Annotated in this window: 56 protein-coding genes (1 of these 56 cut by a window edge); 14 read left to right on the plus strand and 42 right to left on the minus strand. The window is 41.6% G+C overall.

The features are described 5' to 3' along the window. Nucleotides 1-744 carry the 3' portion of a BaiN/RdsA family NAD(P)/FAD-dependent oxidoreductase gene (locus ACFOWS_RS12745; protein ID WP_379765102.1) on the plus strand. It extends 528 nt beyond the left edge of the window, so only the last 744 of its 1,272 coding nucleotides appear in the window; its start codon lies beyond the left edge, outside the window; the stop codon is at nt 742-744. A gap of 1 nt (nt 745) precedes the next feature. Here the strand turns inward: ACFOWS_RS12745 and ACFOWS_RS12750 are convergent, their stop codons facing one another. Both ACFOWS_RS12750 and glpK read right to left on the minus strand, forming a co-directional pair. After that, nucleotides 746-1,474, minus strand: a complete 729-nt coding sequence (locus ACFOWS_RS12750; protein WP_379765104.1) for an MIP/aquaporin family protein — start codon at nt 1,472-1,474, stop codon at nt 746-748. Nucleotides 1,475-1,520: 46 nt separating this feature from the next. Further along, nucleotides 1,521-3,020: a glycerol kinase GlpK gene (glpK, locus tag ACFOWS_RS12755; protein WP_379765106.1), complete on the minus strand. Its 1,500-nt coding sequence runs from the start codon at nt 3,018-3,020 to the stop codon at nt 1,521-1,523. 61 nt (nt 3,021-3,081) lie between these two features. Here glpK and ACFOWS_RS12760 point away from each other — a divergent pair, with 61 nt between their 5' ends. Further along, complete coding sequence (locus tag ACFOWS_RS12760) at nt 3,082-3,624, plus strand: DUF1697 domain-containing protein (RefSeq protein WP_379765108.1); 543 nt, start codon at nt 3,082-3,084, stop codon at nt 3,622-3,624. Nucleotides 3,625-3,712: 88 nt separating this feature from the next. On the opposite strand, the gene ACFOWS_RS12765 is transcribed toward ACFOWS_RS12760, so the two are convergent. Further along, complete coding sequence (locus ACFOWS_RS12765; protein WP_366587216.1) at nt 3,713-4,189, minus strand: TspO/MBR family protein; 477 nt, start codon at nt 4,187-4,189, stop codon at nt 3,713-3,715. Nucleotides 4,190-4,281: 92 nt separating this feature from the next. Here ACFOWS_RS12765 and ACFOWS_RS12770 point away from each other — a divergent pair, with 92 nt between their 5' ends. The 4 genes from ACFOWS_RS12770 to ACFOWS_RS12785 all read left to right on the plus strand — a co-directional run bounded on the left by ACFOWS_RS12770 (nt 4,282) and on the right by ACFOWS_RS12785 (nt 8,309). Further along, complete coding sequence (locus tag ACFOWS_RS12770) at nt 4,282-5,373, plus strand: diphosphomevalonate/mevalonate 3,5-bisphosphate decarboxylase family protein (protein WP_379765110.1); 1,092 nt, start codon at nt 4,282-4,284, stop codon at nt 5,371-5,373. A 131-nt stretch (nt 5,374-5,504) separates the two neighbouring features. After that, a complete protein-coding gene (locus ACFOWS_RS12775) occupies nt 5,505-6,443 on the plus strand; it encodes a mevalonate kinase family protein (RefSeq protein ID WP_379765112.1) in 939 nt (312 codons plus the stop codon). A gap of 10 nt (nt 6,444-6,453) precedes the next feature. After that, a complete protein-coding gene (locus tag ACFOWS_RS12780; protein WP_379765114.1) occupies nt 6,454-7,359 on the plus strand; it encodes a geranylgeranylglycerol-phosphate geranylgeranyltransferase in 906 nt (301 codons plus the stop codon). Next, nucleotides 7,359-8,309 (plus strand): carbon-nitrogen hydrolase family protein, encoded by a 951-nt coding sequence (locus ACFOWS_RS12785; RefSeq protein ID WP_379765116.1) that lies wholly within the window; start codon nt 7,359-7,361, stop codon nt 8,307-8,309. The genes ACFOWS_RS12780 and ACFOWS_RS12785 overlap by 1 nt, the downstream gene beginning before the upstream one ends. Before the next feature lie 171 nt (nt 8,310-8,480). Here the strand turns inward: ACFOWS_RS12785 and ACFOWS_RS12790 are convergent, their stop codons facing one another. Both ACFOWS_RS12790 and ACFOWS_RS12795 read right to left on the minus strand, forming a co-directional pair. Beyond that, nucleotides 8,481-11,681: an AsmA-like C-terminal region-containing protein gene (locus tag ACFOWS_RS12790; RefSeq protein WP_379765118.1), complete on the minus strand. Its 3,201-nt coding sequence runs from the start codon at nt 11,679-11,681 to the stop codon at nt 8,481-8,483. Between the two features lie 87 nt (nt 11,682-11,768). Further along, nucleotides 11,769-12,500 (minus strand): bile acid:sodium symporter family protein, encoded by a 732-nt coding sequence (locus ACFOWS_RS12795; protein ID WP_379765120.1) that lies wholly within the window; start codon nt 12,498-12,500, stop codon nt 11,769-11,771. A 364-nt stretch (nt 12,501-12,864) separates the two neighbouring features. Between ACFOWS_RS12795 and ACFOWS_RS12800 the strand changes: the two genes are divergently transcribed. After that, nucleotides 12,865-13,713, plus strand: a complete 849-nt coding sequence (locus ACFOWS_RS12800) for a pseudouridine synthase (RefSeq protein ID WP_379765121.1) — start codon at nt 12,865-12,867, stop codon at nt 13,711-13,713. A 91-nt stretch (nt 13,714-13,804) separates the two neighbouring features. Here ACFOWS_RS12800 and ACFOWS_RS12805 read toward each other — a convergent pair whose 3' ends face one another. The 21 genes from ACFOWS_RS12805 to ACFOWS_RS12905 all read right to left on the minus strand — a co-directional run bounded on the left by ACFOWS_RS12805 (nt 13,805) and on the right by ACFOWS_RS12905 (nt 35,135). After that, nucleotides 13,805-14,287, minus strand: coding sequence for a hypothetical protein (locus ACFOWS_RS12805; RefSeq protein WP_379765122.1), 483 nt, complete (start codon nt 14,285-14,287; stop codon nt 13,805-13,807). Nucleotides 14,288-14,358: 71 nt separating this feature from the next. Then, entirely contained in the window at nt 14,359-14,835 is a 477-nt protein-coding gene (locus tag ACFOWS_RS12810; RefSeq protein WP_379765123.1) for an Hsp20/alpha crystallin family protein, read from the minus strand. Nucleotides 14,836-15,013: 178 nt separating this feature from the next. Then, the gene (locus ACFOWS_RS12815) at nt 15,014-16,639 is read right to left on the minus strand and encodes a M1 family metallopeptidase (protein ID WP_379765124.1); all 1,626 of its coding nucleotides are present in this window, start codon (nt 16,637-16,639) and stop codon (nt 15,014-15,016) included. Between the two features lie 86 nt (nt 16,640-16,725). After that, nucleotides 16,726-17,031 (minus strand): type II toxin-antitoxin system RelE/ParE family toxin, encoded by a 306-nt coding sequence (locus ACFOWS_RS12820; protein WP_379765126.1) that lies wholly within the window; start codon nt 17,029-17,031, stop codon nt 16,726-16,728. Continuing rightward, nucleotides 17,031-17,249: a hypothetical protein gene (locus tag ACFOWS_RS12825; RefSeq protein ID WP_379765128.1), complete on the minus strand. Its 219-nt coding sequence runs from the start codon at nt 17,247-17,249 to the stop codon at nt 17,031-17,033. Before ACFOWS_RS12825 ends, ACFOWS_RS12820 begins: the two co-directional genes overlap by 1 nt. Nucleotides 17,250-17,363: 114 nt before the next feature. After that, nucleotides 17,364-17,951, minus strand: a complete 588-nt coding sequence (locus ACFOWS_RS12830; RefSeq protein WP_379765130.1) for a hypothetical protein — start codon at nt 17,949-17,951, stop codon at nt 17,364-17,366. Nucleotides 17,952-18,292: 341 nt separating this feature from the next. Beyond that, a complete protein-coding gene (locus ACFOWS_RS12835; RefSeq protein ID WP_379765132.1) occupies nt 18,293-18,841 on the minus strand; it encodes a hypothetical protein in 549 nt (182 codons plus the stop codon). Nucleotides 18,842-19,038: 197 nt separating this feature from the next. Further along, nucleotides 19,039-20,325: an argininosuccinate lyase gene (gene argH, locus ACFOWS_RS12840; RefSeq protein WP_379765134.1), complete on the minus strand. Its 1,287-nt coding sequence runs from the start codon at nt 20,323-20,325 to the stop codon at nt 19,039-19,041. A 93-nt stretch (nt 20,326-20,418) separates the two neighbouring features. Next, nucleotides 20,419-21,489 carry a M20 family metallo-hydrolase gene (locus tag ACFOWS_RS12845; protein WP_379765135.1) on the minus strand — a complete coding sequence of 357 codons (1,071 nt, stop codon included), beginning with the start codon at nt 21,487-21,489 and terminating at the stop codon, nt 20,419-20,421. Next, complete coding sequence (gene argB, locus ACFOWS_RS12850) at nt 21,486-22,265, minus strand: acetylglutamate kinase (protein ID WP_379765136.1); 780 nt, start codon at nt 22,263-22,265, stop codon at nt 21,486-21,488. The genes ACFOWS_RS12845 and argB overlap by 4 nt, the downstream gene beginning before the upstream one ends. Further along, the gene (locus ACFOWS_RS12855; RefSeq protein WP_379765137.1) at nt 22,262-23,200 is read right to left on the minus strand and encodes an acetylornithine carbamoyltransferase; all 939 of its coding nucleotides are present in this window, start codon (nt 23,198-23,200) and stop codon (nt 22,262-22,264) included. The genes argB and ACFOWS_RS12855 overlap by 4 nt, the downstream gene beginning before the upstream one ends. Next, nucleotides 23,197-24,345, minus strand: a complete 1,149-nt coding sequence (locus ACFOWS_RS12860) for an aspartate aminotransferase family protein (RefSeq protein WP_379765138.1) — start codon at nt 24,343-24,345, stop codon at nt 23,197-23,199. Before ACFOWS_RS12860 ends, ACFOWS_RS12855 begins: the two co-directional genes overlap by 4 nt. 73 nt (nt 24,346-24,418) lie before the next feature. Beyond that, nucleotides 24,419-25,213 carry a pyrroline-5-carboxylate reductase gene (gene proC / locus ACFOWS_RS12865; protein WP_379765139.1) on the minus strand — a complete coding sequence of 265 codons (795 nt, stop codon included), beginning with the start codon at nt 25,211-25,213 and terminating at the stop codon, nt 24,419-24,421. Nucleotides 25,214-25,373: 160 nt separating this feature from the next. Then, on the minus strand, nt 25,374-26,348 hold the full coding sequence (gene argC, locus ACFOWS_RS12870; RefSeq protein WP_379765141.1) for an N-acetyl-gamma-glutamyl-phosphate reductase: 975 nt from the start codon (nt 26,346-26,348) through the stop codon (nt 25,374-25,376). Next, on the minus strand, nt 26,341-27,531 hold the full coding sequence (locus tag ACFOWS_RS12875) for an argininosuccinate synthase (RefSeq protein ID WP_379765142.1): 1,191 nt from the start codon (nt 27,529-27,531) through the stop codon (nt 26,341-26,343). The genes argC and ACFOWS_RS12875 overlap by 8 nt, the downstream gene beginning before the upstream one ends. Before the next feature lie 77 nt (nt 27,532-27,608). Further along, entirely contained in the window at nt 27,609-28,238 is a 630-nt protein-coding gene (locus tag ACFOWS_RS12880; protein ID WP_379765144.1) for a GNAT family N-acetyltransferase, read from the minus strand. A gap of 218 nt (nt 28,239-28,456) precedes the next feature. After that, nucleotides 28,457-29,809, minus strand: coding sequence for a polyprenol phosphomannose-dependent alpha 1,6 mannosyltransferase MptB (gene mptB / locus ACFOWS_RS12885; RefSeq protein WP_379765145.1), 1,353 nt, complete (start codon nt 29,807-29,809; stop codon nt 28,457-28,459). Between the two features lie 5 nt (nt 29,810-29,814). After that, complete coding sequence (locus ACFOWS_RS12890; RefSeq protein ID WP_379765146.1) at nt 29,815-31,299, minus strand: cellulose synthase family protein; 1,485 nt, start codon at nt 31,297-31,299, stop codon at nt 29,815-29,817. A gap of 1 nt (nt 31,300) precedes the next feature. Beyond that, nucleotides 31,301-31,990, minus strand: coding sequence for a glycosyltransferase family 2 protein (locus ACFOWS_RS12895; RefSeq protein WP_379765147.1), 690 nt, complete (start codon nt 31,988-31,990; stop codon nt 31,301-31,303). A gap of 76 nt (nt 31,991-32,066) precedes the next feature. Continuing rightward, a complete protein-coding gene (locus tag ACFOWS_RS12900) occupies nt 32,067-33,686 on the minus strand; it encodes a 4Fe-4S binding protein (protein ID WP_379765148.1) in 1,620 nt (539 codons plus the stop codon). 99 nt (nt 33,687-33,785) lie between these two features. Continuing rightward, the gene (locus ACFOWS_RS12905; RefSeq protein ID WP_379765149.1) at nt 33,786-35,135 is read right to left on the minus strand and encodes an NAD(P)/FAD-dependent oxidoreductase; all 1,350 of its coding nucleotides are present in this window, start codon (nt 35,133-35,135) and stop codon (nt 33,786-33,788) included. A gap of 152 nt (nt 35,136-35,287) precedes the next feature. On the opposite strand from ACFOWS_RS12905, the gene ACFOWS_RS12910 reads away from it, so the two are divergent. Continuing rightward, nucleotides 35,288-36,301 carry a glycoside hydrolase family 113 gene (locus ACFOWS_RS12910; protein ID WP_379765150.1) on the plus strand — a complete coding sequence of 338 codons (1,014 nt, stop codon included), beginning with the start codon at nt 35,288-35,290 and terminating at the stop codon, nt 36,299-36,301. A 102-nt stretch (nt 36,302-36,403) separates the two neighbouring features. Next, nucleotides 36,404-37,345: a hypothetical protein gene (locus ACFOWS_RS12915; protein ID WP_379765151.1), complete on the plus strand. Its 942-nt coding sequence runs from the start codon at nt 36,404-36,406 to the stop codon at nt 37,343-37,345. Nucleotides 37,346-37,352: 7 nt separating this feature from the next. On the opposite strand, the gene ACFOWS_RS12920 is transcribed toward ACFOWS_RS12915, so the two are convergent. From ACFOWS_RS12920 to ACFOWS_RS12950, 7 genes are all read right to left on the minus strand, one after another. Then, nucleotides 37,353-38,048, minus strand: coding sequence for a TIGR04283 family arsenosugar biosynthesis glycosyltransferase (locus ACFOWS_RS12920; protein ID WP_379765152.1), 696 nt, complete (start codon nt 38,046-38,048; stop codon nt 37,353-37,355). Further along, nucleotides 38,038-38,781: a DUF547 domain-containing protein gene (locus ACFOWS_RS12925; protein ID WP_379765154.1), complete on the minus strand. Its 744-nt coding sequence runs from the start codon at nt 38,779-38,781 to the stop codon at nt 38,038-38,040. Before ACFOWS_RS12925 ends, ACFOWS_RS12920 begins: the two co-directional genes overlap by 11 nt. Nucleotides 38,782-38,807: 26 nt before the next feature. Then, nucleotides 38,808-39,773 (minus strand): arsenosugar biosynthesis arsenite methyltransferase ArsM, encoded by a 966-nt coding sequence (gene arsM, locus ACFOWS_RS12930; protein ID WP_379765155.1) that lies wholly within the window; start codon nt 39,771-39,773, stop codon nt 38,808-38,810. Next, entirely contained in the window at nt 39,770-40,585 is an 816-nt protein-coding gene (locus ACFOWS_RS12935; RefSeq protein ID WP_379765156.1) for a purine-nucleoside phosphorylase, read from the minus strand. Before ACFOWS_RS12935 ends, arsM begins: the two co-directional genes overlap by 4 nt. Next, nucleotides 40,582-41,196: a TIGR04282 family arsenosugar biosynthesis glycosyltransferase gene (locus tag ACFOWS_RS12940; protein WP_379765158.1), complete on the minus strand. Its 615-nt coding sequence runs from the start codon at nt 41,194-41,196 to the stop codon at nt 40,582-40,584. Before ACFOWS_RS12940 ends, ACFOWS_RS12935 begins: the two co-directional genes overlap by 4 nt. Nucleotides 41,197-41,267: 71 nt before the next feature. Next, nucleotides 41,268-43,313, minus strand: a complete 2,046-nt coding sequence (locus ACFOWS_RS12945; protein WP_379765160.1) for a response regulator — start codon at nt 43,311-43,313, stop codon at nt 41,268-41,270. 176 nt (nt 43,314-43,489) lie between these two features. Further along, nucleotides 43,490-43,981 carry a rhodanese-like domain-containing protein gene (locus tag ACFOWS_RS12950; RefSeq protein ID WP_366587291.1) on the minus strand — a complete coding sequence of 164 codons (492 nt, stop codon included), beginning with the start codon at nt 43,979-43,981 and terminating at the stop codon, nt 43,490-43,492. Nucleotides 43,982-44,040: 59 nt separating this feature from the next. Between ACFOWS_RS12950 and ACFOWS_RS12955 the strand changes: the two genes are divergently transcribed. Next, nucleotides 44,041-45,588 carry a glycoside hydrolase family 32 protein gene (locus ACFOWS_RS12955; protein ID WP_379765162.1) on the plus strand — a complete coding sequence of 516 codons (1,548 nt, stop codon included), beginning with the start codon at nt 44,041-44,043 and terminating at the stop codon, nt 45,586-45,588. Nucleotides 45,589-46,216: 628 nt separating this feature from the next. Here the strand turns inward: ACFOWS_RS12955 and ACFOWS_RS12960 are convergent. Together ACFOWS_RS12960 and ACFOWS_RS12965 are read right to left on the minus strand one after the other, a co-directional pair. Then, a complete protein-coding gene (locus tag ACFOWS_RS12960) occupies nt 46,217-46,444 on the minus strand; it encodes a hypothetical protein (protein ID WP_366587296.1) in 228 nt (75 codons plus the stop codon). A gap of 142 nt (nt 46,445-46,586) precedes the next feature. Further along, on the minus strand, nt 46,587-49,640 hold the full coding sequence (locus ACFOWS_RS12965; protein WP_379765164.1) for a carboxypeptidase-like regulatory domain-containing protein: 3,054 nt from the start codon (nt 49,638-49,640) through the stop codon (nt 46,587-46,589). 17 nt (nt 49,641-49,657) lie between these two features. On the opposite strand from ACFOWS_RS12965, the gene ACFOWS_RS12970 reads away from it, so the two are divergent. Together ACFOWS_RS12970 and ACFOWS_RS12975 are read left to right on the plus strand one after the other, a co-directional pair. After that, on the plus strand, nt 49,658-49,813 hold the full coding sequence (locus ACFOWS_RS12970) for a hypothetical protein (RefSeq protein WP_379765167.1): 156 nt from the start codon (nt 49,658-49,660) through the stop codon (nt 49,811-49,813). 18 nt (nt 49,814-49,831) lie between these two features. Next, nucleotides 49,832-51,358 carry a GH3 family domain-containing protein gene (locus ACFOWS_RS12975; RefSeq protein WP_379765170.1) on the plus strand — a complete coding sequence of 509 codons (1,527 nt, stop codon included), beginning with the start codon at nt 49,832-49,834 and terminating at the stop codon, nt 51,356-51,358. An 8-nt stretch (nt 51,359-51,366) separates the two neighbouring features. Here ACFOWS_RS12975 and ACFOWS_RS12980 read toward each other — a convergent pair whose 3' ends face one another. From ACFOWS_RS12980 to ACFOWS_RS13005, 6 genes are all read right to left on the minus strand, one after another. Then, nucleotides 51,367-51,993, minus strand: coding sequence for a hypothetical protein (locus ACFOWS_RS12980; RefSeq protein ID WP_366587304.1), 627 nt, complete (start codon nt 51,991-51,993; stop codon nt 51,367-51,369). A gap of 60 nt (nt 51,994-52,053) precedes the next feature. Continuing rightward, nucleotides 52,054-52,518 (minus strand): hypothetical protein, encoded by a 465-nt coding sequence (locus ACFOWS_RS12985; protein ID WP_379765173.1) that lies wholly within the window; start codon nt 52,516-52,518, stop codon nt 52,054-52,056. Between the two features lie 91 nt (nt 52,519-52,609). Continuing rightward, nucleotides 52,610-54,031 carry a cardiolipin synthase gene (gene cls, locus ACFOWS_RS12990; protein WP_379765176.1) on the minus strand — a complete coding sequence of 474 codons (1,422 nt, stop codon included), beginning with the start codon at nt 54,029-54,031 and terminating at the stop codon, nt 52,610-52,612. A 134-nt stretch (nt 54,032-54,165) separates the two neighbouring features. Next, a complete protein-coding gene (locus tag ACFOWS_RS12995) occupies nt 54,166-54,369 on the minus strand; it encodes a hypothetical protein (RefSeq protein ID WP_366587310.1) in 204 nt (67 codons plus the stop codon). 35 nt (nt 54,370-54,404) lie between these two features. After that, nucleotides 54,405-54,566, minus strand: coding sequence for a DUF1328 family protein (locus ACFOWS_RS13000; protein ID WP_179382879.1), 162 nt, complete (start codon nt 54,564-54,566; stop codon nt 54,405-54,407). 175 nt (nt 54,567-54,741) lie between these two features. Further along, complete coding sequence (locus tag ACFOWS_RS13005; protein WP_379765180.1) at nt 54,742-55,431, minus strand: SOS response-associated peptidase; 690 nt, start codon at nt 55,429-55,431, stop codon at nt 54,742-54,744. A gap of 242 nt (nt 55,432-55,673) precedes the next feature. Here ACFOWS_RS13005 and ACFOWS_RS13010 point away from each other — a divergent pair, with 242 nt between their 5' ends. Next, a complete protein-coding gene (locus tag ACFOWS_RS13010) occupies nt 55,674-56,711 on the plus strand; it encodes a helix-turn-helix domain-containing protein (protein ID WP_379765183.1) in 1,038 nt (345 codons plus the stop codon). 8 nt (nt 56,712-56,719) lie between these two features. Here the strand turns inward: ACFOWS_RS13010 and ACFOWS_RS13015 are convergent, their stop codons facing one another. Then, complete coding sequence (locus ACFOWS_RS13015; protein ID WP_379765186.1) at nt 56,720-57,169, minus strand: hypothetical protein; 450 nt, start codon at nt 57,167-57,169, stop codon at nt 56,720-56,722. 77 nt (nt 57,170-57,246) lie between these two features. Between ACFOWS_RS13015 and ACFOWS_RS13020 the strand changes: the two genes are divergently transcribed. Next, entirely contained in the window at nt 57,247-57,531 is a 285-nt protein-coding gene (locus ACFOWS_RS13020; protein ID WP_379765613.1) for a helix-turn-helix domain-containing protein, read from the plus strand. Nucleotides 57,532-57,671: the final 140 nt, after the last annotated feature.

The following is a 57,671-nucleotide window of genomic DNA, read 5'->3' on the forward strand; positions in this document are numbered from 1 at the left end:
GGGCATACCATTGTATCACCAGTCCCATCACTGTTCACATTCAATGTTAAAGATGAACGCATACAAGGAATTCAGGGCATAAGTGCGGATGTTTCTGTGGAAGTTCCACCTAAGCGTATTTTTACTAATGATAAAAAGGACTTGGGGTTAAAAAGTATGGTCAAAGATCAACCGGTATTGCGTTCCGAAGGCCCTATTTTGATTACGCATTGGGGATTTAGCGGCCCAGCCATTTTAAAGCTTTCGGCATGGGGGGCCAACATACTCAATGAGTACAACTATGTGTTTCGGGTGAACATCAATTGGACCCCAGAGTATACCACAGGATCTATGGAAGGTTTTCTCAAAAAAGTGAAGGAAGTTGAAGCCAAAAAAACAGTGATGCGTACCCAAGCTGTTCAACTTCCCAGACGTTTGTGGACAAAATTAGTGGAGGCGGCCGACATTGAAAAAGATGAAAAATGGGCCGACATCACCAAAGAAAAATTGATGCATTTGGCCAAACAGCTCACCGCATGTTCCTTTCGGGTAGAAGGAAAAAGTATCTATAAAGAAGAATTTGTCACCGCAGGGGGTGTAGACCTAAAGGAAATCAACTTCAAGACATTTGAGAGCAAATTGCACCCCAACCTTTACTTTGCTGGAGAAATCATCAATGTGGATGCCATTACGGGAGGATTCAACTTTCAAAACGCATGGACTGGTGCCTTTATAGCCGCTACGGCCATTGCTTCACAAGCTTAAATTAACCCAACAGCATTGCCATTCCGGCTGCGAGCACACCCCCTAAAATAGGGCCTACAACAGGAATCCATGAATAACCCCACCCATTGCTTCCCTTTTCTTTTATTGGGACCAGCGCATGCACAATGCGAGGGCCCAAATCCCGCGCCGGATTAATGGCATATCCTGTTGTACCTCCCAAAGAAAGACCAATGCCCCAAACGATCAAGGCCACGGGAAGCGCTCCCAAAGACCCCAAACCAATAATGGTATTGTCCGAGGAAATTGTGGCATCGGTAAAATAAAGCACAGCAAAAACGAGCACAAAGGTTCCCAAAATTTCTGTGAGGAGATTTAAACCCGTATTGGGAATGGCTGGAGCATTACAAAAAACAGCTCTTTTGGTATCGCCATCCAGGGTGGCGTCAAAATGGTCTTTGTTCATCAGCCATACAAAAAAGGCACCCAACATGGCTCCAATAAATTGAGCAATGATATAAGGAGCAATATCATTTACTGGGAATTCACCCGCAACGGCCAAGCCAATGGTCACAGCCGGATTAATATGCGCTCCGCTGTACGGACCAGCCACCACTACACCAGTATAGACCGCAAAGGCCCATCCGGTGGTGATCACGATCCAGCCCGACCCAGAACCGTAGGTTTTTTGTAACGAAACATTGGCATTTACGCCGCATCCCAAGAGCATGAGCAAAAAGGTGCCGACAATCTCAGCAATAAAAGGAGTCATACGATTTGATGATAAAAGTTAATGGTTTGGTTATAAGGTCTTGATATTAATTCTGGTTTTCTGTCCAATATTCCAATGCTTTTATGGCCCTGTACCAACCCTGTATCCCCTTTTCTATGGTTTTTCGGTCGGTTGAAGGGTTAAAATGAACATCAGCTTGCCAAATATCCTGAATTTCATCGGTATTTTTCCAATAGCCTACGGCTAATCCTGCCAAATAAGCGGCCCCCATAACGGTGGTTTCCACAATCTTGGGCCGTACCGTTACGGTATTCAACACATCGGCCTGAAACTGCATGAGCATATCATTCACCGTGGCCCCACCATCTACACGAAGTTCTTTGATGGCAATTCCAGAATCGGCTTCCATAGCCTTTAAAATATCCATGGTCTGGTAGGCAATGGATTCCAGTGCAGCTCTCGCAATATGGGCATCAGTACTACCACGGGTTAACCCAAACAGGGTGCCTTGGGCATGTTGGTTCCAGTGGGGAGCGCCCAACCCGGCAAAGGCAGGCACAAAATAAACTCCTTCGGAACTATCCACAGAACTGGCCAGTTTTTCTACATCAGATGATTTTTTGATGATGCCAAGACTGTCCCGCAGCCATTGCACCACAGCTCCGGCAATAAAAATACTGCCCTCCAAAGCATATTGGGTCTTTCCATTGATTTTCCAAGCCACTGTGGTCAAGAGTTTGTTTTCAGAAACAATGGGCTTGTCACCAATGTTCATGAGCATAAAACAGCCCGTGCCGTAGGTGTTTTTCACCATCCCCTTTTTGGTGCACATTTGCCCGAACAAAGCGGCTTGTTGATCTCCTGCAATCCCGGCAATCGGTATTTTGGAGGCAAAAAAATTGGGACTGGTATGCCCGTAGACCTCGCTGGATTGTTTTACTTCGGGAAGCATGCTCTTGGGAATCGTCAATAAATCCAAAAGCTCATCATCCCAATCCATGGTATTGATGTTGAACAGCATGGTGCGACAGGCATTGGTCACATCAGTAATGTGGAGTTTGCCTTCCGTCATTTTCCAAATAAGCCACGTATCTATGGTGCCCAGGACCAAATTTCCCGCCTCTGCTTTTTTCCGGGCACCCTCTACGTTGTCCAAAATCCATTTGACTTTGGTTCCCGAAAAATAGGAATCGATGACCAATCCGGTCTTTTCCCGAATCATCTGCGACTTTCCTTGATTTTTCAATTCATCACAATAATCCGCAGTACGTTTATCTTGCCATACAATGGCATTGTAGATGGGTTCACCTGTTTTTCTGTCCCAAACCACCACGGTTTCCCTTTGGTTGGTAATGCCTATGGCAGCCATTTGTTCACCTTTTAGACCTTTTTTACTGACGGCTTCTGCGGCCATGCCGGCTTGGGTGGCCCAAATCTCGCTGGGATCGTGCTCTACCCATCCCGGTTGTGGGAAAATTTGGGTGAATTCTTTCTGTGCCACAGAGATTATGCTTCCTTTTTGATCAAAGACCACAGCACGCGAACTTGTGGTGCCTTGATCTAGTGCAAGGATGTATTGATTCATTTTTAGTTAATTTAATGCATTGGAATTTACTAAAATTTATCCGAGTATTTTTTAAGGCAACATGAAGAAGACATTTATAGCACTTTTACGGGGAATCAATGTAGGTGGCCAAAAGAAAATTAAAATGGCGGAATTGCGGGAAACATTGACCCGAACCGGACTGGAAAATGTGCAGACCTATATACAGAGCGGCAATGTTATTTTTGAAAGTTCAGAAGGAAATTTGAAAAGCTTGGAAAATAGTATCCGGGAAACAATTTTAAAGGATTTTGGTTTTGAAGTGCCCACTCTCGTTATCAGTGGCAATGACATAAAAGAAATATTGGAAGCCAATCCGTTTGCTGACAAAGAGGAAGAAAATAAGTTATACTACGTTCTGCTCAAAAAAGCTCCAGAGAAGGATTTGGTGACGCAGTTCGAAGAAGTAAACTATCCCAATGAAGACTTTCAGGTTACTGAAAAATGCGTGTACTTGATGTGTAAAAAGGGGTATGGCAATGCAAAACTCAACAACAACCTAATTGAACAAAAGTTAAAGGTCGAGGCCACTACACGGAACCACAAAACCATGCAAAAGTTACTGGAAATGACTCAACAAGGGTAAATCCCAAACTTAAATTTGAACTTGTCTCTTGAACTTGTCTCTTGAACTTGAACTTGAACTTGAACTTGATTCTTGAACTTGAACTTTATCAGGAATTCAGCTCCCAAACTCTGTAGTTAAGGACTGCTGCAAAACCCACCCAAAGTAAATAAGGAATCATCAAAATAGCTGCAGGTTTGCTCACTACATTGAACCATTTAATGGTAAGTATGATTAAGGTCAGTAGTGCTAAAATGACAAAAAGGGCCGCAAAGGGATTTTTCAATCCAAAAAAAACAATACTCCACAACGCATTCACCAAAAGCTGAAAAAAGAAGTGGTACAAAGCCGTTTTCACCCAAATATGGTGGTACCCTTTGGACCATACCATTCCAGCTGCCACACCCATAAGTATGTAAAGAACCGTCCAGACAGGAGCAAAAATTGCGTTGGGAGGGGTGAATTCTGGTTTGTTCAGCGTTGCGTACCAATCGTTTACGGAACTTTGTGTAGCAATTCCTGCCAAAAATCCTATCAATAGGCAAACGGCAATGCTTATAGCAATGTAAATGATACTTTTCTTCATGGTTGGTGCAACTCCGTCTAAAATAAGAATTTATTTCAATCCGTTTTCCAAGAACAGGGTTGCAAGTGTATATTTGTCCAAATAGCTTTTCCATGACCGAAAAAGATTTTAAGGCAGAACCATACCAACATTTTTCAGATAGTGGAAAAGTAACATGGAAAGCGCCCAGCAATATTGCCTTGGTAAAATATTGGGGCAAGTTGGCGAATCAAATCCCGGCTAATCCATCCATTAGTTTTACGTTGGATACCTGTGCCACTACAACTTCGGTTGCCTACCAAAAAAGGGAAGATGGTAAGGATGGTTTTTCTTTTGACTTGTTGTTTGAAGGGAAGCCAAAGGAAGACTTCAAGCCCAAGATTGAAACTTTTTTTAAGCGGATTGAGTTTTATGTGCCTTTTTTGAAAGACTATCATTTTACCATTGAAACCTCAAATTCTTTTCCGCACAGCAGTGGTATTGCATCCTCGGCCAGTGGAATGGCTGCTCTTTCTCTTTGTTTATTGGATGTTGAAAAGCAATTGAACCCGGAAATGAATGAGAAATTTTTCAAGAAAAAGGCTTCTTTTTTGGCGCGACTGGGTTCTGGAAGTGCGTGCAGGAGCATTGAGGGCGATTTGATCCAATGGGGAGAACATCCTAATATACCAGATAGCTCAAATCTATACGGAATCAAATATCCGTTTGAGGTGAATCCGGTGTTCAAAAATTATCACGACACCATTTTGTTGGTGCATAAAGGTCAAAAGCAAGTGAGCAGTACCGTGGGTCATGATTTAATGCATGGTCACCCATATGCCCAAAACCGTTTTCAACAAGCCTTTGGTAATTTGGATAAATTCAAATCTATTTTTGCAGGCGGGGATTTAGAGGAGTTCATCAAAATGGTGGAAAGCGAAGCCCTGACCCTCCATGCCATGATGATGACCAGCATGCCCTATTTTATTTTGATGAAACCCGATACCTTGGAAATCATCAACAAAATTTGGAAGTACCGAACCGACACCAAAGTTCCCATTTGTTTCACGTTGGATGCCGGGGCCAATGTGCATGTCCTATATCCAGAATCAGTCAAGGAAAAAGCCATTCAATTTATTCAGGATGAATTAGTTGTGCACTGCGAGAAAGGGCACTATATTTGCGACCGAATTGGGATGGGGGCTAAAATAATCGCTGATCAGTAACAGCAAAGCGGTTTTTTTGCGTTATTTGTCCCGAGTTCTAATAGGAAACACAAAATTCAGGGAGAAAATTGTTTTGTTTATCGGATTGTTTTCAAAATTAAACAAAATAGTTTGTATCTTGGTAGAAGTTTATGAAGGGTCCATTATTTTATTCTAAGATTCTGCTGTTTGGAGAGTATGGTATCATCAAAGATTCCAAGGGGCTTTCCATTCCATATAATTTTTTCAAGGGAGCCCTAAAACAGGAGAAGAACCTGTCCGAGTTGGCCCAAAAATCCAACAATAGTCTAAAAGCTTTTGCGGAATACCTAAAAACTATTGAGAAGCAGGAAAAGGGCTTAGTCTCTTTTGACATGGAATCCTTGGAAAAGGACATTGCCAACGGTATGTATTTTGACAGTTCAATCCCACAAGGGTATGGAATTGGTAGTAGTGGTGCCTTGGTCGCAGCCATTTATGACAAATATGCCAAGGATAAAATCACCGTTTTGGAAAATCTCACCAGAGACAAACTTCTAAAACTGAAGAAAATCTTCGGGAAAATGGAATCCTTTTTTCATGGAAAATCCTCTGGATTGGATCCCTTGAATAGTTATCTAAGCTTGCCCATCCTCATCAATTCCCAGGACAATATTGAGTCTACCAGTATCCCAACCCAAAATACCAATGGAAAAGGTGCTGTGTTTTTATTAGATAGTGGAATTACGGGCGAAACCGCTCCCATGGTGCAGATTTTTATGGAAAAAATGAAGCAGGAAGGGTTCCGTAACATGATCAAGAACCAATTTGTGAAGCATACCGATGCGTGTGTGGAAGACTTTTTAAATGGTAATGTGAAATCCCTTTTTGGAAATCTAAAACAGCTTTCCCATGTGGTTTTAGACCATTTCAAACCCATGATTCCGGCGAAGTTCCACCAGTTGTGGCAGCAGGGCATCGAATCCAATGACTATTATCTAAAACTTTGCGGTTCAGGTGGTGGAGGATATATCTTAGGCTTCACTGAAGATTTGGAAAAAGCCAAAAAAGCACTCAAAGGCTACAATTTGGAAGTGGTCTACAACTTCTAAAAGCAATCCAATGCTTAGTAGAAAAAACAAACTCTTGCTTTTTAAGCTATTGAGTCTATTTTCTGTGGTCCGAGGATACAATATTCTGGTGATTACTTTGGCGCAGTACTTGGCTTCCATCTATATTCTTTCACCAAATATTCCACTGCGGCAGGTGGTTTTTGACCTGAACCTTTTTTTGATCGTGACTGCTTCGGCGCTGGTAATTGCCAGTGGGTACATCATCAACAATTTTTATGATGCTGAAAAGGACTTAATCAATAAGCCTACCAAGAGCATGCTGGATCGGTTGGTAAGCCAACGTTTTAAACTCACTACCTACTTTATCCTTAATTTTTTAGCGGTTCTGACAGCCAGTTACATTTCGTTTAGGGCGGTTTTATTTTTTTCGGCCTATATTTTTGGAATTTGGTTCTATTCCCACAAACTCAAACGGATTCCCTTTGTTGGAAACTTGGTGTCGGCCACCTTGGCCATAACCCCCTTTTTTGTAGTATTTGTGTACTATGGAAATTTTGAAACAGTCATATTTGTGCATGCCGTTTTCTTGTTTTTATTGATTTTGGCGCGGGAAATGATCAAGGACCTAGAAAACATGGCGGGCGATTTAGCCCAAAACTACCGTACCATACCCATTATTTATGGCCCAAAAGTGTCCAAATTCAGCATTGCGCTGTTGATTATGTTGACCTTGGTACCAGCCCTATTGCTCATCAAAACCTTTGATGTGGGCTATATGTATCTCTATTTTACGGGGTGCATTGCCCTTTTGATTTTGTTTTTGGTGTTGTTATGGAAATCCAAGGACAAAAAACACTACGTGTGGCTGCACAACATCTTAAAGTTCATCATTGTTGCAGGTGTTTTCAGTATTTTGTTGATTGATGTTGATTTGGTGTTAAATAGAATAGTGTAATGGAGAATGAATTAAAAGTGGCCATGGCCCAATTGTCTCCCGTTTGGTTGGATAAGGCTGCCACGTTGGATAAAATTAAGACTGCCATAGAAGCAGCAGCGAAGGAGAAAGCAGAACTTCTAATTTTTGGTGAGGCTTATCTTCCGGGATATCCCTTTTGGTTGGCCTATACGGATGGAGCGGCGTGGGATTTGAAGGTGAATAAGGAGCTACATGCCCATTACGCCCGTAATTCCATTCAGATTGAAGCCGGCGAACTGGATGAAGTTTGTCAACTGGCAAAAAAACATAACATGGCCATTTATCTGGGAATGATGGAGCGTCCCAAAGATCGGGGCGGACATAGCCTGTATTGTTCTTTGGTTTACATCAACGAGACCGGTGAGATCAAATCGGTGCATAGAAAATTACAGCCTACGTATGATGAGCGTTTGACCTGGGCGCCGGGTGATGGTCACGGATTGCGGGTACATTCCCTTAAGCAATTTACGGTGGGCGGACTCAATTGTTGGGAAAATTGGATGCCGTTGCCCAGAGCGACTTTATATGGCCAAGGGGAAAATCTGCATGTAGCCGTTTGGCCCGGAGGGGTTCATAACACCAAGGACATTACCCGTTTTATTGCACGGGAATCCCGAAGCTTTGTGATTTCGGTCTCCTCATTGATGCACACTTCCGATTTTCCAAAAGATACTCCCCATTTGGAGAAAATCTTGGAAAAGGCCCCAGAAGTATTGGCCGATGGCGGCAGTTGTATTGCAGGACCTGATGGGGAGTGGCTAGTGGAACCAATTGCTAACAAAGAGGGCATTTTTTATAAAACTCTGGACTTTAACCGGGTATATGAGGAACGTCAAAACTTTGATCCCGTAGGCCACTATTCAAGACCTGATGTGACGAAGTTAACCGTGAATCGGGAGCGGCAGACTACGGTTGGGTTTAAGGAATAAAAAAGCTTAATGAAGTTTTTTGGAATGGCACTTATCGTTTAAGCTAAAAATCGTTTTAATGGTTTTTAGCATCCGATAGCTGCCGGCAGGCAGGAGTGAAGTTAGCCGTTTTTTAATTAAGGAGCTGGCCTAGATTGATAAATCAACTCTTTCATTTCATGAAAGCGTGGGTCAATCTTTATCCTTCCCCAAGGAAATTTCGTAATCCTCAATGTTTCCGTGAATTTTTAGATTTAGGTAACGCACTTTTTTGGTGGGGTCCACTTCAATGATTTTATCATCCGTAGGAATGGAGTCTTTGTCCTTTTTATTGCCGAACAGTTTATAAACCGCAGCTCTTTTTACGGTTTTCCACGGAATTTTGAGGTAGTACTCAATGTTTTGCTCCATATCATGGGTGCCCGATACTTCCATGTGCCCCAGTGTGGATTCAATGGTCATGTCGGGTATGGTGATACGCCCTTTGGTGATGTCCAAATGGTTTTGGAGCGTGTCAAACCGAACGTTTTTCAGGTTTTTATCCCCCATATAATCGGATAGCATGGCCATGGGCTCATAATTGACCAAGCGTCCGTTCAGTACTTGGACATCCATATGTACCTCAGATTGATCTAAATCGGGAACCAAATCGGGGTACACTCGAATCTTTCCATTGATTTTTGAAGACACTTTTCCATGCAGATTTTCCGAAATTAAGTGATTTTGCCCGAAATTTTCAAACTTGAACAAAATCTGGTCAATATCAACATTGTCCAAGGAAAGATTAGGACTCAAATAAATGTGTTTTGGGTCGCTACCATTAAAATATCCCGACATGTTCAAATGCCCACCAGCGGCATCCATGGACAGGGTATCCACATACACATAATGATTTTGTGTGGTGCGTAAACTGGCGTCAATATTTTTTAAGTCGATGCGATTGCGAATGAAATGACCAATATTGACATCAAACCGCATATCCGTAAAGGGCAATTCGTAAATATTGAAAGCTGTTGCGTGTTCTTCTACGTCTTCTGTTACGGATTCAGTGGTTGTTGCAATTTTGGGAGGCACTGTATTGAAATTAAAAAGCTGGTCGTAATCAATGTAATTTGCATTCAGCGCCAAATAATTGTCCCTCTTTTTAATGCTTTGGTCCTTCCCAAGATAATAGTCCAAGTTTACATCAAAAACGGTTCTGCCAATTTTACCATGCAGATTTTCAACCACAAGATGCTCGTCCTCATAATGTATTCTACCATTAAAGTCTTGAAAACGTAAGGGGTGCAGGTGCATTTTGGAGTCCAATCTGTCCAAATCCAAATCAATGGAATGCAAGGATGAATCTATGTAATGCATGCTGGAATTTACATGCAATGTGAGTTTCTCGAACTCTTCATGGCGATATTGCTCAGGAACGTAGTTTTCACCTCCGTAGGAAAAGATGTCTTCCAGGCGGAGCAAGTCTGAAGTCAAGGTGATATCCAAGTCTACGTCCCCGTTGAGGGTTTTTTGCATCCAAAATTTGTAGTTGTGTGCCATACCGTTCAAATGAAAGTCTGAATCATCGATGTAGCCTGTAAAATCCACAATCTTCAAATCTTCATCATCAATAAGGAAATCAGCATGAAAATCATGGAGTTCGTGCGGATAATGCTGAAGTTTGGCATACAGGCTGTCTACAAAAAACTCGCCCTTTGGTAAATATTCGGATTCTGTAAAATCTTTGGCAGAGGCTCTGAAGGAAAAACCAGTGCTTAAATTTTCAACCCGTTCATTAATTCCTTTTTGTTCTGCTTCGGAGTAGCGTGTTAGTTCGGCAATGTCTAGAACATCAGACTGTATATCCAAATGGACATCAACGGGGTCATTTGTATGGTGCACTATAGCCGGAAGGTCTGAGAGATAGCCTGTAATGGAAAGCTTGGAATGGCCCATCACTAGGTTAAAAGTATCAAGGGTAGCTTGCTTGCCTTTCATGATGAGGTGCATGTTAAGCTGTTCCAATGGCACCGGAAGCTTTGATGTTGAAAAACTAAGATTGGACACCCTTAATTCGCTGAAATAGGCTTGGTTTAAATCACTGATGGCCTGTTCTGGGTGGTCTAGGTCGATAATGTCATGAAAGTTCATTTTTAGCGATACATTTCCGGAAACGTCTTCAATATCATCAATGTTCAAGAATTTAGTCATAAAGGCCAAATTAAAATCGGCATCCAATTGCATATCCACCTCTGGCGATTCAAAATTGCTTACGACCAACGCTCCAGAAAAATTCCCCGACTCCAATTTTGCGCTCATATTGGTCAAAGAAAATTTCATGGTTTTCAGGTTCCGGGCCTCTCCGTTGGTAAAGTAGCCTTTGAATCCCATTTCGTTGATACGTTTTCTTTCTTCGGTATTCTCCAAAAAGGCCTCACTGGCCCCGAAAGAGGCTTCAATAAAGGGCATTTTTCCACCGCCCATAGGCCCTTGGATAATGCCGTTGAAGTAGATTTTACCTTCATTTTTATAGCGTTCAAGAACTGGAATCAGGTCTTCGGGAGCAAATGCGATGAACATATCAAAGTTGGGTTTGGTTCCCTTGACCTTTAGGTCAATGTCCATACCGTTTTTGGTGTCCAGCGACCCTTCAAGATCAAAATCGCCATGTTCCATGGTAATGCCAGAGGGTTTTATTTGAAGTATTCCTGTTTGTTCATCAAAAGTAAGGTCGGTGTGCAGTTCAAAATGCTTGTGGTGGAAATAGGTTTGCTCTCCATTTTGGAACACATTCAATTGAAATTCAGTGTCAACATGGGCTGCGATGGATTCGTCACCAAGGCTAATGCCTCCAATCGCCTCATAGATGAACGTTTCAATATCGGTATTGGTGGCTTCGTCCAACTTATGGATGTCGAGATTTTGCAATTTGATTTTTTTAAGATGCACAGTCATAGGTTCTTCTTCCTCGGAATCAGTTTCGGACTTGAGTGCATTCTGAAGATTGTTTGATCCATCTTGATGGATGACGATATTGAAAGTGCCTTCCTTTATCAGCAATGACTGAATATCGTAGTTCCCACTGACCATGTCCCATAAATTGAATCCGATGTAGAGATTTTCCACATCCAAAATCTTGGGGGCATTATCCGCTTTGGTTTCATAAATGCGTAGGTCGTAGAGCTTTATGGAAATGTGGGGGAAATTGCCAAAGAGGGATAATTTGGACTTATCTATGGTGATGAGACCCTCGTGCTGTTGATTGAGCACATCTATCTCACCCTGGATAATTTCATCCTGAGCAGTATGGATATATAGCAACAAACTGCCTAGCAGCACAATTGGGAAAAGAACCGCAATTGCAATGGATCGCCACCAGAATTTTCGCTTTTTAATGAATGTAAACCTCATACCCTTGTAAAAGTGTAGCTCGTTAACCAAACGATGAAACCGTTTTTAAGATTGTCCGGTAGTTTCATAATTATTGCGTTATAAGGGTTAATCTGGTCTTTTCCCAAGTCGCCACATCAAAATTCCACCTGTTACGAACATCCATATGGCATAGGCTCCTGTGGGAATGGCCATTTCAACATTCTTCAATATGGTGGTAGCAATTACAAAAGCCAATGTTCCGTTCTGAATGCCACTCTCCACCGTTATGGAGATGGCACTTTTAAAATCCAACTTGAACAGTTTATAGGCAACATAGCCCAATCCCATGGTTAAAACGTTCAGTAATAAGGTTACCAACCCAACTTCTCGTATTCCCCTACCAATAATCTCAATATTTGAAACGATCACGGCGATAAAAACTAAAATAAAAAGTACAGTGGAAGCGATGCGCATGGGTTTTTCCATACGTAGGGCAAATGCGGTTCTAAACCTTCGGATGATCATCCCCATTACAATGGGAATGACAGTGATTACCATAATTTGAATGATTGTATCCACAATGGGAAGCTCAATGGTAACATCGGTACCTGTGCCAAAATAGGCCAACACATACGATAGGATAAATGGTATGGTAAAGACTGTTACCGTACTGGAAAAAGCAGTCAATGTAACGGACAAGGCAATGTTACCCTTGGAGACTTGGGTAATCAAGTTGCTGGTAGGACCTCCGGGACAGGAGGCCAAAATCATCAACCCAACGGCCATTGTAGGGCTCAAATCAAAAGATATGGCTAGTAGAAAACCCACAATGGGCAACAGAATAAGTTGATTCGTCAATCCTATCAGTATGGTTTTTTGGGGATTTTAAGATTCTGGAGAAATCGGCCGGTACCAGGCTCATTCCCATACCTAACATAATTAGGGCAAGGGACAAGGGTAGGAACAGTTGGGATATAAATTCAGTAATGGTCATAGAAAAATAGGAGTTTGGTGAATAGTCTATTAATGTGCACTACGTGAAGTTCTAAAATCTATTTAAAATAACCGTTACAAAATTGATGGATTGGTTCCACCAATTGATGGTTTTGGTTTTCAGAGTCCTTGATGGCTTTTCTCGGCCTTGCAGATTATCAAAATTAAGCGTGAGATCATCGTATTTGGCCTGAAAATAATGTATATCTTCGCCAAAATTTTATGACTGATGGCGAAATCAGACAATAACCGCAACCGGAAACCTTCCCGAAACACCAAAGGGGACGAGGGTAATCAGCGAAAGCCCTATTCCAAAAATTACAAACCCCAAGACAAACGAAATGCCCCGGTAAAAAAATCGAATCCGGATGAGATTCGGTTGAACCGTTATATTGCCAATGCAGGCATTTGCTCCCGAAGGGAAGCGGACACCTACATTGCTGCGGGGAATGTCTCGGTCAATGGAAAGGTGATTACCGAAATGGGCTTTAAGGTAAAACGTTCCGACGATGTCCGTTTTGATGGAAAACGCCTTAATCCCGAGAAAAAAGAATACATCCTCCTCAACAAACCCAAGAACTTTATCACCACCACCAGCGATGAAAAAGGGAGACGCACGGTTATGGAACTGATTTCCAGTGCCACCAAAGCCCGCTTGTTGCCCGTAGGTCGTTTGGACCGAAACACTACCGGTCTTTTGCTCTTTACCAATGATGGAGATTTGACCAAAAAATTGACGCATCCCAAACATGGGGTTCGCAAGATTTACCACGTGCATTTGGACAAAAGTTTAAGCTTGGCCGACCTGCATAAAATTGAGGCCGGTCTGGAACTCGAAGATGGCCCCATTGAAGTGGATAGCATCAGTTTTATCCAAGGGGCTCCCAAGCGCGAAGTGGGTGTGGAAATTCACAGTGGTCGCAACCGAATCGTACGCCGTATTTTTGAACATTTGGGCTACGAAGTGAGCAAACTTGACCGCGTCATCTTTGCCGGATTGACCAAAAAAGACTTGCCCCGTGGCCATTGGCGCCACCTTACCGAGCAGGAGGTGATCAATTTGAAGATGATAAAGTAAAAAGCGCCGTTAGCTTTAGGCGGGATTTTTCCAAAAAAAATCCCCTGCACTTTAAGTGAGGGGAATGCCATTCTAGAAATTACAATTCTAATTAAATCTGCTCTTTTTCTTCTTGGTCTGGTTTTGGAGCGTAATGTTCCAAGAACTGCCTTTGCATCTCTTCCATTTTTTTATGGATTTTGTCCAAATCCATGAAGTCCCGTCCTATTGGACTTTCAAAAAAATCATCTTTAAAGAACTGCTTGCTAAAAAGAGAATCTTCTGCAAAGAAATTGGGAAAACCATCATCATCAAATTGGGAAAAACTTCTCGAAAATCTGGATCTAAAGGACGTAAACAAACTATCACGGTCCATTTGGGCCAAATCTTCGGCATATTCTGAAGAAGACCATGAATAAATGGAATCGTATTGGATCAGGTTTCCATTTTCATCAAATTCCCGGTTCACTTTCCAGCTACCCTGGGGCTGTTGTGCAAGATTTTGGTTTTCTCTATTTTCTTTGGTATTGTTTTCTTGTCCATTGCAACCAAAACATACCCACGAAAGCAAGGAAAGTAGTACAAACTTTTTCATAGGGCATAATTTTAAGGTTAAACAAAATAATGGGAGAGGCCTGAACGAGGCCTCTCCAGAATTACCGTACCTTAAGCTATTTTAATGCTGCGGGCCGGTTTTTTAATGGCTTCTTCTTTTTTGGGCAAATGAATGCTCAAAATACCATCTTTATATTCCGCTTTGATCTTATCTTCATTTACGGTTTCCGGCAAAGAAAAGGAACGCTTGAACGAAGCATAACCAAATTCCCTTCTAATATGGTTGTCCTCATTTTCCTGATTTTGTTCATTGGTCTCTGCCGAAATGGAGAGTACCTGATTGTCCAGATCTAGAGTGAAATCTGACTTTTTTAACCCGGGGACCGCCATATCCACGTAGTAGGAATCCTTGGTCTCCCTAATATTGACTTTGGGAAGGGTAAGGCCCGAATTAAAATTTGATGTAAAAACTGAAGGGAGCTCCCTGTTGAACAATTCATCAATCCAGGAAGACCACATGGGGAAGGTTAGGCTATTTGAATTTGATTTTGCCACACTTCCATTTTTTGTTGCAACTAAATTACTCATAACTGCTAAATTTTAGTTAGACAATAATTCAAATGTTCAATAGTGCATAGACAAAAAAAATGCCAAACCATTTCATGGGGAATGTGAAAGGCTTGACTTTAAAATTTTTTAAGAATACAGATGATATCCTTCAATAAAAATTAACAGACTGGATGTCAGTATGTCACAATCAACAATGTCATTTTTTCGGGCCACTGACAGTCTGAAACAATGTCCATTGATTGGGGTCCAGTATGATGCTGTCTGGACGGAATTTTGATTGTATTTCAAAGTTTTGGGATCGCCCATCCACTTGAATCGTTTCAACGACCATTTTTCCATCTTTTACCAACCCAATTTCCAAAGGAAACTGGAACACATGATGGGATTGCATTTGTTCCAGATTTAGAACGACTTTTCCCTTTTCGTATTCCCAATTCCATTTCAGTTGTGGATGGCCTTCGGTAAATAACCATTGCTGAAAAAAGCCTTCCAGCCTTTTACCCGAAACGGCTTCCATCACCTGCCGAAAGTCATCGGTCAGGACATTACTGTTGCGATAGGTGGCATAGTATTGCCGAATCCCTTTCCAAAACGTATCATCGCCCAAGGCATACCGAAGCATGTTCAATACCCAACCCGCTTTTTGATAGGTATTGGTGCTGAGTACCCGCATAGGGTCGGTAATGGTGAGGTCCACGATTGGGGAAGGGTTGGTTTTGTAATAGGCAATAATTTCCCTGCGATCCGTGGCCAATTCTTCTTTTCTGCGTTCATCACCATACACATTTTCCAAATATAGGATGCTGAAATATGTCGCAAAACCTTCACTGAGCCACACGTGGTTCCAACTTTTTTCTGTGGCCGAATTGCCAAACCATTGGTGTGCAATTTCATGGGCAATCAAGGGTTCAACGGTGTTATTTCCGGTGACTGAATTTTCAAAATAAGCAATGGTACCTGCATTTTCCAATCCGCCCCACTGGGTTTTGGCCTGCATATTGGCCAGTTTGGCATAGGAATAGGGGCCAATGGCATTGATGAAATAGTCCAGCACCTTCCCGGCTACAGTGTAATCGTGAAAACCCTCCAAGCGATTTTGTGGATACACCCAAGCCGAAACGGGAATGCCCTGTACCTCGCCCACTATCCGACTGGCAAACTCTGTTACACCAATGGTCATGACCTTGGTGGCCACAGGAGCAGGTTCATTGTAAATGGTAAGCTTATAGCCGTTTTCAAGGTTGCTTTCTTCAATCTTTTCACCGGTCGCCACCACATCGTAATGATCTGGAGCGGTAATTTGAAATACCACACTCGCCTTATCATACGGATGGTCTACCGACGCAAGCCAATGCCGTGCCAAGTTGGGCCAGTTGTCGCCAAAAAAGGAGCGTTTTCCGAATTTGGTTGTAGAAATGACAAGGCCTCTTTCGGGGATACCGTGATATTTTATGCTAAACGTTTGCGTTTTGGCATCTGTTTTTGGAACAATATTGATTTTGTTTTCGGTGTAGGTGTAGTCCGCTTGTAGGCTGTCCTCCAATACCTCTGTAACTTCCATGCCAAATTCCCCTGATTTTGAAACCAAATCCAAGGCAAAAGGGGTCGCTTTTTCTTTAAAGGAAACCGTTACTTGGGTTTCACCTTGAATTTCGTTTGAAGCATCAGTTAGGGAAAGTCCAAACACGTAGTGTTGCACATCTACGTTTTCATTTTTGGGATATTGATCTTGGGCATTTCCAAGAAAACAAACCAAAACAAAAGCCAGAAGGAAGGTTACAATTCGTTGTTGCATAAAGAAATCACTAAGTTGATGGTTCAAGATACAATTTTGGGAAGAGTTTAGGGAATTTCTCAAAATGTAGGAGTAGCTAGAGGCCCTAGGCAATGTTGTGCTTTTATAGGTAGTTATTTCAAATCCTTTTTCAATGAATCTGGATCTTGCCTTGTATCAAAAACCGTGACGATTTCAATTTCCTTGGTTTCTACTAAAATCCGATAGTAAAAAGTAGATTGCTTTGTGATCACGCATTTATAAAGCCCTTTTATTTCCTTTGATTCGGGGCAACTTTTGGGTTGCGATGATATTTGGGAGATTTTTTGGTTAAGCTTTTCTACAAATTTGTCCCTTGCTTTTAAACCCCAGTTTTCAATTAGGTAATCGTTCAATTTTAGAAGTTTAGCCTCAGCTAGCTTCGATAAAAATACATGCATCAGGAAATCTTCTTAATAAATGAATCGTACGAAACCCTTTTGCCTTGATCGAGTTCTTCCAATCCTTTCTTTATCTCCTGTTGTTGTTCGGGGGATAGTTCGTTCCAAAAATCCTCTTGCTCACTTTTGATAATGTTGGCAATTTTTTCGATAATACTTGCATTATCAATCTTCAATATGGCCTTTATTAATTCTAGCTTGGAAGTTTGAATATCCATGACAACCGCTTTGAATCAAAGGTACAAATTTAATCAGTTCATGGGGTTTAAGACACAGTTTAAGGAAGAGCTTAGGTGTTTTTACCGGGAACTAAAAAGATTAAAAAGTTACTTTTAATCTTCGATGATCATCAAGGCATGGTACAAATTATCAAGGTATTTTTGTTGGTTTTCATCGTCCTTAAAATACCTTTGGTAATTCACACCGCATGATTCAACATCCAAAATGTTTTTTGTGTTGAATGACCAATCATCGTTATCCTCAACAGTTATTCCCAAACCATCATTACAATTTTGCCAATGGGTAGAGAATCGGGTTTTTTTATGTAGTGAATTGAAATCAGCATACACCGTAAAACCGTTCATTTCTGAATTATAAAACTTTACAATGGAAGTAATCGGTACTCCTCCCCAGAGTATTGTGACTCCCTCCGAAAAAGAGATCTGTATAATATTTTTTTCTTGGAGTGGTTTTTTTTGTTCCTGTTTTTCCCAGAAGTATTGTTTTTCATAAATGATTTTAGTCCCTTTTGGCACCAAAATCCCTTTGACAATTGTTGGCTGGGCCGTTATATAAAAAGGCCTTTTATCAGGTTTGTTGAGGGTGTAGGCAGAAGAAAGTGCAAAAAGATAAACCAAGAAACTTACAATGGCTATCAGCAGTATAACCCCAAATACGATTGCTATATTTTGTGTTTTCAATTTTTGATGGAAATTTTACGTCGTTATTGCAAGCTAGGAGTGAAGCTACCATTTTTAACCTTTAAAAAGTAACCCAAATTGACAGATGCGCCCTATGAGTTGATTACTGGCTAAAAAGAAAAATCAGTTTTTAAAAATTCAGAGCCTTTTGCGTTTTTAATGCAACCAAATGATTTGAAAAAAGGAGGGATTTTAAAATGGCAATATCGATTTGTGTATGGCTTCGTTACGGACTTTTTCTGTGGAAAATATACGTCTGTACTGAAGATAGTTAATTGCAAAGACTTCCATTTTGGGAAATCCGCCCACAATTAATTATAAACCGTGTTAGCCTAAGTTTTTTATCTCCAATTGTCAAATTTTCGAGATAAAAACGAACAAACAAGTAATTCACAAGTCCTGTTCTTATCTATATTCACTTGTTCAAGTTTACAATTCTTGTCATAATCAATTTCAAGTCCGGTTTTGTCCTTAATCCGCTCAATATAGACTTTCCATCTGGTGTCATTTGATGGAATTGGGAACAATACAAAAGCAACAATTCCCTGAGCTGAGTTTAATTTTTTTGCATCTCTTACTATTGATTTAATATTTTTCGTAATTGGTCTACTGTTATTACTTATTCCGTCAATTTTCCAATTTGTGTTAGAAGTTTTCAATTCGACCTGATGATAACGTCCATTATTAAAAAATGAAATGTCCGCTCGATTGTGTCCAAAACCATTTTGAGATTCGACCTCCACATTTTCCATTCCAATGTTTTCGAGTCGGTTGGCCAATTCAAATTTCAACCATCCCTCAAATTTGGCTTTTTGTCTGATAGGTATCTTTAATAATTCTTTGTTATCACTTACAATTAAAGAGATTTGCTTAAGAATTATTTGGTCCAATGATTTGATAATTTTATTGAATTTGGAAATGTATGCTAGCTATAAGGATATGAATCTGTTTTAATACTTAGGCTACGCTCAGTACATAGTGATTTATATTGACCGATACGTGAAGTTAGGATTTTTACTACTTAAATCCAGCCCAAATGGACAGATTTATCCTATGAATATATAGATTGCTAAAAAAAGATGAGCTTTTAGGAATCCAGCGCCTTCTCCATTTTCAGACGGATCTCTTCCAAGCACAAATTCCCTAAACTGCCCTCGTGGGTATGTTCAATGTCTCGTTTGGGTTTAAAATTGCCATTTTCTATAGCCTTGCCCATGGTTTTGTAGGCATCCCTGAACGGCATCCCACTTTTTACGAGTTCGTTTAAGGTGTCTACACTGAAGAGATAATCGTATTTGGAGTCTTCCAGAATGTTGGGGTTCACTTTAACTTCCTTTAAACTAAAGGTCATCAGTTCCAGACACGCCTGCATGTCCTGTAGCGCGGGGACGATAACTTCCTTTACCAATTGTAGATCTCTATGATATCCACTGGGCAAGTTGTTCATGATCAGGGTGAGCTGATTGGGCACCGACTGGATTTTGTTGCACTTGGCCCGAATCAGTTCAAAAACATCCGGGTTCTTTTTGTGTGGCATGATGCTGCTTCCCGTAGTAAGTTCATTGGGGAAGGAGATAAAATCAAAATTTTGGCTCATGTAGAGGCAAATATCCATGGCCATTTTGGACAGCGTCGCAGCTACGCTCGAAATTCCGAATGCGGCTGCTTTTTCCACTTTGCCGCGACCCATTTGGGCGGCCACCACATTGTATTTTAAGGTGTCAAACCCCATTTCGGCGGTGGTGAAACTTCGGTCAATGGGGAAGGAACTACCATATCCAGCCGCACTTCCCAACGGATTTTGGTCCGCCACTTTATGTGCCGCCTGTACAAAGTACAGATCGTCCACCAAACTTTCAGCATAGGCCGAAAACCAAAGTCCAAATGAGGAAGGCATGGCAATCTGCAAATGGGTGTAACCGGGCAGCAACACATTTTTGTGCTTGTCGGCCAAATCCAGCAATAAATCAAACAAAGATTTTACTTGCGTAGTGATTTCGGTCAACTCATCCTTGAGGTACAACTGCATAGCGACCAAAACCTGGTCGTTTCGGGAACGGGCCGAATGAATTTTTTTTCCGGTATCGCCCAATTTTTCAGTGAGGAGAAATTCAATTTTGGAGTGCATATCCTCAAAATCATCCTCAATGGTAAATTTGCCTTTGTCAATATCCTTTCCAATGCTTCCCAAAGCCTTCACCAAGTCTTCGGATTCTTCTTCGGAAATCAATCCCACTTGGGCCAGCATTTTGGCGTGAGCGGTGGAGGCTATGACGTCGTATTTCGCCAAGACCAAATCCAATTCGCGGTCATTTCCAACGGTAAAATGGTCTATTTTTTTATCGGTACTAAAACCTTTGTCCCAGAGTTTCATATTTTCTTGTTTGTCATTCCCGCGAAGGCGGGAATCTAATAATTTCGGTATCCATTGCCCTTCGACTTCGCTCAGGGCCCAATTTTCGTATTCTTATTGTAAAAATCCAGAAAGGATTTTGATATAAAGGTCGATGCCTTCCTCAATTTCGTTTACATAAATAAATTCATTCGCCGAATGCGAACGTGTACTGTCTCCAGGCCCCAATTTCACGGATTGGCAACTCAACGCCGCCTGATCTGAAAGTGTTGGGGAACCATACGTTTTTCTCCCCAGGTCCAGACCACTTTTTACCAAATCATGGTCGGGGCTAATACAGGATGAATTCAATCGCAAGGAGCGGGGCGTCATTTTGCAAGGTGCTTCCTTTTGCAACATATCTGAAATCTCCTGATTGGAATAGCAATCATTCACCCGAACATCCACCACCAAGTCCACTTGCGCAGGTACCACATTGTGCTGCTTTCCGGCATTGATTTGTGTAACGGTCAGTTTTACTTCGCCCAAAGCATTGGAAACTTTATCAAACGTATAGTCCTTGAACCACTGTAGCACATTAATGGTATTGTAAATGGCATTGTTATCGTTAGGATGTGCCGCATGTGAGGGGGTTCCTTCCACAACAGCATCAAAGACCACAAGGCCTTTTTCGGCAATGGCCAAATCCATCAAAGTGGGCTCGCCCACAACCGCAACGTTTATTTCGGGAAGGATGGGTAACAACGCCCGAATACTTTTTTCGCCTGCATCTTCTTCCTCTCCAGTGGCAGCCATAACAATATTATGGCTCAACCCCTCCATTTCATAAAAATGGACAAAAGTGGCCAAAAGCGATACCAAACAACCACCGGCATCATTGCTGCCGAGACCATACAATTTACCATCCTCAATATGGGGGTGGAAAGGGTCTTTGGTATAGGCACTGTTTGGTTTTACGGTATCATGGTGCGAGTTCAAAAGCAAGGTGGGTTTGGACGCATCAAAATGTTTGTTGAAGGCATATATATTATTGTATTGCCGCTCGGTTTTCACCCCGAAACCCTGTAAAAAGGTTTCAATGGCATCGCCGGTTTTATCCTCTTCACCCGAGAAGGATGGAATTGAAATGAGTTCCTTTAGCAGCTCAATAGCTTTTTCGGTCAATGTTTCTTGATTGATTTTCATAATGTTACGGTAGTAAAATTTGGGTTACCTTTTTCCAGCATATCAATATCTCCGATACATACTTTCTTTACTTGATTTTTGAGGGCGTAGAAACAGTTGTGCATTTTGGGTAACATTCCATTGGAGATAATGCCATACGCCAAAAGTTCTTCGTACGTTTTGGAATTGATATGGGTAATGACCGAATTTTCATTCTCCACATCCTCCAACACACCTTTCTTTTCAAAACAGTAGTAAAGTGTGGTGTCAAACTGGTCCGACATGGCAATGGCCACTTCGGCAGCAATGGTATCGGCGTTGGTGTTGAACAACTGTCCTTTTCCATCGTGTGTCAAAGCACAAAAAATTGGGGTAAAACCAGCCTGTAACAGTTTAAAAATACCATAGGCGTTTACTTTGTCCACATCGCCCACGAAGCCAAAATCAACCTTGGTAACCGGTCTTTTATGGGCCAGAATGGCATTCGCATCCGCTCCGCTCATACCTATGGCGTTGGTGCCGAAAGCCTGCAATTGGGCGACAATCTGTTTACTTACCAATCCACCGTAGACCATAACGGCGATTTCCAAACTTTTTTCATCGGTTATTCTTCGGCCGTTGATCATTTTGGCCTCAATACCCAGTTTGTTGCCAATCTGTGTGGCTTTTTTTCCTCCTCCGTGCACCATGATTTTGTTCCCCGGCAATTTGGAAAAAAGCTCTAAAATTCGGACGAACCCCTTATCATCTTCAATGAGGTTGCTCCCTACTTTTACGATGGATAGTGTTTGTTTCATAAGGCTTCCAATATTTTTTTCAGTACAATCTGTGCCGAAAAGGTTCTATTCAATGCTTGGTTGATTACCAACGAGTTGTTGCCATCCAAAACCGCATCTTCCACAACAACATTTCTCCGCACAGGAAGGCAGTGCATAAATTTAGCTTGTCCCAATTTTTGTTGCGTCATGGTCCAGTTTAGGTCTTGGTGCAGTACTTTGCCATAATTGGTGTAGCTGCTCCAGTTTTTCACATAGACAAAATCGGCATCCTTGAGTGCTTTTTCTTGATTGTACTCAATTTGGCACCCTTGGGTGATTTTAGGGTTGAGTTCATACCCTTTGGGGTGGGTGATGATGAATTCCGCATCCTGCAACTTCATCATTTGGGTAAATGAATTGGCTACGGCATGAGGCAAAGCCTTTGGATGGGGCGCCCAAGACAAAACAACTTTTGGTCTAGCCTTTGGGGTGTGCTCTGCTAAAGTTATGGCATCTGCCAAAGCCTGCAAAGGATGACCCGTAGAACTTTCCATATTTACCACAGGAACCGTAGCATATTCGGCAAAACCAGAAAGCACTTCCTCAGCTTCGTCCTTTTCCCTGTCCTTTAAATCGGGAAAGGCACGAATGGCAACAATGTCGCAATATTGGGAAACCACTTGGGCAGCCTCCTTGATGTGCTCTGAAGTGCCTTGGTCCATTACAGACCCATCTTGGTACTCCAAGACCCAACTTTCACTGCCAAAATTCATGATCATGACTTCCATTCCCAGGTTCATGGCTGCTTTTTGTGTGCTCAACCGTGTCCGTAGACTATTGTTGAAAAACAACAGGCACACCGTTTTGCGTTTCCCTAAATCTTCAAATTGATAGGGATTTTGTTTTAAGGTAATGGCTTCGTCCACCCAATCGGGGAGTGACTCAATATCGTTTACGGATAAAAAATGTCTCATTTTAATGCGTTTTGCAGAGCTTCAAAAAATAGGTCTACATGTTCTTTGGTGATGTTCAATGCGGGTAAAAACCGCAATAACTTCTTGTTTTTGGCACTGCCGGTAAAAATATGCTGATCATAGATCAGTTTTTTTCGGAGTTCGGCCACTTCAAAATCGAACTCAAGACCGATCATCAATCCTCGGCCCTTTACGTTCTTGATTTCTGGAATTTCTTGGGCCTTTTCCCTGAAATAGGCTCCCAATTCATCTGCATTTTCGGTGAGCCCTTCGCTTTCCAATACTTCCAAAACAGCCAAACTCGCGGCGCAAGCCAAATGGTTTCCACCAAAAGTGGTTCCCAAAAGCCCGTAGGAAGGTTTAAAAGTCTTATGAATCAATACACTACCTACAGGAAAGCCGTTGCCCATTCCTTTTGCGATGGAAATGATATCCGGTTGGACACTGAGCGTAGTCGAAGTGTCCAAATGGTGCTGAAAAGCAAAAAATTTACCGCTTCTTCCATACCCAGATTGGACTTCATCTGCAATCAGAACAACATGATACTCCTTACATTTTTTGGCAATGAATTGATAGAACTCCGTGGTAGGTTCGTCCAATCCTCCCACACCTTGAATGGCTTCCAAAATCACGGCACAATATTCACTGGATGAAATCGCTTTTTCGAATGCATCAAAATCATTCAGTGGGAGAAAGGTAACCGCCTGCTGCTTGTTGATGGGCGCATTGATGCTAGGGTTGTCTGTAGCGGCAACCGCTGCTGAGGTTCTTCCGTGAAAACTATTGTTAAACGCAATGACCTTGGATTTTCCTGTGTGGAACGATGCCATTTTCAGCGCATTTTCATTAGCTTCCGCACCAGAATTGCACATAAACAGGTCGTAGTCCGAACAACCGGAAAGTTGACCTAACTTTTCCGCCAATTCTTCCTGAATAGGGTTTTGGATGGAATTGCTATAAAAGGCGATTTTATCCAATTGATCCTTGATTCGTTTTACATAATGCGGATGGGTATGCCCTATGGAAATAACGGCGTGACCGCCATAAAAATCCCAATATTTTTGGCCTTTATCATCCCAAACTTCAATGCCTTTGGCAGAAACCGGGGTAACATCATAAAGCGGATATACGTCGAATAATTTCATTGTTTTGTTTTTACACCCCTAAAGTCCCACTTCGACTTCGCTCAGTGCGGGCTCTCATGGGAACATTTTAGGTTTATCCTTTTTTAATTTGACTGATTTTTTCAAAGGAACTCACAATGCCTCGAATAAGCGAGGAGCTCAATCCTTGGTGTTCCATTTCATTTAATCCTTCAATGGTGCAACCCTTGGGTGTGGTAACCCTATCAATTTCCTCTTCAGGGTGGCTGCCGGATTCAATGAGAAGACTAGCTGCTCCGTTGCAGGTATGCATGGCCAACTCTTGGGCTTCCTTGGCATCAAATCCCAACTGAATGGCACCTTGGGTGGTAGCACGAATCAACCGCATCCAAAAGGCAATTCCACTCGCACAGATAACCGTAGCGGCCTGCATTTGTTCCTCTGGAATTTCCATGGTGTGGCCCATTCGGTTAAAAATGGCCTTGGCCAAATCAATTCGTTTTTTTCCAAGTTCGTTGCTACAGATACAGGTCATGGATTTCCCCACAGAAATAGCTGTATTCGGCATACTGCGTATGATAAATTTGTCCGAACCGATGATGTCTTCAATTTTAGGAATGCTAAAACCCGTTATGGTACTAATGATGACGTGCTTTTCGGTGAGTAGGTCCTTTGTTTTCTCCAAAATGGAGGTGAAATGACCCGGTTGTACCGCAAAAATGAGAATGTCCGAGTTTTTTACCGCTTCTTCGTTGTCTGAAGTAACCGTAACGTTCCCGTATTTTTCAAAATCTTGGATGGATTTGGTATTTCGTTTGGTGAGGTACATGGTGGTGGCGCCGTTGGTATGCAAAATCCCTTTGGCAATGGCCAATCCCAAGTTTCCCGCTCCTATGATTGCTATTTTCATATTTAACTTTTTATCATTCCCGTGAAGACGGGAATCTGTTTATTTTACCCTTCGATCTCTTGTCGTCATGCTGAACTCGTTTCAGCATCTCATCAAAAAGATTGTCATAAATTTTATGCGACCCTGAAATGAATTCAGGGTGACGTTCTACTTAAATCCATTAAAAAACGCCTGCTTTTAACAATAGCCCTTCGATTTCAGGGAAACCAAACATCAGGTTCATATTCTGTACGGCTTGGCCAGAGGCGCCCTTCAGCAAATTGTCCGTTGCCGAGGTCACCAAAATCAAATCTTCATGTTGGTGCAAATGAATATGACATTGGTTCGTATTCACTACTTGCTTTAGATGGATTTCATCATCTGAAACATGGGTGAAAGGGGCATCTTTATAAAAATCTTTATACAGGTTTTTTACTTCCTTTAATTCACCTTTAAAAGTGGTGTACGATGTTGCTAAAATTCCTCGGGTGAAGTTTCCTCTGTTGGGTAAAAACAACAATTTTCCAACTGGATTCCCGTAAGAACCCAAACTCTCCCCGATTTCACCCAAATGTTGATGGGTAAATGGTTTGTACCAAGAAACGTTGTTGTTCCGCCAACTAAAATGTGAAGTGGCCGATAATCCAACCCCTGCTCCTGTACTTCCGGTCACGGCGTTGGTATGCACATCGTTCTTTAATAACCCAGCCTTTGCCAAAGGCAATAAGGCCAATTGAATTGTGGTGGCAAAACAACCGGGATTGGCGATGGCATCCGCAGCTTGTATAGCCGACTTGTTCAATTCAGGAAGTCCATAAATAAATCGCTGGCCATTAAAATTGGAATCAGCCTGTAATCTAAAATCGTTGCTGAGGTCTATAATTTTTGTTGATACTGAAAAGGTGTTCTCATTCAAAAAGGAAGTTGAATTACCATGGCCCAAGCATAGAAAAACGACATCTACATTTGGGTTGATTTCTCCCGAAAAGACCAAATCGGTCAACCCCAATAAATCTTGATGGGCAGAGGTGATGGGTTTTCCCGCCCGTGTGGTGCTATACACAAAATCGATTTCGGCTTCAGGATGGTTCAATAACAATCTGATGAGTTCTCCACCTGTATACCCAGAACCGCCTATTATTCCTGCTTTAATCATGCTTTTGGTTTACGTGGTTCGCAATTTTCCCTGAGTTGGATAAGATTTTGATGAAGCCTTTGGCATCATCCGCAGTCCAACCTTTGTTCATTTCCCCATAACTTCCAAAGGAAGCATTCATCAAATCATGGTCTGAAGCGATTCCATTCAATTCAAATCGGTAAGGATGAAGCGTTACAAAAACATCCCCCGAAACGTTCTTTTGGGTATCGGTTAAAAAGGCCTCAATATTTCGCATCACTTCATCCAGATAATTCCCTTCGTGCAACAACATGCCATAAAAATTGGCCATTTGCTCTTTTTGATACTGTTGCCACTTGCTCAACGTATGTTTTTCCAACAAATGATGGGCCTTGATGATGATCAACGGGGCAGCCGCTTCAAAACCAACCCGGCCTTTGATTCCGATAATGGTATCACCCACGTGAATATCCCTGCCAATAGCATATTTGGATGCAATGGCCTCCAATTTCTCAATATTGGCAACAGGTGAATCCTGTTCGCCATCCAAGGCTACAAGTTCTCCTTTTTTAAAAGTCAGTTTTAATTCTTTGGGCAATTCTTTTTCCAATTGACTTGGATAGGCTTTTTCCGGCAACGCAAGATGCGATGTCAAAGTTTCTTCGCCCCCAACCGATGTGCCCCACAAACCTCTGTTGACGGAATATTTGGCCTTTTCCCACGAATAATCGATTCCGTTTTGTTGCAGGTAATTGATTTCTTCTTCCCGGGCCAATCGTTTATCCCGAATTGGGGTGATGATTTCAATTTCTGGAGCCAATATTTGGAAAATCATGTCAAACCGTACTTGGTCATTTCCAGCCCCGGTACTTCCGTGGGCAATATATTGTGCGCCTAATTTTTTAGCGTGATTTACAATTTCAATGGCCTGAACAATTCGTTCCGCACTTACGGAAAGGGGATAGGTGTTGTTTCTGAGGACATTTCCAAAAATGAGGTATTTTACCACTTTTTCATAAAAATTAGAAATGGCATTGATGGAGGTATAGGTAGTTGCCCCCAAAGCAAGCGCTTTTTCCTCAATCTCCTTAATTTCAGCTTTGCTGAATCCACCGGTATTAACGCTTACGGCGTGTACTTCAAATCCTTCTTCTTTGGATAGATATTTGGCACAATAGGAGGTGTCCAATCCGCCGCTATAGGCTAAAACTAATTTTTTCATTCTGCTTGTTCAAATTTGGGTGTCGCATCGAGCGCAGTCGAGATGTTATGTCGTTCTCGACTGCGCTCGAACTGACATTATGGTTTTTGTTTCTTCTTTAAGAAAAGAGTTTCTTTTATATTCTTTAATCGTTGAAAGGCCTTCCCATTCAATTTTTTGGATTCTGTATCTTTTTCACTCTTTTTTTCATTGGCATCGTAAAGCATTCCGGTGCACAGGCACATTTTTTGTTCGGTACGCGTAAGAATGTCGAAGTTTTTACAGGTTTGGCAGCCTTTCCAAAAGTCAGGGTCATCGGTAAGCTCCGAAAAGGTTACGGGTCTATATCCAAGCTCATAATTCATCTTCATGACGGCCAACCCAGTAGTAATCCCAAAAATTTTGGCATCAGGGAATTTCTTCCGGGAAAGCTCAAAAATGGCTTTCTTAATTTTTTTGGCCAAGCCTTGGTTTCTATAATCTGGGTGTACAATAAGCCCAGAGTTGGCGACAAAATCTTTGTTGCCCCAAACCTCGATATAACAAAACCCGGCAAATGTATCGCCGTCCAAAGCAATAACGGCATTGCCATTTTGGAGACGCTTCATGATATACTCAGGGGTACGTTTGGCAATTCCTGTACCACGCACCTTGGCAGAATCTGCAATAGTATCGCAGATAATCTGGGCGTATTTAAAATGTGATTCGTTAGCAATTACAATATCCATTGCAAGCGATTAAACAGATAAAATTAAAAATTGATGTTTTGATGGTTTTGCGGAAATGGACTCACCTATTTCCATAGATATTAGTGCACCCTTACGGGCGACGACGTGGAGAAAATGGACGGACTGGAGCAGGGTTGCTCAAAGCTGTAAATATGTATTCTTGTCCTTTCATTGTGGGATAAAAGTACAAATTAATTCCAACTGACCTAAAGATTGATTTATTTTTTGAAGAAATATAACTTTTTTGAACCTCTACTTATTATTTCATAAATAAAGAAGCCAATGACCAAAATGTATTCAATGGCCAATAGCCAGAGATTTTCCTTGAAATCGGGGTTGGAATACGCTTGATAACTAAGCACAATGGCCAAGGACCAAACAAGTGGGAAACGATATTTTGTAAACAGCGAGAGGCCCATCAGAAAAACAACATACCAAGGATGCACGGTGCTGGACAGAAAATAATAGAAGGATAATACCAAAACCATTGCGGTGATCACACTTTCCAGCGTGTTGTTTTTCCGAAGGAAGGTGATGAGCAAGGTGATGCCCAGAATTACTTTGGTGATGATTTTTCCATAGGACTCAATTAATTCCCAAGGTTTGGATTCATAATTGACCACTGCAATTTTTTTGATGATGTTGTAAATACTCGCATTGAACTCAAAATTGGAGAACCAAAGTTTTAGGGTTTCGGAGTAATTCTCGATAAAGGATGGTGCATAAAAAGGTAGAAGCAACAAAACACATCCCACTCCCACAAGCCCGTAGAACATGACACTTTTTTTAACCCCAAAGTATCTTAGAAAGATGGGCAAGAATAGCAAGGGCATGAGCTTAACCATGATTGAGAGAGAATACATCGGCGTGGCAAGAATCCATTTCTTTTTTGAAATGAGGTACAAGGCCCAAACCAGAAAAAACAACATAACCCCTTCAAAATGGAGGTTGCCTGTTAATTCAATAATGACCAAAGGGTTCAAGAAATACCAAAAGGACACATGTGTGGATTGGTTGAGGTTTTGGAGCAATTTTCTTCCGAAGTATAGGACACCGATATCAGCCAAAATCAAGGTCAATCGCATAACTATGATTGAACCCAAAATGCTACCTCCACCTAAAATAGCCGCCAGAGCAAACAGTAGCTGATTGATAGGTGGGTAGTTGCTATAGTTTTTGGCATGGAGCGCCCCCATATTGGTGTGGAGTTCTTGGGCATTGGCAATGGCCAAACTAGATTTACCTATCAGGTCATTTGGGGTATGGAGGTAGGGGTTAAGCCCATTTTTGATGAGCTCCCCATCCCAAATAAATCGATAAAAATCTTGGGAAAGGTTAGGCTCGGAAAACAAAAAAATCAATCGAAATAGAATTCCTGCGACCAAAAGGAACTTAAAGTTCCATTTTTCAAACTGCATGAGTTTGACCATAAAAAAGAACAGCCCAGCAAAAAGCGTGAGCAGTTTTATAAAATCGGTGCGGACCAAATCATAACCAAAACTTGCATAGAACAACAAGCTCCCGATGACAAAGAGTATCGGGTATTTGTGCAAGCGCCAGTAAGATTGCATGGGTTTTAGGCCTTGGAGGTCAGCGACTTAAAGAAAACAAAGCCGAAACCTAAGAACAACATCAAATGGAATGGGAACAATCCGTAGTCATTCAAAGGAACAGCACTGTACATTCCAAATAGGAAGTAGATCATCAAAGCAAATTCCAAAATCATATTGGGCGATAGTTTTTTCGCCAAATATTTGTTGCCTTTCCAAGTGTCCGTTATGCTGTTGATGTTGAACTTGGGAGTTCTCACAAATTCACTTCGCTTGCCCAAATGGCCTTCCAAAACAGCCACGGTGTTGTGCAAAGAGAATCCAAGTGCAACAGAGAAGAAGGTGAAAAAGAGTTTGATGTAGTCCACAAAGTTGTCAAAACTGCTTCCCTGAATGCTTTTGTACGTAAACCAATAGCAAATGAAGAGAATAATGGTACTGATGATGAAGAAGCTGGTCACCTCAAATATCCAACCCAAATGGCCATACGTATTTTTGATGTAGAGCATGGGAATGCTCAACAAGGCTACAATGAATACGCAAAGGAACATGGAGCTGTTCAATAGGTGCATAACTCCGTGAAACTTGGTTTTTAGGGAAATATTCTTGGATGTGATTACACTCCAAACTGTCTTTCTGAAGTTTTCGGCACCGCCTTTATTCCATCGGAACTGTTGTGAACGTGCCGCGCTGATCACCACGGGCAATTCAGCAGGAGTTTCCACATCTTCCAAATATTTAAACTTCCAGTTTTTCAATTGGGCGCGGTAGCTCAAATCCAAATCTTCGGTCAAGGTGTCCCCTTCCCAGTTTCCGGCGTCCAGAATACATTCTTTTCTCCAAATACCGGCCGTACCGTTAAAGTTGATAAAGTGTCCTTTTGAGTTTCTACCTACTTGTTCCAAGGTAAAGTGGGCATCCAAGGCAAACGCTTGAATACGGGTGAGGGTGGAATAATCGCGGTTGATGTGCCCCCAACGGGTCTGCACCACACCGATTTCCTCATCTTTGAAATAAGGAACTGTCTTTTTTAACCAATCACTTTCAGGAAGGAAATCAGCATCAAAAATGGCGATAAACTCACCTTTGGCAATGGCCAAGCCTTCTTTGAGGGCACCGGCTTTATATCCTTTGCGGTTTTCCCTACGGATATGTTGTATATCGAGTCCGTCTTTTTGGAGCTCTTCGATTCGTTTGGCCGTTTCAATGACAGAGTCATCGGTGGAGTCATCCAATACCTGAATTTCCAACTTACTTTTTGGGTATTCTATTTTGGCAATGTTGTCCAACAAACGCTCCATCACATACTCCTCATTGTAAATGGGAAGCTGAATGGTAACAAACGGTATTTCCTTGGGATCTAGAAGGTTGAACTTGGGCGCTTCTTCATTTCGCTTTTTATAGCCTAAGTAATTGATCAGCAAGTTTAACTGTGACAAACTGTAGAAGAAAATCAAAATTAAGGCTGTACTATAAATAGCAACAATGATAAGAGCAATTGTGAGTCCCATATTATTTTAAACTGTATTTAAAAATCCAACCCAAAATTTTTATGCCAGCAAATATAGTACCTTTTAGCGTACCTGACACTTTTGAAACACCAATTCTTCGTTTATAACGCACTGGTATTTCGGTATATGACATGTTTTTTCTCAGAACTTTGAGCTGCATTTCCACCGTCCACCCGTAAGTTTGGTCCTGCATCTCCAATTTTTTGAGTTTTTCATACTTTATGGCCCTAAAAGGTCCCAAATCCGTAAATCTTGCGCCAAACAGGATTTTCATTAAAAATGTGGCCAATTTGTTGCCAAAAACCTGTTGTGGCGTCATGGAACCGGGTTCCCTCAGCGACTTTTTTCGAGCGCCGACCACAAAATCTATGTCATTTTCCAAGATTGGGGCGACTACCTTATCCAGTTCCTCTGGATAATCCGAGTAGTCTCCGTCGATAAATACGATAATGTCTGGCGCTTTGGATTGTTGCTCTACATAATTAATTCCGCGCAAACAAGCGGACCCATATCCGGTGCGGGTTTCGGTGATGACAGTGGCTCCGGCTTTTTTGGCATTTTCCTTGGTATTGTCGGTAGAACCGTTGTCAACTACGATAATTTCGGAAACGTGCTTAGGAATTTCAGAGACCACTTTTCCTATGGAATCTCCTTCGTTTATTGCGGGAATGATGACCTTTATATCCGCCATGGACTACCTGTGGTATTTATTTTGGTTTGAGGTTGCCAAAACTACACTATTCCATTTGTTTTTTGAGGTCTATCTTTTAGTTCGATTGTTTCTGGTTCACCAACGCCAATAAGTCTACATCGTTGCCCAACAAAACTTGGTTGCTGTCAATTCTTCCTTCCAGCGGGCCATTTTCCAGTTTCAACACCCCTCTTGGGCATACTGCGGAGCAGATACCACATCCCACGCAGCTGGAACGCACAATATTTTCACCTTTTTGAGCATAGGCCCGTACATCGATACCCATCTCACAGTACACGGAACAGTTTCCGCAGGAAATACATTGCCCGCCGTTGGTGGTAATTCTGAATCTGGAGAACAATCGCTGCTGAAAACCGAGGATAGCCGCCATGGGACATCCAAACCGGCACCAAACCCTATTTCCAAAAATGGGATAAAACCCTGTTCCGATGACACCAGAGAATATGCTTCCAATCAAAAAGGAATAGGATTTACGCAGGGTTTCGGATTTAAAAAGGAATATATTTCCATCACCACTAAAAAAGTGCATGCCAATGAGCGCCATGATAATCACAAAATAACCGATAGCTCCGTATTGCGCATCTTTTTGAAGTTGGTCTCGTTTAAAAAGCATCACCCACCCAAAAACCAAAGTCAATAAAACAGCCACGCCAATTAAAAAAGAGCTTTTGGTGAGCCAGTATTTGCTGGTATCGGTTCCTAAATAAGAATATACCACCGCGGTGGTCATTAGAACGACAAAAACCACTACACTGTGCACCACCCAGCGCTCCACTTTCCATGCAAAAGTGGATTTATCACTCAGTTGCCGAAACGAGTCCCCGGCGGTTTCCGCCAGTCCACCACAACCGCAGACCCAAGAACAATACCAGCGCTTTCCATATTTGTAGGTGAGGATGGGGGTAATCACAAAAATGGAGAGAATGCCAAAAATCAAAAGGGCCAGTCCAATATCTCCAGCACTCAGGAATCCCTTAATACGGTAGCTTTCAAAATTGTAGTAATTGAGCGGCCAAATATTCTTCAAATCGTAATAGGGCAAACTGCCTCCGTTTAAAATTTTGTCTCCGTTCAAACGAGCCATCAACTCAGGAATGATGAACGCAAAAGCAGTTTGAAAAAACATAACGCTAAAGGTGCGCAATCGTTCATACCGATTATGGCGATATTTCCATAGAAACTTAATCCCGAAGGCTAAAATTGCCACAGTATACAATGTACCATACACAAACCACTGACTGGCGGGATTGCCGCTCAACGCCTTGCTCAATGGGTCAAAAAGGGCGATTACCCCTTTATTGTCGCCATCGCTCACCAATCCCAAGTATTCGGGATAAAAATAAAGGACGATATAGAATCCGGTCAAAGCAATCCCTGCTATCCATGCCCAGAAACCACGACTGGACACGGATTTGAACCAAACCCCGTCATTTTTGATGCCCGGAATCTTCTGGGAATAAGCATCCCATGAGAACCAAATGGTGCCCAAGAAAATGGCTGAAAGCGATAGTGTCAACCACAATGTTTTGTTTGGAAAGCTGGTATTAAAAATTGCCAACACTAAAATCCCGAGCCCCAAAAACCCCAATAAAGTGGCAACTTTTTGATGGGTACTCAAGCTTTTTGGCGGCTCCCCGGTAATGGCCATGCTTCGGCTGTGCGTTTGATAGTTCATTGTTCTATTTTGATTTTTAAGGCGTATTGTATTTATTTTATTGATTCCATGAGTCAGTCCTCTAGAGCTACTTTAAGAAACCCAGAAACCCTAAACCATTCAACTCATTTGAAATATGCGTTTTAAACTTTTCTTTTTCAGGATTATGGATTTTCCAAAATTGGTATTGAATTGGTTCACGATGTCCTTTTCATACGTCCGGTAGAATTCTGGGTCGAAGTTGGCATCAACCAGATGTTCCACAACATATTCGATACTTCTTTTTTCGGTAAGCCAGCGGTCAAAAACTTCATGGCGTAATCGAATCCCGAAGGTATTGATGCCCAAAAATTCTTCTGAATCTCTGTGAAAGGCGATAGTGATACAGAGTTTCTCCTTGGGATGTCTCCAGTGAAAATGAACTTCTTCGGCCTTTTTTCTTCGTTCGGAGAATACCCAACCGTATGTTTGGTATTCAATGTCCAAAAACTTAGCGGAATTGAACCAATGTCCGGGATTGTAGGGCATTTTATTCCCACATAGGGTCTGTGCCACGGTCTCACCCATCATTCGACCTGTGTACCAAACCGCTTCAATGGGGCGTCTGTTTCCTATAGCTTCATGCTGCTCGGCGCAATCCCCAATGGCATAGATATCTTTTATGTTGGTCTCCAAAAATCGGTTCACTTTAACTCCACGGCCCAATTCAATTCCCGAATCTTTTAAGAAATCAATATTGGGAGTGACGCCAGCGGTGAGTCCCACTAAATCACAAGGGATTTCTTCACCAGTTTCTTCTACAACCACAGATTTTACCCGCCCATTTTCATCGGAAACGATTTCTTTCAGCGAAGCCCCCAATCTTAGGTCGATATGGTGCTCCAAAATATGCTCATTGATCATTTGTGACTCCCCAGAAGGTAGAACTCCGTTCCAAAAGCTGTCTTCCCGGACCAAAAATGTTACGGGGATATCCCGGGTTTGCAGCATTTCGGCCAATTCAATGCCAATTAATCCACCACCCACAATCACCGCACGTTTGCATACCTGTTTGTTCGGAGCGTTTACCTCCAGTTGATCTAAATCTTGTTTGGAATACAGTCCTTGTACCCCATCCAAATCTTGGCCAGGCCAACCAAATTTGTTGGGTTTGGATCCCGTGGCAATAACCAATTTGTCATAGGAAATAGTCTCTCCATCCCTCAACAACAGCTTTTTTTCTTTGGGAAGTACTTGCGAGACGTATCCTTTGACCAGATCAATGCTATTTTTCTTCCAAAATCCTTTTTCGTAGGGTTGGGTATGTTCAAACTTCATATGACCCATGTACACATACATCAATGCGGTACGGGAAAAAAAATAATCGGTTTCTGTGGATATTATGGTAATCCGTTTGTGCGAAAGTTTTCGGATATGTCTTGCTGCAGTGACTCCGGCAATACCATTTCCAATGATGACAATGTGCTCCATTTGGTCAGATTGATTGTTGCTAATGTGTCGAACAAAATTCAATGAACTTAACCCAATAGGTTAATTTAGAAAGAATATAATTTAATAACGGTTTCATTTTTCAGAATTCCTTAACCTTTAAAGGGTTATTTTTAGGGTAAATGAGTTTCGTTATGAAATTAGTAAGTTTTGTTTGGTGTTTGATTTTAATTTCATGCAGTGGTCAATCTTTTGAGAAAATCAACGGAGTTAGTTTTGTGGGGTCACGTGAAGAGGTGACCCAAGCACATGTGGATCCTTTGTTAAAAATCCACGCCAATTATGCCGCAGTGATGCCGTTTGGTTTTATGCCTGACCCAAACTCCCCAGAGCTTACTTTTAATACGGACCGTCAGTGGTATGGAGAGACCAGACGTGGTGCCAAACAGTACATTGATTTGTTGCACAAAAATGGGGTACAAGTGATGTTAAAACCCCAAATATGGATTTGGCAAGGGGCATTTACCGGGGATATGATCATGCCATCGAATGAAGATTGGAGCACTCTTGAAAAATCGTATGAAGATTTCATTTTGATGTATGCCAAGTTGGCCGAAGAGACCAAATGTAGTGTGTATTGTATTGGTACGGAGTTGGATGAATTTGTAAAACACCGCCCTGAGTTTTGGAACAACCTTATTGAAAAAGTACGGCAAGTCTACCATGGAAAGCTCACCTACGCTGCCAATTGGGATGAATATGGCCGAACACCTTTTTGGGACCAGTTGGATTTTGTGGGCGTGAACGCCTATTTTCCGTTGTGCGAGAAGCAAAATCCTACAGTTGAAACCTTAACGGCCGGATGGCAACCTTGGAAGGTTAAGTTGAAACAATTTTCTAAGGATATGTCCAAGCCCATTTTGTTCACCGAGTTTGGTTATCGAAGCATGGATTATACTGGAAAGAAGCCTTGGCTGGTGGACAGAAACAAAGAAAATGTGAATCTTAAAGCACAAGCAGATGCAACCCAAGTAATTTTTGATGAGTTTTGGAGCGAAGATTGGTTTGCAGGGGGCTTTGTTTGGAAGTGGTTTATACATCATGATAGGGCCGGTGGATATGCCGACAATAGATTTACACCCCAAAACAAACCGGCTGAATCTGTAATTCGCGAGCACTACGCCCAGGTTAAGAAATCAAAACTTTAAGGTTATCAATACGAATTGTTCAAAGTTTTAAGGCCTCCAAGTGTTGCCCGAAGGTATTTTTTACCATATTTGTAGTACACCCCTCTTTGCTAAAATAGAATTATGAAAATCTTGTCATCCCTGTTATTTTGGGTATGTACTTGCTCACTTGTATTGGCCCAAAATAACCCAAATATTGTTGTTGCAAAGCAGGGGGACGGTATCTTTTCCTTGCTCCGAAAGCAAGGATTGGACCCTGTGAAACATTATGAGGAATTTCTACTTCTCAATGAAGGAAAAATAAAGAACGGAAGTTTTTTACAGGTCGGGGTGGAGTACCAAATCCCTGAAGCAACAGACTCATTCAAGAAAACCGGCGTACACATATTGGCCCAAAATGGAATCGAGGAACCAATTTTTGACAAAGAGTTGGGCAGCATGTCCTTGAAAAGTGAAAAATTAAAGGACGCTGTGTATTATTTGGTTGTGGACAGCGAAATACAACAGGATAATGATTTTCTGCCCGAAATCACTCAAAATCTGGCCGCGGAATTAATGGTTCATGGTGCAAAGGTCTACATTCTAGACAATAAAAATCCAGAATTTTCGACTGCCAATGATGATTCCGTTTTGACGCAGACGAAGAAAATGGGCAATTATGTTGAAGCTATCAACAAGCGTTACATTCAAAATTCTGGCAAGTATCAAAGGGTATTGGTCATAAGGGCCAACGAGCTCACTGGAAAAGGAAATATGAATGTGGCGGTATATCATTACAATAAGAGTGAAGAAGGCCAGAGATTGGCGGCAAACATTCAGAATGTGTTTAAAAAGAACAGTGTTTCAAACCATTCTTACCAAGACATCAATATGATTTTTGAAGACAAAGCCAGCCTATATTTGGCACGGAATGTTCTTCCTGCAATCAGTTTGCTCACCATGGAAAATGCATCCCCAAAATCTGTTGGAGATAAAATTGCGGTGCGGCCTGACAAAAAATTGCTGGCCAACATGCTTACCAATGGCATCATGAACGATTTTGCTGATTTGGAGATTGAAGAATAAACTTTACTTACGAAATATTTTTCTTGTAGTAGCGATACAGTTCCTCGGCATCAGCGCCCAAATACTTTTTTACATGGATTACGGCGAAATGGAACTGAAGCTTCAGGACCCCCACTTCCCGATATTTTCTTGCTGAGGTGATGACAAAGTCTGGCACCACTTTGAACTTGGTATTCTTGTACAATCGTGCAATAAATTCAGTATCCTCATATATGTGATAGCTCTCATTGAATCCCGTGGTTTTTTCAAACAGCTGTTTGTGAACAAATAGGGATTGGTCCCCACCTCGACAAAGAAGAAGGTTTATTCCGGAAAACCAAGCAAAAAACCGCAAGAATACGTTTTTGGTGTCAAATTTCATTCGGAAACAGCCTGCCATAAAACCGTTTTCCACTGCTTTCAAAATAGATTGATCAAAGTTTTTGGGCGGAAACGTATCGGCATGTAAAAAATAGAGAATATCGCCATTCGAAAGTTTGGCACCCAAGTTCATTTGTTTGGCCCTTCCTCTTTCTGAGTGAATCACTTTGGCACCGTTTTGCTCTGCAATTTCAACAGTTCTATCTACACTGCCACCATCAACGCAAATAATCTCTTTGATATTACTGGATGATGATTTAAGGTGATTAAGCAACTTCCCAAGGTACAATTCTTCATTGAGCACCGGAATAATTACGCTAATGGAAGAATTCTTATTTGGCATCGTTCAAACTCCAATCGTAATCCAAATACTCGATATTGGCATCTTTGCTAATGGGGTTGTTCAAAAATTGATTGATGTATTCCAAAAGGGAGGTTTCCTTTGTAAAATCTTTCTTGTACCATTTAAATATCTCGGAGAGTTGCGCCTTACCGTTTTCAAATCTATTTTTTGAAGGGTCGTTCACGAAGTCGAGGGCCACTTGGTTGAGCTGTTGTTCTATTTTTTCTGCAACAAAAGCCTTGTTCCATAAATTGGGACAGGAATAGGAGGCACAATTGATGGCAAAATGGATTCTTGGCTCGTCCATATTCCGTAATATTTTGTGTTCTATATCATTTAAAGAAAGCTTTGTGCCGCCCACTGATATCCATTTTTTACCCCATCGATTGGGGATATCTTTTATGCTGGCCAAGGGATAATTATCCACAATCAATTTAACTGTGGTGGCATTGTAAAGGTTGATGTAATATGCCAAGGAATCTCCCTTCGACCACATTTGGGAGGGTGGATGTTCGGCCAGGTAATCCAAATATCCACTCAATTGAGCACTCTCTTTCTTAAAGCCTGCGTAATTTACCAGCCCCGTTTCATCTACGTGTCGTTGTACAAGAACATTCCATACCGCATGGGAAGGTTTGGAAATTGTGGACGTATGCTGAACCCCTGTCTTTTCCTTTTTTCCACCACAGGAAAGTAAGAACAAACCAAGAAACAGATGTAGCACTATGTTCATGTGTCTATTTTTAAACGCGAGTTGACTTAGCAGCAGCCACCGCCGTTGTAATGCCAAGTGCTTTCACTTACATGAATTTGGTCTGAGGCTTTAGCTAAGGCCGCTGCGGTTTTGTCACATACCGCCAAGGGTTGGTTCTGGTACATTACATGCCCCTTTCCATCATCAAAATATTCCTCATCACCATAATAAATAGCTGTTTTTCCTGTGAACATACACGGACCGTCCTCTGGCATAGGGTCTTTTATGGCCGCAATTTCAATAGATTCAATATAAATGAGTTCGTCGGTGGGATAGTGGTTTGGGGATAGCACGCGATACGATCTTCTGCCCCGTATTTCAATGGTGCCAAAACCGGCGTCGGTCAGGACTTTTACGTAGTCTTTCAATGGAATACTCCCACTTAGGCATTGCGCCCTGAGTCGGTCATCATTGCGAAGCGCATCATTCATAGGCTGCTCGCAAATGGGGTCACTCATGACTAAGCGTCCATGAGGTTTTAGCACACGGTACATTTCAGCGACGGCTTTCTTCAAATCTTCAATTTTAAAGATATTGAAAAGGCAGTTTTGTGCGGCTACATCAATGGACTCATCGGCAACGGGGAGATTGAGCGCGTCACCTTTCACCAAATTGACATACTCACTTTTGAACCAATCATTTTCTTCTTCGGCCACTTTAAAGTTTTTTTGAGAGGCCTCCAACATTTCATCTACGGAATCCACTCCGGTGACGCCGCCTTTTTGTCTGGAGAAATAAGAAAATTGCAATAACTCCATTCCACCCCCAACACCTACGTAAAGAATCTTGGGGTTGTTCACCAAATCTTGGGCGGAGACAGTACTTCCACATCCGTAGTTCATTTCTTGCATGATTTTTGGAATGGAAAGTCCCGGAAACTGCCAAATGGGGGTAGTGGTGCAGCACAGGCCAATATCTGGGGTCAGGGCCGCTTCTTTGTAAAGATCTTGGGTGGCGTCTAAATAGCTCATAATTGTTTGATTAATTCTTTGAACAACTGTATCATTTTGGGCTCGGTCCTGTTGGCAATGGCCAATATTTCTTCAATATTCACCGGCTCCAAGTTATCTGGGTCGCATTCATCGGTTAAAACGGACACGGCCACAATGGGTAGTCGTAAATGATTGGCAACAATTACTTCGGGCACCGTACTCATTCCAACGGCATCAGCACCAAGGGTTTTCAGCATGCGATATTCCGCTTTGGTCTCCAATTGTGGACCAACCACCGAAGCGTACACGCCTTTTTGAAGCGAGATTCCCTCCTTTTGGGCAATGGCTTCAATTTTTTTCCGCATATCAACGTCATAGGGCTCACTCATATCCACAAACCGATCTCCAAATTCGGATACGCCCTTAAACGCCAATGGAGAACCTCCTTGCAGATTAATGTGGTCTTCAATGAGCATAATATCTCCCTTTTTAAAATTTAGATTGATGGCACCGGCAGCGTTGGATACGAACAGTTTTTGAATGCCCATTTGGTGCATTACACGAATAGGATAGGTGATATCCAAGAAATCGTATCCTTCATATAGGTGGAATCGTCCTTGCATGACCACGGCTTTTTTTCCAGCAATGGTGCCATAAATGAGTTTTCCCGAATGGAACTCCACTGTTGCCAGCGGAAAATAAGGGATGTGGTTGTAATGTGCTTCGATGGGGGTTTCTATGTCATCCACCAATTTACCGAGACCGGAGCCAAGAACAATACCAATTTCAGGGGTATCAAACCCTCTCTTTTTTAAGTAATCAACAGATTCATCAAGTTGTGTTTGCGTCATTCTTTTATATGTTTTAGAAAAGGCTGAAACGCCTCAATATCTTTTATGTCTTCGTAGTAATCCACGTCATTTTTAACCGGGAGCATGAAAACTTTACTGGTTTTTAAATCCTTTAATGTGTTTGATAGAACTGTGTCAGTACCCCAATTTTTGTTACGGAACAGTTCTTTTTTAAGGGACTTCATGCCCAAAAGGTAATATCCACCATCTTCGGCCGGGCCAACCACAAAATCATGATGGTTCAGTCGAAAAAAAGCCTCTTCCAGATCAGCTTGGGAGAGGTGGTACATATCACTGCCAATTATAATGATTTTTTCAAAACCGGAGTGAAACCCTTCTTTGAAGGCATTCAACATGCGTTCGCCTAAATCAGTCCCCACCTGAAGTTTTTTTTGATAGGTATTCTGGTCCCAAATATCATTTTCCCATATGGATTCTGAATAAAAAACCCATTTTTCCACATTTAGGTTTTTAGTGAAGGTAACGGTGTGGTCCAGCAGGAATTGATAGATTTCCAAGGCGGTTTGATCACCTACTTTTGCCGCCAATCGTGTCTTGCATTTGCCCAGTTCTGGGTTTCGGGTAAGGATTAGAAGTAGGTTTTTGTCCATACATCCAAAGATACCATAAAGCACCTAGGAGCTGACAAAACCATTTTTTATTTTTTTGAATTAATTTGGATTCAAGATACAGCGGCAAGATAGACCGGCAGAATATTTCGGAGTTTATCGAACGAGATGGGTTTGGTGAGGTAGTCGTTCATCCCTACGCCTTTGGCTTCATCAATGGCTTCTTTGGTTACATCAGCGGAAAGACCAATTATGGCGATGTCTTTATTGATTTTTCGGATTTCCTTGGTAGCTTCAAAACCATCCATATTGGGCATGTGCACATCCATAAAGACCAGGTCATAGTCGTTTTTGGTTACAGCTGAAACAGCTTGGAGTCCATTACATACCGAATCGGATTGGATGCCTAATTTTTCGAGGCTCATTTTAAGAACAATGACATTTACCCGATTGTCATCCACTATAAGAACTTTGCATCCACTAAGGTCTAACTGCTCGGCACTTGGCAGGCTCGCATCTTGTTTTGCTTCAGAAATGGGCAGCTTCAGCGATAAGCAAAATTCCGTGCCTACGTTGACTTCACTTTCAACTGTTATGGTTCCCCCAAACAATTCCACCAATCTGTGGGTAATGTACAGCCCAAGTCCGCTACCTTCATGCCTTTTGGCCTTTCCCGCATCAATTTGGGTAAAACGGTCAAAAATGGTTTTCAACTTGTTTTTTGGAATCCCGATACCGGAATCCTTAAAATTTATGTGAATGGCTAACCTATCTTTTATTTGTTCTTCGCGATAGAAAACCTGAATCCCACCATTTTCTGTGAACTTAAGTGAATTCCTGAGGATATTGGTAATGATTTGGCCATATTTACCCACATCTGCTTTAACATATTGGTCGTTGCCAACCGACGATTCCAGTGTAATCTGCAAGCCTTTTTCCTCAGCATAGGGTCTGTTAATGCTGATGATGTTTTCCAGTTCTTCAATGGGTGAAAAAGTTTCGTCCCTAAAGCTGATTTTTCCTGATTCAATTTTATCGATTTCAAGAATATCATTTACTAACAAGAGGAGTTTTTTGGAGGAAATGTCCATTAATGAAAGGTATTCCTGCAAGGAACTGTGTATTTTGGAAAGCTTCAAAACCTCAATAAAACCTATAATGGCGTTCAAAGGGGTCCGTATTTCGTGACTCATGTTGGAGATAAACTCAGTTTTGGCCAAGGAAGATTTTTCAGCCTTCAACCTTTCTGTTTTCAAAGATTTGTTGAGTTCTTTGAGCTTGTCATTGGCATAACTGAGGCGTATGTTCTTTTTTCGGGAGGACTGATAAAAATAAATGAGCGAGCTGGTAAGCAGAGCCACCAAGGTGCCAAAAATCAATAAGAGATAAGTGTTTTTTTGCCTTCCCAACATAAAATCCGCATCTACCGGCATAAGCGTAAAGGTCCATTTCCGTTTATCCAATGAATCTATCTGCAAAGTGGTGGAAAAGACATATTCGTCTGCTATGGCTTCAGATGAGGGACTGTTCTTTGCATAAAAGATGGTGCCGTTTTCGTCTTTTATCTGAATGGCATACATATCCAAGCTAGAGGTCATTTCATTGAAAGGATTGGTAAAATCCATCCCAGCGGTTATGGACCCTTGAAATTTTTCCTTAAAGAAGACGGGTACATCTACCAAAAAGGCATTTCCACCTTGATGAAGCTTGGTCCATGACGAAATATTGGTTGAACCGTTCGTCATGTGTCTTTGCCATTCTGTATTCCTTGGATGTGCAGAAATATTGAAACCAATGGCGGCCTCATTACCCTTCAATGGTGTTACCATTTTTATGGTCATTAAGCTATCTACCCATTCCACAAACTTAAAAGATGGATTTTGATCTAGAATAAGACGGGCGTCTCTCTCCCAGTATTGAAAATAAGACCCATCCGTCATTTCAATACGCTGCTTTAAGTTTTCGAGCGACTTAATGTTGTACTTAACAGACGAGAAGAATTCTTGGGCCCGAAGATTACCCGTGTTGTGAATTTCCTGAACGAACGAGGACTTTTGCGTTTTTAGCGAATTGTTCCATAGAATAGAAACTGTGGTCATAAAAACAACAAAGACCACAACGGGAAGTATCAACTCTCTTTTTAATGATATCAACGACATACGCATTCTCTGGCTAGAGATCAATTATTCACCTGCAATTCGCCCAAAATTAAAACTTGTAAGAAGTATTGTAGGAAAAAACCACAACATTGTAAACACTTAACACCTATTTTGTGAAAAAATTGTACGGGGATGCCAATAATCGATGATCTTCCTAAGGGTTTTGGAACCTAGGATTAAAATACCTTTTCCCCATTGGTCAAAAAGCGGCTCCAATACTGGTTGAAGGCATGTACTTTTTCGGTTTCATGTTGATTTTCATCATATACGGGAAACCCTTTGTTTTTCCATTCAAAGATACCCCCATATAGGTTTTTGATATTGGTGTACCCCTTGCTTTTTAATTGCTCACCAATATCCTCGGAACGCACCCCAATGGCACAGTAAACCACAATGGGTTTTTCTTTACTGGGTAGTTGTTGAATTACTTTGTCCAAGTCAAAATCCTCATACCCTACCCAAACGGCATTTTTTAAGTGGCTCACTTCAAACTCATCTTTTTCACGGGCATCCAAAACAATCGGTGCCTTCATTTGGTATAGATCTTCTGCAAAAATATAGTCAACTGTTCCGTCATTGAGTTGCTGTAACACCTTTGGAATGGACTGTTGGGCGCATGAAGTCATGCCCAATGTTAAAAAGAGGAATAGAAGCAGAGAAATTCGCATTTGCTAGGAATCTAATCCAAAGATAATTCAATAAATTGTGATGGAAAACATTGAAAAACATGAAAATAGGAGTCGTTTTTTTAAGTGTGGCAGCGATGCTGATGGGCTGTAAGGAAAAGCAAAAAGAAAAACCAAAGGAATCAGCAATTGAAAAGGTGTATGCCGAGCCATACCGGCTCCAGTTTCATTTTTCACCTCCCGAAAAATGGATGAACGACCCCAATGGATTGGTCTATAATCAAGGAATCTACCATCTCTTTTACCAATATTATCCGGATGATATCGTCTGGGGCCCCATGCATTGGGGGCATGCCACGAGTAAGGACTTGGTACATTGGCAGCACCAACCTATTGCACTATACCCAGATGAACATGGACTTATTTTTTCAGGAAGTGCGGTGGTGGACAAGAAAAACACTTCCGGTTTTGGTACAAATGGCGAAGCACCTCTGGTGGCCATTTTCACCTATCATTCCATGGAAGGAGAAAAAGAGGGCAGAGATGATTTTCAAACCCAGGGTATTGCTTATAGTTTGGATAATGGGGCAACTTGGACCAAATATGAGGGGAACCCGGTAATAGGAAATAATGGCATAAGGGATTTTAGGGACCCGAAGGTGTTTTGGCATGAAGCTTCCCAACAATGGATATTGACCCTTGTGGCCGGAGACCATGCCAAATTTTATGCCTCCAATAACCTAAGGGAATGGGAACATTTGAGTGATTTTGGGAAAACCCAAGGCGCACACGGAGGGGTTTGGGAATGTCCAGACCTTTTTCCATTACCTGTTGAAGGTACAGAGGAGCAAAAATGGGTGTTGATTATCAGTATAAATCCTGGGGCTCCCAATGGAGGAAGTGGTACCCAGTATTTCATTGGTGATTTTGATGGGGAGAAATTCACATCGAACCAGCAAGAACCAAAATGGTTGGATTATGGCACGGATAATTATGCTGGGGTCACCTACAACAACACTCCCGATGGCAAACGTATTTTCATCGGTTGGATGAGCAATTGGTTTTACGCCCGAAACACCCCGACCGAAAAGTGGCGCAGTGCCATGACCGTTCCTCGCGAACTTTCCCTGGAAAAGATTGGGGATGATTATTTTTTGAAGAATTATCCAGTGGAACAGGTGGACGGACTCGCCACAGAAATCTTGGCTGAAGATCTTCAGGTTGCACCAAGTACTTCGGAAACCTTGAAAGTCGATGGGTTGAATCAATCACAGATTCAATTGAAGACTTCTTCAAGGGATTATACCGTAATTTTCAAAAATGATTTGGATGAAACTTTGGAGCTGACCATGGATTCCACAAACAGCGCATTCATAGTCAACCGGATGAAATCAGGCAAGGTTGACTTTCACTCTGAATTTGGAAACAAAAAACATGTTATGCCCATTTCATTGTTGGATAAAGAATCTCATGAATTAAAAATCCTATTGGATTGGTCCTCCATTGAAATTTTCATTGATGGCGGTATATATGTGATGACGGAACAACTCTTTCCTACAAAACCGTATACCACTTTGGTTATCAAAAATGGAAGCGCCGATTCAGAAATTCATCTTGAATCCATTAAACAGATGGAATCTGTTTGGTGAAAAAGACTTCAAGCTACGGGAAGATTTATTAAACAAGATTCAAAAAGATGGAGCCTATCTGTCTGGTCAATGACCAGAGTATTGATCTTGGGAATTCGTACCAACCCAAAAAGAGGGTAAGCTCAGAAAGGAAAAGGCATAAAAAGGGGGCATCCGGGTTACAGATGCCCCTTAAAAAGAGACTGGTTTACTACTAATGGGTTAAAATAATGGGTAGTGTTAGTGTAATTTTAATTTATGTAAAGGTATAGACTGTTAATGAGGGAGTAAACAGAGATAGCAATTACAAAATACCAGAACAGGTAACCTAATTTTGCTTCTACAGTGTTCATTTTACTTGAGTGTTTCTTTTGAGTTGAAATAAATTCTACCCTCCGAAATTACACATAATACTGGGGCAACAATTTACAATTATATCCATGGCAAGAAATAGGACATAAATGGTAGAAATTGTTTTGTAAATGGAAAAGTGAAATGCTAAAACGAACCATTTCTAGCATACTACGACTTTCAGAGCCATAGGATTACGGTCCTTTTCTATTGTTAATCAAGCCTTTATTCATGATAAAAGAATCCTGTAGAAAATAGAATAGAGCTTTGATAATTCTCTTTCCTTAAGGAAACAACCTTATACCAAGGGCTTCCCTTTGAGACGCTTTTCAATTTTTCGTTTCTTCTCGGTAAGTTTCTTCATAGTATCCATCAATTTCGAATCCTTGGTCTTTTTATAGATCTCATTGATGGAAAGTATGAGCTTTTTGGCCTCCCTAGATGCCTCTACCCTGTCACTGGTGGACATATGGCTTAATGACCTATTCTCGAATTCTTCTGCTTGGGCAAGTAAGTTTTGAGTCATTTTTGTTTAAAATTAATCTAGATTGGCTAAATATAAGAGTTAGCTCCATACTTTCTGCCTATAGGACGATTCGATTTTCATATTTATGAAAACATTAAGAGAGTACCCATTTTTGAGCTGTATTTCAGTGTGTTTTTGGCACTTATTTGAAATTGGAAATCTTGTCCGATGTCAATTTTAAGAACTGAAAGTTCACATTTTTCTGCTGTAACCGGAGCACTTTAATAGTTTCAGTGCCATTTAGGTTATTCTTGATGGTCGTTTTTAGAAAGGATGGTGTGTTGGATTGGTTTCCCATGTATTTCACGTTCAACAACCATTCGCCTTGGTCAAGGTTGTTAATTTGAAAACTATTTGAGGAATACCCTTTGAAAATTTCGTCTGAAAGTAAGCTAGGATTGTCCGCTTTGGTATGTTTCCAAGTGAAATAGTGACCAGTGGGTCCCACAAATTGCAATTCAAATTCGGTGTTGGGGTTGTTCCATTCAACCAAAATATCCATATCGTTCATTTCATCTTGGATTGAATCAAAGGGAAGATCCAGTGCAATCTCTGAACTATGGTGGTTGGCCAGGGCAAGGGCCTCATTCCGAATAGTTTTATCAATGCCGTCCTCATCAAGTTCGCCACTTGTGCTCAGAAGGTATTTTCTATAAAGTGACCACCCTTCCTTAATTTTTCCCAAGGTAACAAAGCTGTGGGCCAAATCTCGCTGACTTTGGGCCTGCGTGGGTTCCAAATTGTGAATTTTGGCATAAATGGAATGGGCTTCCTCAAATGCCCCATTTTCCTCAAGTTGGAAGGCCAATAACCGTAACGTACTGATATCTTCGGGAAAAACTTCTTCCAAGTTGGAAAGAATCTTGGTGGCAAGTTCAAGGCTGCCCCATTCTTCAAGAATGAAGGTGTGAACATCAGCATAAAAATGAGGAAGATGCCCATATAGTTTTCGTTGTTCCAAGTAAAGTTCGTAGGCCTCGCTCAGCGTAGCTGCGCCAGATATCCATTGGATATATTTGGGCTGATTGCCTTGGGTTTTGACCAAAAGTACGGCATCATTCCCATACATATCCTGCGAGCGCATGGCGTCCCATTTGGAAACTTTCCCAGAAGATTCGGTTGCAAAAGATTGACTTATTGTTCGGATCATGATAATACCACCACGGGCTATCAAACCATATCTTGCAGCGGCCCAACTCCCCGGCATTACCGTAATACTCTTTATATTTTGGAGGCTTATGTGCACCGGAGGGTTTTCTGATTTGTAGAGTATTCCATCTACCTCCCAAGCTGCAGGAAATCGCGAGCCTACCCTAAGCATTACAACGGCATTGGTACCACTTCCATAGACTTGTACCCCGGGAAATTTACCCTTAATGGCTTCTGTTATATCCAACGCCCCATATCCAATTTGGTCTTGTTGAATCTGTCTTACGGCAAATCCTGTTCGTTCCAAATCAATGGCACCAAAATTTGTGGATATATCTGTTTTTGACGGGTCGGCACCTTTAATGGATTTGGTGTTTCGGTATTCTTCCAAAACCACTTCATCCAAAACCTTCACACCAATGGGCATGGTGATGTTGAGTCTGCTGGTATTGGCATTGACCACGGACTCCGCACTTTCTCGTCCAGGTGAAGTAAATTCCAAGATATCGCCATCCTTGGCAAAAATGATAAAGTTTCCGTCAATATCGGTGTTCGTGCTTCGCCCGGTTTCTCTTACTTTAACGTTGACATAAGGAATGGGGTCATCAAAATCCGTGACTTTCCCCTTGATTTCCCGAAGTGGATTGACATTGGATCGGGGAGAGGCATATTCCAGATTGTCCACAATATGCTTTTGGGTATATTCAACGGCCAAGTGGGTATCACTGATTTTATCCAGATTGATGTAGTTTGCCTCTGAGCCTTCGGCAATGGATTTCAACAAAGAATGATGGGCATCTGGCTGGCTGTTGACAGTAAAAATCGTTGATGCCCAAGTTTCATCAATGCTATCTGGAAAACCTATGCCGTCCGTGAACAGTAAGGCGTGTTTACCGGGATTCAATGCATGGAGTGTTTTACCTTGATTTGCACCATCATATTGGATTTCCTGAAGACGCTTTTTAAGCGACTCCCAATTCCCATTTTCAATCGTAAATTGTTCTTGGGTCAGTGTATATCCGAATAGCTGTAATTCAATCTCCATAGTATTGAGGTATTCCAAATAATGGTCCAGAAAGGCCAGTTCCTTTTCCAGATTTTTATCCTTCATGGAATACGAAGTGTCCCATAACAGGGTAATCCGTTCCGGTTTTTCCCGCAGTTTATTTTGGGAAGCAACAACAGCATTGAACTGGTCACCTTCCAACTGGGAAGTATTTAAGCTGAATGCAATGGTGGTACCTTTTCGGATTCTTTTCCAGCGATCTTGGCTTATCAAACGGCTGTATGACCTATAACCATCATTAAAGGATGAAATAAGAATGCCCACCTTTCCGCCATAGATTTTAAGAAGCTCCAAGCTGGCAATAAAATGGTCGTTTACCACAATATTGTACGGCGAAAGGTCTATGGTTACCCTACCTCGTCTTGTTGTAACGGTATGTAAAATGTTATGGTTGGAAATGTTCTTGCCGGGCAAGCCGCCCTGGCCAATTTCATAGATATTCACCCGTACCAAAATGCTGTCGGAAATGCTTGCAATAACATTAAAAGACATGTCCTCCAGTTTTAAGGGAGCATCCTTTATCCTAATTTTTGATGCGTGCTCACCGCCCAAAGCCAGACTATCGTTCCAAAAGGCAAAATTGTCCTTATCATTGCTGATATAGCCCACCCTATTTTTTTCAGCATTTTTTACGTTGAGGGTGACCCCTTCCAATTCAAAAAGAGCTTCCTTTAGGTTGATGTTGGGGTTTTCTTGAAGCCGATCGTAAAGAACTTTGGTGGTAAAGCGAAGCGTTTCATACCCTATTCTGGAAAATTGTATGATATTGCTTTCATTGATGGCGCTATCCTCCAATTGCAGGTCAAAGGTGCCATCTTCTGCTGATACAGTGCCCTTTGCTTGATCCACAATACCAATGTTCGCATAGTCCACGGGTTGTCCTGTATCCACATCCAACAGCTTTCCCGTGAGAACTTTTTGGGCATGCAAGCATTGGAGGGATATAAAAAAGAAAATGAAAGGAACACCATATTTCTTCATGTACAATGAGTTTGTATATGGCGGAAGATTGTTTGCTGCTGATTTTAAATGTAGGAAAAATTATTGATGAAGGTGTAGTTTTTGATGTAAGATGCATGATTGTTGAATCAAGTCAATCAAAAAACGAATTGAGTAAAATACTGCAGATCAATGGACGTAATTTTAAGGCATAATCAGAAACGTTCAAGTACATGGCAATCATAGGAAATATCATTAAAGGGTTTATAGAGGCACGGGACTCGTTGAGTTTGGAAAAAAATCCTGTTGAAGAACAGAAAAAGGTACTCGAAAACTTGTTGAACCAAGCGAAAGACACCCTATTTGGAAAGCACTTTGATTTTAAACAGATATTGTCCTCCAAAGACAAGTCCAAGACCTTTGCACAAAATGTTCCCTACTACGATTACAATAAGATTTCCACGGAGTGGTGGAATAAGGTGATTGATGGAAAACCTGATGTTACTTGGCCGGGCAATCCAGACTTTTTTGCCCTCAGTTCTGGAACAACAGGCAAGAAATCCAAGAGGATACCTGTAACCCAAGATATGTTAGCATCCATTAAAAATGCCGGAATCAAGCAGATTTATGCCCTGAGTAACTTTGACTTGCCTGCGGAGTTTTTTGAAAAGGAAATCATGATGTTGGGTAGCTCTACCGATTTGCAGGAACGCAATGGCCGAAAAGAGGGTGAAATCAGTGGGATAAGCGCAAGCAATATTCCATTTTGGTTCAAAAAATATTACAAACCTGGTGATGAGATTGCCCAGATTGATGAATGGGACCACCGTGTCCTTAAAATAGCAAAAGAGGCCAAAAATTGGGATATCGGCGCCTTGAGCGGAATCCCTTCTTGGATGGAACTTATGCTCAAAAAAGTGATTGAATATCATAATTTAGAGCATATCCACGAGATATGGCCCAATCTGCAGGTGTACACTTCAGGTGGTGTGGCATTTGATCCCTACGAGAAAAGTTTCAATGCCCTCTTGGGGAAGCCCATCCAAATTATAGATACGTATCTGGCTTCTGAAGGATTTTTGGCCTTTCAGGATAGACCAGACACGTCTGCCATGAAATTGATAACGGACAATGGAGTCTATTTTGAGTTTGTACCCTTTAATCCGGAATATATCAATCAAGATGGTTCCCTAACCGATGATGCCCCATCCTTGACCTTGGATGAGGTAAAGGAAGAAGAGGATTATGTATTGCTGATTTCCACAGTGTCGGGTGCGTGGCGCTATATCATTGGCGATACCATCAAATTTACGGATGTTAAGCGCGCCGAAATAAAGATTACCGGAAGAACCAAGTTCTTTTTGAACACTGTTGGTTCACAGCTTTCGGTGAATAAATTAAATGATGCCGTGAAGCACTTGGAAGACAAGCTCGATATTAAGATTCCAGAATACACCCTTTGTGCCAAGCGTTATGATGATGGTTTTTATCATACATGGTATTTGGGTTCGGATAGTATGGTGGATTCAGATAAGACGGCCAAAGTCTTGGACGACTACCTTAAAAGCGCCAACAAGAACTACAAAGTGGCCCGAGGTAAAGCGCTGGAAGGTGTGAAAGTGCATTTTGTGCCTCAGCCCATTTTTGCGGAATGGAGCGGTGCCAATAAAAAGAAAGGGGGCCAGGTAAAGATGGAAAGGGTCATGGGAGAGGAGAAATTCGCAGAATGGGAAGATTTTGTAGCCCAACAAACAGCGTAGACAATCAATTAATTTTGTTCAACTTCTTCTATTTCTTTCACCATTTCCATGATTTCGTCCGGGGAGAGGTAATATTCTTTGATTCGTTCTTTGTACAGTGGGTCAATTTTGGCGTTGTCCAGAATAAAACGCTTTGTCTTAATGATGTAATCCGCCATGCCTCGTAAAACGGCAAAAGAATCGGCGGCACGTTCGGCCTTTTTTACATACTCTTTTAGAAAAGCATATCTAAATCCAAAGGCCACCAAATTTAGTCCGCTCCGGTTTTGGTAATCCATCACATGGCCCAACTCGTGGCCAATCCAACCGATAAGGACGTCTTTGGGCACATGGGTGGTCTTGAATTCTTCACCCGTAATTTTGAACTTTTCACTGATGAGTATTTTGTAGCTTCTATTTTCCTTGGAGCCAAAGATTCCTTTTATGGTGGGCTGGGCCTGCATCACGGACTTTTTGATATTCTTTTTGAACTTGAACTCTATGGGAACTTCCTTGAGCTCGGGAAAATGTTCCAGAGCTACTTCTACCTCTAGCTCAATACTTTTTGGAATAACTTTTTTTGGTTTGGACAAAACAATATCAATGATTAATAGGAGCAATAGTAGTATTGCAATTCGCTTGATTATCTTTTTCAAAATGAAAAGGGATAAAAAAAGGGCAAATGTGAATTTGCCCTTTTATGTGGTCAGTGTTTATTAAAATTGATATCTCAGACCCAAGGCAATATCCAGGTCCAGATCATCAGAATAGTTATCATTGAATCCAAGCTCTGGTCGCATATCCAATGAAATGAGCAGTGGTATGTTGAAGTCGTACTCGATACCGATATCTCCTGCAACCAGTGCAAAAGTACCATCGTTATCTCCGGCATCAAAAGAACCAATTCCACCACCGGCACCTACATACCAGTGAAAACCACCATCTATGGGCATAACCCATTGGTAAAGTCCAACCAATTTAAAGGCGTCCACGTCATTTGAGTTTCTCCACCCCAGGTCAAATTCCAATCGGTTGTTCTCATGCAAATATCTTTGATAGGAAATTTCCCCCCCAAAACCGTCATTGTCACCGAGGCGCACACCCAAAGCGTTTTTAGAAATACTTTGTGCGCTAAGGCCTACTGTTGCCAATACAAAAAGAAAAGTTACTATAGTTCTCATAATTAAAATGTTTTGCTGCAAAGTTAGGATGTTCGCTATTTTGGGTTGCCCCAAAAAAATTAATGTTTGCCGTAAAAAGATTGCAGGAATGCTATAGTAGTGGTTTAAAAAACTTGGAAAGGCCTTCCATAAATTTTTTCCAGCGGGGCCGGTTCTTGAACTCTTCCAAATTAAGTTGCTCGGACTTTTCACACAGGGCGTTGAATTCCGCTGTCATTTCTTTGTTGATGTCTTGATCATATATCAAAATGTTGGCCTCGTAATTGAGTTCAAAACTTCTAATATCAAAATTACCCGAACCTACGGATACTAGGTCATCATCCACAATTAGGATTTTGCTATGGGAGAAATCATCCCGCAGAAAAATTTGTATTCCGGCCCCCAAAAGTTCTTCAAATTGCGAAAACATGGCAAACATGGCAGCAATGGAATCAGATTTTTTGGGAACCAGCAAACGGATTTCAACACCTTGCAACGCAATCACTTTTAAGGCTTGAAAAAAGGCTTCTCCGGGAAGAAAATAGGGGTTTGCAATGCAGACAGACCTTTGGGCTTGATTGATCATTCCAATATACTGCTGCATGATGGTGGGATGGCTGGAATCTGGCCCTCCGGCCACTACCTGTGCATCCACTTCACCACATTTTGACTGTTCGAAAAGATAATCTTCAATCTTGAACTTTTCTTTTTTGCTGGCGAAGAAATAATCCTTTAAAAAAACAAGGTGTAGGTCGTTTACAATAGGTCCTTCAAGCTTTAAATGAGTGTCTTTCCATTTGCCAAGTTCACCCATGTGCTTAATGTATTTGTCCGAAACGTTCACCCCGCCCGTAAAGGCCACTTTATTATCGATGACCACTATTTTTCGATGGTTCCTAAAGTTGAGATAGAACAATAAATTCTTTATACGGATGGGCATTATGGGGTGAATTTTGACCCCAACGTCCTTGAATCGTTTTTTGGGCCGGCCTCTCAGCGTGTAACTTCCAAAGGAATCGTAGATAATGCGTACTTCCACCCCCTCGGCAATTTTCCTTTTGAAGAGTTCCAGCATTTTGTCGAAAAGTGTACCCCGTTCCAAAATGTAATATTGCACATGGATGAATTTTTCGGCTTCCTCCATGGCCTTGAACAAGGTGTTGAACGTTTCACCCCCATCTTGAAGCACCCGTATGGCATTGCCACTGGTGGCCACGGTATTGGAGTTGGCTTTAATAAGTTGGTTCATTCTCTTTTTTCGCATATCCGAGCCAAAATCGGCAGGAAAATGATCGGAACTGGGGGCATTTCCGTAGGAAAAACGTTTACGCTGCTCAAATTCCTTGGTTTTGAAAAACTTGAACTTACGCCGATTGACCCCAAAAAGATAATATAGAACAACGCCGATTATGGGCAGGACAATAATGGCGAGAACCCAACCAATGGAACGGGAAGGACGCCTTCCATGATAAATGATCGAACCTATGGACCAAAGGGAAAGGACAATATAGACAATGGTGAATAAGGTCTTCAAAAGAGGGGTTCAGTAATTAATTGGATTCTAAGCTACTGCACAAAAAAACAATACACAATGTTTTTTCCTTTAGGGACAAAAAAACGCTGAACAATTCTGTCCAGCGTTCCGATTTAGTGTTCTACGTGCGGATTCTAGTGGTCATCCGTCATATCCTCAATTTCATCCCCAACATCATCAGCAGCATCTTCAATATCATCTCCAACTTCTTCCGCTCCGTCTTTAATTTCCTCTACGGCTTCTTCAGCCTTACTTTCTTTGGTTTCCCTGCAACTGGTCACACTTGCACCAATGGCCATGGCAATCAGTAGCATTAATAAACTTATTGATCGTTTCATCTGTTTCTATTTTTAGTTAATAATTAGTATTTATTTTAAAGTCTTTTTCTTCCGGTAATCAGTGAAATAATGAATAGCACTATGAAAATGAAGAAAAGAATTTTGGCTATGCTCGCCGCGCCAGCGGCAATTCCTCCAAAACCGAATATCCCGGCAATGATGGCCAAAATTACAAAGGTGACTGTCCAACGTAACATATTATATAGTTTTTGGTTGTTGCCTGACTAACTCTTAATCAGTACACTACAAATTTGGGGGATTCTTTACTGAAACCTTGCTCCTATCAAGTTTGATGTTGACCCATAAGCGTTAAGATGTGAAAAATCAGGGGTTTACGTGCAATAAGAATGTGTTGCGAGGTAAAAAAGGGGGTTATCGTTCCAGAAAGTCGGGATGTATAATGGTGTCTTGGTGCGTAATGTCCTTGAAGAATTCATCGGCCATAAGATTGGCTTTGAGTTCAACTTCAGGAGGGTTGTTCACGATTTCCTTCAACGCGTTGATGTCAAAATCATCCGTTAACCAAGCATCAGCATGGCTTTTGGGAATAATGATGGGAGCCAAGTTGCTGATGTCATGATAACTGGACACAAATGCGTTGGTCTTGGCCGTGATAAGAGCACAACATTGAAATCCATCCTCCAAGATATTATAGACCCCTGCCAGATAAAATGGTTTTCCATTTTTTAGGGTAACGTAGTATGTATAGGTTTTTCCGTTTTTGAGAAGGTGGGTGTAAAAGCCAGAAACGATGACCAAACATCGTCGCTTTACAAAGGATTCTTTCATCCATTCCACTTTTTCCAAATCTTGAAGTTGCACATTCAAGGTGTTGGCATTGTTTTGAAAGATGTACCAATCTTCCTTGAAATCCTGCGGCATTAAACCCCAAATGGCAAAAGAAATTCTACGCTTGTCCTGCATGGTAACAATACAGACATTGGTTTCTTTAAAACCATTGACTAGGGCACTGGGGGTATACAGATGGGGATATTTGAAATGTACGCCAAACTCCTCCTCAATCTGTTCACGTTCTGTTGCGTTGGAAAGTTTGTAAATCATGATATCAAATACTATTGAGTGCAAGTAACGCCTAAATCAAAAATTAGCTTGACGCAAAAAAAGTTATTCGTGATGCGAATACTAGATAATGTTTGGTTTTGGCAGGCATTTGAGGGATTATCAAGGAGCCTGATGGCGAGTTTCTCTTGGTATCCTTGTGGAACAATGCGGCACAAGGGTTATCTTTATCCTTCATCGGGCAATTGCCGAGAACAACAAGGGACAAGATCAACTCCGTATTTATGATTACCATTAACGTTGATGCCAAGGATACTGCGGGAACCGTGGAACAGATAAAGGAAGCCATTGGGGGCGAGCTCACCGAGCGATGGGGGCAGCACACCCTAACGGTTTCCAATAAAAAAGCCGAAGGCCATATTCGGTTTACTTCTTTTGACTGGGGCGTAAGCTTGTTGGAGTACGAGATTACTTTTTTTGATGAGGTTACCCTTATTGTGGACGCCTCAAAGTACAATCCCATTAACTTTTGCTTTTGTTTGGAAGGCTATTGCGGACACAAATTTGGGTATCAGACCATGAACGAACTGCGGATTCTGGAGCAATTTCAATCCGTGATCATTACCAGTAGGGATGGCGGTTTCAACCATGGGTATTTTCCCAAAGATGTGAAACTCTCCATCAGTATCATTCAGGTGGAACGGAAACCCTTTTTACGCAAACGGCTCAATCAAGGGGAAACGCTGAACAAAGAACTCTATCGGGTTTTCTTGGACACCGATCATGAAAAGGTGTTCGCCTATTTCGGCTCGTACAACCTTAAAATGGCCGACAAAATGAACGCGCTGAAAAAAGTGAAGGCAAAAGGCATGATCCGTATTATGCAGATTGAAGGACTCGTGTACCAGATTTTGTCCATGCACATGATGCAGCACAACAAGGAAATGGCGCAAAAAGGACCACAAACCTCCTTGTTGAAACGCGAGTTGAAGATTATACGGAGCTACGCCAAAAAGATAGAAAAGAACATTGCCAAAGACTTCTCTTTGGAAGAAATAGCGTCAGAAACCGGACTCACCCAGGCCAAGCTGCAAGAAGGTTTTAAACTGCTCTACAACAGAACCGTGACCGAATACATAAGACATGCCCGGCTGGAAGTGGCCCGGGACCTGATCAACACCACAGAAATGAACATCTCTGAAGTGGTCTACTCCATTGGCTTTACCAGCAGGAGCTATTTTTCCAAAATATTTAAGGAAAAATACGGGATAAGCCCCAGTGAATTTAAGAGCAGTAAAAAAGAAGCCGGGGTTGTAGGTTAGATGCTATTTTAAGGAGTTTGCCCACAAAGCGGCGTGCAATGGCGTTCCAATTTAAGGATACCTTGGTACACATGGGTCACCCACACCCGTAGGGTGGGGTCTGGCGCATCTATTAGAAAAGAGAGCTGTAATTTTTCTTCATCCACGTACAGCTTGCCTTGATCTAAGGGGCGGGGCAGCGCCAGCATTTCTGCATCATAGAATTCTTCTGCTTTGAGTATCTGGAATTGAAAGGAAAAGCTAAAGACCAGATTGTCCAGCACGGTGATTTCTGCCAGCCCTTTTTGCGGCATTTTTTGAAGGATGATACGGCTCTGTGGCCGTTGCACGCGGTGCAACAATTGCTCTCTTTGGTAATTGCGAATTTCAAGAGAGGCAAAGGTAATAATCTGTAGTTGGGTTTGGGAACTTTGGTGGAGGAGGTTGGTAAGGGTGGATAGAATAGGACGTGTAGGCATAGTGGATCGTTGGATTGTTAGATTTTGGGATATGATAGATGGAAGGTAAGCAAAATATTATAAAATAACACCATTTGGTGTTTTTATTAGGTTTTGGGAATGGGCAATTTGCTGCTATGCAGAAAGATTTGACAAAAGAAGAAGAACAATATCTCCTGAAATTTGGTGAGCAGATACGACGTTTACGCAAAGAAAAGGGAATGACTCAAGCTGATTTAGTATTTGAGGCCAAAGTTCATGGAAACATGATTGGTCGAATAGAGCGCGGTGAACGGGCAGCCAATCTTCTTCAGCTCCATAAAATTGCCAAGGCTTTGGAAGTTAATCTGGAAGAGCTTTTCGCATTTGAAAAGAAATTATGATAGTTAATTCTGAGAAACAAAGCAATGTCATTTTAGTTTTTGAAAAAACTTTTCAATGAGGTGCTATGCACGAACAGTTGGTCGGAAAAAGCGTTGCGAAAATCAATGCAAATTCTTTTTTTGTCATGATCATACCTATA

Origin of the sequence: Flagellimonas marina (genome assembly GCF_042651185.1) — a bacterium.
GTDB lineage: Bacteria > Bacteroidota > Bacteroidia > Flavobacteriales > Flavobacteriaceae > Flagellimonas > Flagellimonas marina.

What these genes read in the sequence shown, in the direction of transcription:
- glpK (WP_379765106.1), bottom strand. Translation starts at nt 3,020, where the DNA reads ATGAATCAATACATCCTTGCACTAGATCAAGGCACCACAAGTTCGCGT.
- ACFOWS_RS12880 (WP_379765144.1), bottom strand. Translation starts at nt 28,238, where the DNA reads ATGGATATTGTAATTGCTAACGAATCACATTTTAAATACGCCCAGATT.
- ACFOWS_RS12810 (WP_379765123.1), bottom strand. Translation starts at nt 14,835, where the DNA reads ATGAGTAATTTAGTTGCAACAAAAAATGGAAGTGTGGCAAAATCAAAT.
- mptB (WP_379765145.1), bottom strand. Translation starts at nt 29,809, where the DNA reads ATGCAATCTTACTGGCGCTTGCACAAATACCCGATACTCTTTGTCATC.
- ACFOWS_RS12845 (WP_379765135.1), bottom strand. Translation starts at nt 21,489, where the DNA reads ATGAAAATCAATCAAGAAACATTGACCGAAAAAGCTATTGAGCTGCTA.
- ACFOWS_RS12935 (WP_379765156.1), bottom strand. Translation starts at nt 40,585, where the DNA reads ATGACGCAAACACAACTTGATGAATCTGTTGATTACTTAAAAAAGAGA.
- ACFOWS_RS12875 (WP_379765142.1), bottom strand. Translation starts at nt 27,531, where the DNA reads ATGAAAAAATTAGTTTTAGCCTATAGCGGCGGATTGGACACCTCCTAT.
- argB (WP_379765136.1), bottom strand. Translation starts at nt 22,265, where the DNA reads ATGAAACAAACACTATCCATCGTAAAAGTAGGGAGCAACCTCATTGAA.
- ACFOWS_RS12895 (WP_379765147.1), bottom strand. Translation starts at nt 31,990, where the DNA reads ATGGCGGATATAAAGGTCATCATTCCCGCAATAAACGAAGGAGATTCC.
- ACFOWS_RS13010 (WP_379765183.1), top strand. Translation starts at nt 55,674, where the DNA reads ATGATTACCATTAACGTTGATGCCAAGGATACTGCGGGAACCGTGGAA.
- ACFOWS_RS12900 (WP_379765148.1), bottom strand. Translation starts at nt 33,686, where the DNA reads ATGAACTATCAAACGCACAGCCGAAGCATGGCCATTACCGGGGAGCCG.
- ACFOWS_RS12890 (WP_379765146.1), bottom strand. Translation starts at nt 31,299, where the DNA reads ATGGGACTCACAATTGCTCTTATCATTGTTGCTATTTATAGTACAGCC.
- ACFOWS_RS12800 (WP_379765121.1), top strand. Translation starts at nt 12,865, where the DNA reads ATGGCGAAATCAGACAATAACCGCAACCGGAAACCTTCCCGAAACACC.
- ACFOWS_RS12910 (WP_379765150.1), top strand. Translation starts at nt 35,288, where the DNA reads ATGAAATTAGTAAGTTTTGTTTGGTGTTTGATTTTAATTTCATGCAGT.
- ACFOWS_RS12780 (WP_379765114.1), top strand. Translation starts at nt 6,454, where the DNA reads ATGCTTAGTAGAAAAAACAAACTCTTGCTTTTTAAGCTATTGAGTCTA.
- ACFOWS_RS12945 (WP_379765160.1), bottom strand. Translation starts at nt 43,313, where the DNA reads ATGTCGTTGATATCATTAAAAAGAGAGTTGATACTTCCCGTTGTGGTC.
- ACFOWS_RS12940 (WP_379765158.1), bottom strand. Translation starts at nt 41,196, where the DNA reads ATGGACAAAAACCTACTTCTAATCCTTACCCGAAACCCAGAACTGGGC.
- arsM (WP_379765155.1), bottom strand. Translation starts at nt 39,773, where the DNA reads ATGAGCTATTTAGACGCCACCCAAGATCTTTACAAAGAAGCGGCCCTG.
- ACFOWS_RS12820 (WP_379765126.1), bottom strand. Translation starts at nt 17,031, where the DNA reads ATGCATGTATTTTTATCGAAGCTAGCTGAGGCTAAACTTCTAAAATTG.
- ACFOWS_RS12805 (WP_379765122.1), bottom strand. Translation starts at nt 14,287, where the DNA reads ATGAAAAAGTTTGTACTACTTTCCTTGCTTTCGTGGGTATGTTTTGGT.
- ACFOWS_RS12790 (WP_379765118.1), bottom strand. Translation starts at nt 11,681, where the DNA reads ATGAGGTTTACATTCATTAAAAAGCGAAAATTCTGGTGGCGATCCATT.
- ACFOWS_RS12955 (WP_379765162.1), top strand. Translation starts at nt 44,041, where the DNA reads ATGAAAATAGGAGTCGTTTTTTTAAGTGTGGCAGCGATGCTGATGGGC.
- ACFOWS_RS12770 (WP_379765110.1), top strand. Translation starts at nt 4,282, where the DNA reads ATGACCGAAAAAGATTTTAAGGCAGAACCATACCAACATTTTTCAGAT.
- ACFOWS_RS12950 (WP_366587291.1), bottom strand. Translation starts at nt 43,981, where the DNA reads ATGCGAATTTCTCTGCTTCTATTCCTCTTTTTAACATTGGGCATGACT.
- ACFOWS_RS12995 (WP_366587310.1), bottom strand. Translation starts at nt 54,369, where the DNA reads ATGAAACGATCAATAAGTTTATTAATGCTACTGATTGCCATGGCCATT.
- ACFOWS_RS12750 (WP_379765104.1), bottom strand. Translation starts at nt 1,474, where the DNA reads ATGACTCCTTTTATTGCTGAGATTGTCGGCACCTTTTTGCTCATGCTC.
- ACFOWS_RS12920 (WP_379765152.1), bottom strand. Translation starts at nt 38,048, where the DNA reads ATGCCAAATAAGAATTCTTCCATTAGCGTAATTATTCCGGTGCTCAAT.
- ACFOWS_RS12960 (WP_366587296.1), bottom strand. Translation starts at nt 46,444, where the DNA reads ATGACTCAAAACTTACTTGCCCAAGCAGAAGAATTCGAGAATAGGTCA.
- ACFOWS_RS12925 (WP_379765154.1), bottom strand. Translation starts at nt 38,781, where the DNA reads ATGAACATAGTGCTACATCTGTTTCTTGGTTTGTTCTTACTTTCCTGT.
- ACFOWS_RS13005 (WP_379765180.1), bottom strand. Translation starts at nt 55,431, where the DNA reads ATGATTTACAAACTTTCCAACGCAACAGAACGTGAACAGATTGAGGAG.
- ACFOWS_RS12915 (WP_379765151.1), top strand. Translation starts at nt 36,404, where the DNA reads ATGAAAATCTTGTCATCCCTGTTATTTTGGGTATGTACTTGCTCACTT.
- ACFOWS_RS12970 (WP_379765167.1), top strand. Translation starts at nt 49,658, where the DNA reads ATGGCGGAAGATTGTTTGCTGCTGATTTTAAATGTAGGAAAAATTATT.
- ACFOWS_RS12905 (WP_379765149.1), bottom strand. Translation starts at nt 35,135, where the DNA reads ATGGAGCACATTGTCATCATTGGAAATGGTATTGCCGGAGTCACTGCA.
- ACFOWS_RS12855 (WP_379765137.1), bottom strand. Translation starts at nt 23,200, where the DNA reads ATGAGACATTTTTTATCCGTAAACGATATTGAGTCACTCCCCGATTGG.
- ACFOWS_RS12965 (WP_379765164.1), bottom strand. Translation starts at nt 49,640, where the DNA reads ATGAAGAAATATGGTGTTCCTTTCATTTTCTTTTTTATATCCCTCCAA.
- ACFOWS_RS12765 (WP_366587216.1), bottom strand. Translation starts at nt 4,189, where the DNA reads ATGAAGAAAAGTATCATTTACATTGCTATAAGCATTGCCGTTTGCCTA.
- argH (WP_379765134.1), bottom strand. Translation starts at nt 20,325, where the DNA reads ATGAAACTCTGGGACAAAGGTTTTAGTACCGATAAAAAAATAGACCAT.
- ACFOWS_RS12975 (WP_379765170.1), top strand. Translation starts at nt 49,832, where the DNA reads ATGGCAATCATAGGAAATATCATTAAAGGGTTTATAGAGGCACGGGAC.
- ACFOWS_RS12785 (WP_379765116.1), top strand. Translation starts at nt 7,359, where the DNA reads ATGGAGAATGAATTAAAAGTGGCCATGGCCCAATTGTCTCCCGTTTGG.
- ACFOWS_RS12985 (WP_379765173.1), bottom strand. Translation starts at nt 52,518, where the DNA reads ATGAGAACTATAGTAACTTTTCTTTTTGTATTGGCAACAGTAGGCCTT.
- proC (WP_379765139.1), bottom strand. Translation starts at nt 25,213, where the DNA reads ATGAAAATAGCAATCATAGGAGCGGGAAACTTGGGATTGGCCATTGCC.
- ACFOWS_RS13015 (WP_379765186.1), bottom strand. Translation starts at nt 57,169, where the DNA reads ATGCCTACACGTCCTATTCTATCCACCCTTACCAACCTCCTCCACCAA.
- ACFOWS_RS13000 (WP_179382879.1), bottom strand. Translation starts at nt 54,566, where the DNA reads ATGTTACGTTGGACAGTCACCTTTGTAATTTTGGCCATCATTGCCGGG.
- argC (WP_379765141.1), bottom strand. Translation starts at nt 26,348, where the DNA reads ATGATTAAAGCAGGAATAATAGGCGGTTCTGGGTATACAGGTGGAGAA.
- ACFOWS_RS12775 (WP_379765112.1), top strand. Translation starts at nt 5,505, where the DNA reads ATGAAGGGTCCATTATTTTATTCTAAGATTCTGCTGTTTGGAGAGTAT.
- ACFOWS_RS12860 (WP_379765138.1), bottom strand. Translation starts at nt 24,345, where the DNA reads ATGAAATTATTCGACGTATATCCGCTTTATGATGTTACCCCGGTTTCT.
- ACFOWS_RS12825 (WP_379765128.1), bottom strand. Translation starts at nt 17,249, where the DNA reads ATGGATATTCAAACTTCCAAGCTAGAATTAATAAAGGCCATATTGAAG.
- ACFOWS_RS12760 (WP_379765108.1), top strand. Translation starts at nt 3,082, where the DNA reads ATGAAGAAGACATTTATAGCACTTTTACGGGGAATCAATGTAGGTGGC.